General features: G+C 68.8%; 54 protein-coding genes and 1 pseudogene (1 of these 55 cut by a window edge). 19 read left to right on the top strand and 36 right to left on the bottom strand.

Features of this window, described 5'->3' with window-relative positions:
* From AC1DIX_RS19890 to AC1DIX_RS19875, 4 genes are all read right to left on the bottom strand, one after another.
* Positions 1–14, bottom strand: the start of a protein-coding gene (locus AC1DIX_RS19890) for a hypothetical protein (protein WP_477326751.1). It extends 247 nt beyond the left edge of the window; the window shows 14 of its 261 coding nt (coding positions 1–14); its start codon is at positions 12–14; its stop codon lies off the left edge, out of view.
* Between the two features lie 85 nt (positions 15–99).
* A complete protein-coding gene (locus AC1DIX_RS19885; protein ID WP_442123338.1) occupies positions 100–249 on the bottom strand; it encodes a hypothetical protein in 150 nt (49 codons plus the stop codon).
* On the bottom strand, positions 246–1736 hold the full coding sequence (locus tag AC1DIX_RS19880) for a DUF2779 domain-containing protein (RefSeq protein ID WP_477326749.1): 1491 nt from the start codon (positions 1734–1736) through the stop codon (positions 246–248). Before AC1DIX_RS19880 ends, AC1DIX_RS19885 begins: the two co-directional genes overlap by 4 nt.
* 76 nt (positions 1737–1812) lie before the next feature.
* Positions 1813–3906: an AAA family ATPase gene (locus AC1DIX_RS19875; RefSeq protein WP_477326747.1), complete on the bottom strand. Its 2094-nt coding sequence runs from the start codon at positions 3904–3906 to the stop codon at positions 1813–1815.
* 131 nt (positions 3907–4037) lie between these two features.
* Between AC1DIX_RS19875 and AC1DIX_RS19870 the strand changes: the two genes are divergently transcribed.
* On the top strand, positions 4038–4667 hold the full coding sequence (locus AC1DIX_RS19870) for a hypothetical protein (RefSeq protein WP_477326745.1): 630 nt from the start codon (positions 4038–4040) through the stop codon (positions 4665–4667).
* Here AC1DIX_RS19870 and AC1DIX_RS19865 read toward each other — a convergent pair.
* Both AC1DIX_RS19865 and AC1DIX_RS19860 read right to left on the bottom strand, forming a co-directional pair.
* Positions 4641–5153 (bottom strand): YqiA/YcfP family alpha/beta fold hydrolase, encoded by a 513-nt coding sequence (locus tag AC1DIX_RS19865; RefSeq protein ID WP_477326743.1) that lies wholly within the window; start codon positions 5151–5153, stop codon positions 4641–4643. The two genes, AC1DIX_RS19870 and AC1DIX_RS19865, sit on opposite strands and share 27 nt — an antisense overlap.
* A gap of 13 nt (positions 5154–5166) precedes the next feature.
* Positions 5167–5367, bottom strand: coding sequence for a hypothetical protein (locus tag AC1DIX_RS19860; RefSeq protein ID WP_477326741.1), 201 nt, complete (start codon positions 5365–5367; stop codon positions 5167–5169).
* A 132-nt stretch (positions 5368–5499) separates the two neighbouring features.
* On the opposite strand from AC1DIX_RS19860, the gene AC1DIX_RS19855 reads away from it, so the two are divergent.
* From AC1DIX_RS19855 to AC1DIX_RS19830, 6 genes are all read left to right on the top strand, one after another.
* A complete protein-coding gene (locus tag AC1DIX_RS19855; protein WP_477326739.1) occupies positions 5500–5973 on the top strand; it encodes a putative molybdenum carrier protein in 474 nt (157 codons plus the stop codon).
* A gap of 10 nt (positions 5974–5983) precedes the next feature.
* Positions 5984–6634: an SGNH/GDSL hydrolase family protein gene (locus AC1DIX_RS19850; RefSeq protein ID WP_477326737.1), complete on the top strand. Its 651-nt coding sequence runs from the start codon at positions 5984–5986 to the stop codon at positions 6632–6634.
* 88 nt (positions 6635–6722) lie between these two features.
* Positions 6723–7136: a hypothetical protein gene (locus tag AC1DIX_RS19845; protein ID WP_477326735.1), complete on the top strand. Its 414-nt coding sequence runs from the start codon at positions 6723–6725 to the stop codon at positions 7134–7136.
* Positions 7136–8143: a helix-turn-helix transcriptional regulator gene (locus AC1DIX_RS19840; RefSeq protein WP_477326733.1), complete on the top strand. Its 1008-nt coding sequence runs from the start codon at positions 7136–7138 to the stop codon at positions 8141–8143. The genes AC1DIX_RS19845 and AC1DIX_RS19840 overlap by 1 nt, the downstream gene beginning before the upstream one ends.
* Before the next feature lie 45 nt (positions 8144–8188).
* Entirely contained in the window at positions 8189–8887 is a 699-nt protein-coding gene (locus AC1DIX_RS19835; RefSeq protein ID WP_477326731.1) for a hypothetical protein, read from the top strand.
* Positions 8888–8899: 12 nt separating this feature from the next.
* Positions 8900–9583 (top strand): hypothetical protein, encoded by a 684-nt coding sequence (locus AC1DIX_RS19830; protein ID WP_477326729.1) that lies wholly within the window; start codon positions 8900–8902, stop codon positions 9581–9583.
* Here the strand turns inward: AC1DIX_RS19830 and AC1DIX_RS19825 are convergent.
* Positions 9561–11201, bottom strand: a complete 1641-nt coding sequence (locus AC1DIX_RS19825; RefSeq protein WP_477326727.1) for an ATP-binding domain-containing protein — start codon at positions 11199–11201, stop codon at positions 9561–9563. The genes AC1DIX_RS19830 and AC1DIX_RS19825 overlap by 23 nt on opposite strands.
* A 186-nt stretch (positions 11202–11387) precedes the next feature.
* Between AC1DIX_RS19825 and AC1DIX_RS19820 the strand changes: the two genes are divergently transcribed.
* Both AC1DIX_RS19820 and AC1DIX_RS19815 read left to right on the top strand, forming a co-directional pair.
* The gene (locus tag AC1DIX_RS19820; RefSeq protein ID WP_477326725.1) at positions 11388–13946 is read left to right on the top strand and encodes an alpha/beta hydrolase family protein; all 2559 of its coding nucleotides are present in this window, start codon (positions 11388–11390) and stop codon (positions 13944–13946) included.
* Between the two features lie 114 nt (positions 13947–14060).
* On the top strand, positions 14061–15377 hold the full coding sequence (locus AC1DIX_RS19815; protein ID WP_477326723.1) for an MFS transporter: 1317 nt from the start codon (positions 14061–14063) through the stop codon (positions 15375–15377).
* On the opposite strand, the gene AC1DIX_RS19810 is transcribed toward AC1DIX_RS19815, so the two are convergent.
* The 10 genes from AC1DIX_RS19810 to mdcA all read right to left on the bottom strand — a co-directional run bounded on the left by AC1DIX_RS19810 (position 15374) and on the right by mdcA (position 24401).
* A complete protein-coding gene (locus AC1DIX_RS19810; protein ID WP_477326721.1) occupies positions 15374–16927 on the bottom strand; it encodes an MFS transporter in 1554 nt (517 codons plus the stop codon). The two genes, AC1DIX_RS19815 and AC1DIX_RS19810, sit on opposite strands and share 4 nt — an antisense overlap.
* 64 nt (positions 16928–16991) lie before the next feature.
* Positions 16992–17921 carry a malonate decarboxylase subunit epsilon gene (gene mdcH, locus AC1DIX_RS19805; protein ID WP_477326719.1) on the bottom strand — a complete coding sequence of 310 codons (930 nt, stop codon included), beginning with the start codon at positions 17919–17921 and terminating at the stop codon, positions 16992–16994.
* Positions 17918–18580 carry a malonate decarboxylase holo-ACP synthase gene (locus tag AC1DIX_RS19800; protein ID WP_477326717.1) on the bottom strand — a complete coding sequence of 221 codons (663 nt, stop codon included), beginning with the start codon at positions 18578–18580 and terminating at the stop codon, positions 17918–17920. The genes mdcH and AC1DIX_RS19800 overlap by 4 nt, the downstream gene beginning before the upstream one ends.
* A gap of 7 nt (positions 18581–18587) precedes the next feature.
* Complete coding sequence (madM, locus tag AC1DIX_RS19795) at positions 18588–19352, bottom strand: malonate transporter subunit MadM (RefSeq protein WP_477326715.1); 765 nt, start codon at positions 19350–19352, stop codon at positions 18588–18590.
* A 10-nt stretch (positions 19353–19362) separates the two neighbouring features.
* On the bottom strand, positions 19363–19764 hold the full coding sequence (gene madL / locus AC1DIX_RS19790; protein ID WP_477326713.1) for a malonate transporter subunit MadL: 402 nt from the start codon (positions 19762–19764) through the stop codon (positions 19363–19365).
* 86 nt (positions 19765–19850) lie between these two features.
* The gene (mdcE, locus tag AC1DIX_RS19785) at positions 19851–20672 is read right to left on the bottom strand and encodes a biotin-independent malonate decarboxylase subunit gamma (RefSeq protein ID WP_477326711.1); all 822 of its coding nucleotides are present in this window, start codon (positions 20670–20672) and stop codon (positions 19851–19853) included.
* The gene (locus tag AC1DIX_RS19780) at positions 20669–21541 is read right to left on the bottom strand and encodes a biotin-independent malonate decarboxylase subunit beta (RefSeq protein WP_477326709.1); all 873 of its coding nucleotides are present in this window, start codon (positions 21539–21541) and stop codon (positions 20669–20671) included. The genes mdcE and AC1DIX_RS19780 overlap by 4 nt, the downstream gene beginning before the upstream one ends.
* Complete coding sequence (locus AC1DIX_RS19775) at positions 21538–21849, bottom strand: malonate decarboxylase subunit delta (protein WP_477326707.1); 312 nt, start codon at positions 21847–21849, stop codon at positions 21538–21540. Before AC1DIX_RS19775 ends, AC1DIX_RS19780 begins: the two co-directional genes overlap by 4 nt.
* 3 nt (positions 21850–21852) lie before the next feature.
* Entirely contained in the window at positions 21853–22740 is an 888-nt protein-coding gene (locus AC1DIX_RS19770; RefSeq protein ID WP_477326705.1) for a triphosphoribosyl-dephospho-CoA synthase, read from the bottom strand.
* A complete protein-coding gene (gene mdcA, locus AC1DIX_RS19765) occupies positions 22740–24401 on the bottom strand; it encodes a malonate decarboxylase subunit alpha (RefSeq protein ID WP_477253281.1) in 1662 nt (553 codons plus the stop codon). The genes AC1DIX_RS19770 and mdcA overlap by 1 nt, the downstream gene beginning before the upstream one ends.
* 124 nt (positions 24402–24525) lie before the next feature.
* On the opposite strand from mdcA, the gene AC1DIX_RS19760 reads away from it, so the two are divergent.
* Entirely contained in the window at positions 24526–25449 is a 924-nt protein-coding gene (locus AC1DIX_RS19760; RefSeq protein ID WP_477326703.1) for a LysR family transcriptional regulator, read from the top strand.
* A 25-nt stretch (positions 25450–25474) separates the two neighbouring features.
* Here the strand turns inward: AC1DIX_RS19760 and AC1DIX_RS19755 are convergent, their stop codons facing one another.
* On the bottom strand, positions 25475–25648 hold the full coding sequence (locus AC1DIX_RS19755; RefSeq protein WP_477326701.1) for a hypothetical protein: 174 nt from the start codon (positions 25646–25648) through the stop codon (positions 25475–25477).
* 289 nt (positions 25649–25937) lie between these two features.
* Here AC1DIX_RS19755 and AC1DIX_RS19750 point away from each other — a divergent pair, with 289 nt between their 5' ends.
* Complete coding sequence (locus AC1DIX_RS19750; RefSeq protein WP_477326699.1) at positions 25938–27554, top strand: phytoene desaturase family protein; 1617 nt, start codon at positions 25938–25940, stop codon at positions 27552–27554.
* A 36-nt stretch (positions 27555–27590) separates the two neighbouring features.
* On the opposite strand, the gene AC1DIX_RS19745 is transcribed toward AC1DIX_RS19750, so the two are convergent.
* The 4 genes from AC1DIX_RS19745 to AC1DIX_RS19730 all read right to left on the bottom strand — a co-directional run bounded on the left by AC1DIX_RS19745 (position 27591) and on the right by AC1DIX_RS19730 (position 31680).
* Positions 27591–28454 carry an ABC transporter permease gene (locus tag AC1DIX_RS19745; RefSeq protein ID WP_442123310.1) on the bottom strand — a complete coding sequence of 288 codons (864 nt, stop codon included), beginning with the start codon at positions 28452–28454 and terminating at the stop codon, positions 27591–27593.
* Positions 28455–28466: 12 nt separating this feature from the next.
* A complete protein-coding gene (locus tag AC1DIX_RS19740) occupies positions 28467–29240 on the bottom strand; it encodes an ABC transporter ATP-binding protein (protein WP_442123309.1) in 774 nt (257 codons plus the stop codon).
* Positions 29240–30235, bottom strand: a complete 996-nt coding sequence (locus tag AC1DIX_RS19735; RefSeq protein ID WP_442123308.1) for an ABC transporter substrate-binding protein — start codon at positions 30233–30235, stop codon at positions 29240–29242. The genes AC1DIX_RS19740 and AC1DIX_RS19735 overlap by 1 nt, the downstream gene beginning before the upstream one ends.
* Before the next feature lie 92 nt (positions 30236–30327).
* Complete coding sequence (locus AC1DIX_RS19730; protein WP_477326697.1) at positions 30328–31680, bottom strand: porin; 1353 nt, start codon at positions 31678–31680, stop codon at positions 30328–30330.
* Positions 31681–31850: 170 nt separating this feature from the next.
* Here AC1DIX_RS19730 and AC1DIX_RS19725 point away from each other — a divergent pair, with 170 nt between their 5' ends.
* Together AC1DIX_RS19725 and AC1DIX_RS19720 are read left to right on the top strand one after the other, a co-directional pair.
* Positions 31851–32522 carry a response regulator gene (locus AC1DIX_RS19725; RefSeq protein ID WP_442123306.1) on the top strand — a complete coding sequence of 224 codons (672 nt, stop codon included), beginning with the start codon at positions 31851–31853 and terminating at the stop codon, positions 32520–32522.
* 4 nt (positions 32523–32526) lie between these two features.
* On the top strand, positions 32527–33918 hold the full coding sequence (locus AC1DIX_RS19720; RefSeq protein WP_477326695.1) for a sensor histidine kinase: 1392 nt from the start codon (positions 32527–32529) through the stop codon (positions 33916–33918).
* 33 nt (positions 33919–33951) lie between these two features.
* On the opposite strand, the gene AC1DIX_RS19715 is transcribed toward AC1DIX_RS19720, so the two are convergent.
* The 3 genes from AC1DIX_RS19715 to AC1DIX_RS19705 are packed head-to-tail and all read right to left on the bottom strand — an operon-like array spanning position 33952 to position 35554.
* Entirely contained in the window at positions 33952–34746 is a 795-nt protein-coding gene (locus AC1DIX_RS19715; RefSeq protein ID WP_477326693.1) for an ABC transporter permease, read from the bottom strand.
* Entirely contained in the window at positions 34743–35357 is a 615-nt protein-coding gene (locus AC1DIX_RS19710; RefSeq protein ID WP_442123303.1) for an ABC transporter ATP-binding protein, read from the bottom strand. The genes AC1DIX_RS19715 and AC1DIX_RS19710 overlap by 4 nt, the downstream gene beginning before the upstream one ends.
* Complete coding sequence (locus tag AC1DIX_RS19705; protein WP_477326691.1) at positions 35354–35554, bottom strand: hypothetical protein; 201 nt, start codon at positions 35552–35554, stop codon at positions 35354–35356. The genes AC1DIX_RS19710 and AC1DIX_RS19705 overlap by 4 nt, the downstream gene beginning before the upstream one ends.
* Before the next feature lie 129 nt (positions 35555–35683).
* On the opposite strand from AC1DIX_RS19705, the gene AC1DIX_RS19700 reads away from it, so the two are divergent.
* Positions 35684–37147, top strand: a complete 1464-nt coding sequence (locus tag AC1DIX_RS19700; protein ID WP_477326689.1) for a DUF3943 domain-containing protein — start codon at positions 35684–35686, stop codon at positions 37145–37147.
* Here the strand turns inward: AC1DIX_RS19700 and AC1DIX_RS19695 are convergent.
* Positions 37137–38534, bottom strand: coding sequence for a nucleobase:cation symporter-2 family protein (locus AC1DIX_RS19695; protein WP_477326687.1), 1398 nt, complete (start codon positions 38532–38534; stop codon positions 37137–37139). The genes AC1DIX_RS19700 and AC1DIX_RS19695 overlap by 11 nt on opposite strands.
* Positions 38535–38686: 152 nt before the next feature.
* Here AC1DIX_RS19695 and AC1DIX_RS19690 point away from each other — a divergent pair.
* Together AC1DIX_RS19690 and hpnD are read left to right on the top strand one after the other, a co-directional pair.
* Positions 38687–39532 (top strand): annotated as a pseudogene (locus AC1DIX_RS19690) (1-deoxy-D-xylulose-5-phosphate synthase N-terminal domain-containing protein); the annotation flags it as partial.
* Between the two features lie 43 nt (positions 39533–39575).
* Positions 39576–40424, top strand: a complete 849-nt coding sequence (gene hpnD / locus AC1DIX_RS19685; protein ID WP_477326685.1) for a presqualene diphosphate synthase HpnD — start codon at positions 39576–39578, stop codon at positions 40422–40424.
* Between the two features lies 1 nt (position 40425).
* Here hpnD and AC1DIX_RS19680 read toward each other — a convergent pair whose 3' ends face one another.
* Positions 40426–40959: a lipid-binding SYLF domain-containing protein gene (locus tag AC1DIX_RS19680; RefSeq protein WP_477326683.1), complete on the bottom strand. Its 534-nt coding sequence runs from the start codon at positions 40957–40959 to the stop codon at positions 40426–40428.
* A 117-nt stretch (positions 40960–41076) separates the two neighbouring features.
* Between AC1DIX_RS19680 and AC1DIX_RS19675 the strand changes: the two genes are divergently transcribed.
* Positions 41077–41715, top strand: coding sequence for a response regulator transcription factor (locus AC1DIX_RS19675; protein ID WP_477326681.1), 639 nt, complete (start codon positions 41077–41079; stop codon positions 41713–41715).
* On the opposite strand, the gene AC1DIX_RS19670 is transcribed toward AC1DIX_RS19675, so the two are convergent.
* The 8 genes from AC1DIX_RS19670 to AC1DIX_RS19635 all read right to left on the bottom strand — a co-directional run bounded on the left by AC1DIX_RS19670 (position 41695) and on the right by AC1DIX_RS19635 (position 51620).
* Positions 41695–43023 carry an ATP-binding protein gene (locus AC1DIX_RS19670; protein ID WP_477326679.1) on the bottom strand — a complete coding sequence of 443 codons (1329 nt, stop codon included), beginning with the start codon at positions 43021–43023 and terminating at the stop codon, positions 41695–41697. The genes AC1DIX_RS19675 and AC1DIX_RS19670 overlap by 21 nt on opposite strands.
* Before the next feature lie 18 nt (positions 43024–43041).
* A complete protein-coding gene (locus tag AC1DIX_RS19665; RefSeq protein WP_477326677.1) occupies positions 43042–43704 on the bottom strand; it encodes a response regulator in 663 nt (220 codons plus the stop codon).
* A 61-nt stretch (positions 43705–43765) separates the two neighbouring features.
* Positions 43766–44755: a YncE family protein gene (locus tag AC1DIX_RS19660; protein WP_477326675.1), complete on the bottom strand. Its 990-nt coding sequence runs from the start codon at positions 44753–44755 to the stop codon at positions 43766–43768.
* Positions 44752–47793 carry an efflux RND transporter permease subunit gene (locus tag AC1DIX_RS19655; RefSeq protein WP_477326673.1) on the bottom strand — a complete coding sequence of 1014 codons (3042 nt, stop codon included), beginning with the start codon at positions 47791–47793 and terminating at the stop codon, positions 44752–44754. The genes AC1DIX_RS19660 and AC1DIX_RS19655 overlap by 4 nt, the downstream gene beginning before the upstream one ends.
* A complete protein-coding gene (locus tag AC1DIX_RS19650; RefSeq protein WP_477326671.1) occupies positions 47790–48860 on the bottom strand; it encodes an efflux RND transporter periplasmic adaptor subunit in 1071 nt (356 codons plus the stop codon). The genes AC1DIX_RS19655 and AC1DIX_RS19650 overlap by 4 nt, the downstream gene beginning before the upstream one ends.
* Positions 48857–50221, bottom strand: coding sequence for a TolC family protein (locus AC1DIX_RS19645; protein WP_477326669.1), 1365 nt, complete (start codon positions 50219–50221; stop codon positions 48857–48859). Before AC1DIX_RS19645 ends, AC1DIX_RS19650 begins: the two co-directional genes overlap by 4 nt.
* Before the next feature lie 93 nt (positions 50222–50314).
* Positions 50315–50896, bottom strand: coding sequence for a hypothetical protein (locus tag AC1DIX_RS19640; protein ID WP_477326667.1), 582 nt, complete (start codon positions 50894–50896; stop codon positions 50315–50317).
* 70 nt (positions 50897–50966) lie between these two features.
* A complete protein-coding gene (locus AC1DIX_RS19635; protein WP_477326665.1) occupies positions 50967–51620 on the bottom strand; it encodes a trimeric intracellular cation channel family protein in 654 nt (217 codons plus the stop codon).
* Positions 51621–51767: 147 nt separating this feature from the next.
* Here AC1DIX_RS19635 and lldD point away from each other — a divergent pair, with 147 nt between their 5' ends.
* Together lldD and AC1DIX_RS19625 are read left to right on the top strand one after the other, a co-directional pair.
* Positions 51768–52901 (top strand): FMN-dependent L-lactate dehydrogenase LldD, encoded by a 1134-nt coding sequence (lldD, locus tag AC1DIX_RS19630; protein ID WP_477326663.1) that lies wholly within the window; start codon positions 51768–51770, stop codon positions 52899–52901.
* A 15-nt stretch (positions 52902–52916) separates the two neighbouring features.
* Positions 52917–53660, top strand: a complete 744-nt coding sequence (locus AC1DIX_RS19625) for a sulfite exporter TauE/SafE family protein (protein WP_477326661.1) — start codon at positions 52917–52919, stop codon at positions 53658–53660.
* Here AC1DIX_RS19625 and AC1DIX_RS19620 read toward each other — a convergent pair.
* Positions 53629–54751, bottom strand: a 1123-nt coding sequence (locus AC1DIX_RS19620; protein ID WP_477326659.1) for an alpha/beta fold hydrolase, incomplete at its 5' end; no start/stop codon positions are given. The genes AC1DIX_RS19625 and AC1DIX_RS19620 overlap by 32 nt on opposite strands.

Genomic DNA, 54751 nt, shown 5'->3' with positions numbered 1-54751 from the left:
GTTTCGGTATTCATGCTTTTCCTTTCACGACGCTTGAGGTCATGATAGGAGGCGGGGCGACAAGCGGCGTCGCATGCGGTGCCGGCCCTGCGGCATGCTTCAGTGGCGCGGCGCGGTGTCGTCCTTGAGCTGGTGCAGCCAGGCGATGAACTCTTCGGCCGTCATCGGCTCGCTCATCTCTTCGGCGGATTCCAGGATGCGCCGGACCAGGTCCTCGTTCTGCAACAGGCGCTGCTCGAAATCCTTCACTCCAGCCTCCCCGAAAAGACTTCCCACAGCCTCACCATCGCCAGCGTATCGAGGTGGCAGTAGGCGAGCAGCTGGCCTTCGATCTCCTGCCTGCGCGCGGCCTCGGTGGCGGGATCGATCGCTTCCATGAAGGCGTGCATCGCGGCGCCGCCGTCCTGCACGCCGTCCAGCTGGTCGTAGCGCAGCTCGGGCGCGACCGCCGGCAGCACCTGCTTGATGCTCCAGCTGCCCTGCTGTCCGGGGTGGTAATAGCGCTCGCGCGCCACCGGCAGCAGGTCGACCACGCGGGCGTTGAGCGCCAGCAGGCCGGGTGCCAGGTCGGCAAAGCGCGCCGCCAGCTCGGCGATGCGGGCGGTTTCGAATCCGGCGTTGTAGACGAACACCGGACCATCGCCGGCGCAGGCGCCGAGCAGGGCTTCGGCAAAGCCGCGCGAAGGATCGTCACCGGACAGGTCGAGGAAGGCGCGGTGCTCCAGCCCGCCCGCATCGTCGAGCCGGTGCACGCTGAACTGGAAGGGAATCATCTGGAAGGGACGGGTGCCCTGCCAGATCGGGACCGCGAAGCTGATGGTCTCGAAGTCGATGAAGCAGGCCGGCAGCGGGTGCGGTGCGAGGTCGGCGGCGGCGCCCGCGGCATCGAAATACACCTCGCCCGACAGCGTGTGCGACTTGACGCGCCGCTGCTTGTCGTTGAGGAGCTCGTCCGGCAGCTCGCGCATGTCGGCGGCGCCGCCGGCGATGCGCTCCTTCAGGGCGCGGCTGGCAATCCGCGGCAGCCAGTGCACCGGGTATTCCGCCGCCGGGGCGCCGCCGCCGCAGTGGGCCGCGAAGCCGCAGGCGTAGGGGCTGTCGCAATGCTCGCCGGGCTGGATTGCCGGCTCGTCTTCCTGGGCGGCGACGGCCTGGGCGCGGGCGATCCAGGACGCGACCTCGGCGCCGCGCGCGAAGGCCTCGGCGCTCAGATCCTCTTCCACCAGCAGGCCGCGATAATCGYCCTTGCCCGGATAGGTCCAGCGGCTGTCGATGCGGGCCAGCGCGATGCCCTCGAGCTGCACGCCGGCCGCACGCGCTACATAAGCCTGGATGGCGGCGTCTTCGCGGTGGTAGTCCTTGACCGAGGTCGAGGACTTCACTTCGACCATGCGCCAGCGCCGCGCCCCGCCGTCGACCGGCAGCAGGATGTCGGCGAAGGCGAGGGCGCCGGCCGCCGCGAAGCCGGCCTCGAACACCGGTTGCGCGCTGGCGAGCAGTTCCCGGCTGCGCGCCAGCGCCGCATCGAAGCCCTCGGTTTGCGGGTCGAGCAGCACGCCCAGGCCGCCGGGATCGTACAGGCTGCGCGCCAGGTCGCCGACCTGGTGGCCGACCGCGAAGGCGGCCTGGCTGGCGCCGTCGTCCTGGCGCAAGCGGGGACGGTGGAGTTCGAGCCAGAGACGGCGCTCGCATTGGCGGAAGGCCAGCAGTTTCGATTTCGACAGGCGGATGGGCATGATCTGGTAGCTTGAGTTGGTTGACCGATTATTGCATTTTTGTTGCTAAAATGAAATAAAATTGCATGACTTTTCATCAGCCCAGGAAGCCGATCGAGGCCGGCTTGCCGCCCTTGAGCGCGCACTCCTGTTCCAGGGCCGCCACCAGCCGGGCGGCGTCCGCGAAGGGCGCGAAGCGGTGGCGGCGCGCGAGGGCGGCGAAATCGCCGGGCGTGAGGCGCTCGAGTCGGCGCACCCGCTCGAGGTCCGCGGGCAGCGGCGCGTCCAGGCCCAGCGCCGCGCACTGGCGCGCCAGCATCAGCGCGGACTGGCCGGCGCCGAGGTAATCGAGGCGGATCTTGATGTCGAAGCGGCGCAGCGCCGCCGGATCGATGTCGTCCATCAGGTTGGTCGAGGCGATGAAGACGCCGCCGAAGCGCTCCATGCGGGTCAGCATCTCGTTGACCCGGGTGACCTCCCAGGAGTGGCGCGCGCCCTCGCGCTCGCGCAGGAAGCTGTCGACCTCGTCGATCATCAGGAGGGCGCCTTCGCGCTCGGCCTGGCGGAAGGCGGCGGCGATCGCCTTTTCGCTGTCGCCGACCCACTTCGACATCAGTTCGGAGGCGCTTTTCAGCAGCAGCGGCATGCCGAGGTGCCCGGCCAGCCAGCGTCCGAAGGCGCTCTTGCCGGTGCCGGGCGGACCGTAGAGGCAGAGGCGGGCGCTGCGGCCGGCGGCGAGACCCTTCGCCAGCGCGGCCAGGTCGGTGTCGGCATTCAGGATCGCCGGGTCGTAGTGGGACGGCAGTTGCACGGCGGCGCCGGCTTCCAGCCCCGGATGGCCCTGGGCCTCGAGGGTGCGGCTGGCCAGCCATTCGAGGGCGCGGGCGCTGGCGGCTGCGTCGAAGCCACCGCGAATCGCACGCACCACCGAGGCCGCGCGGTCGACCACGGCCGGGGCCAGCGCCTCGGCCTGGGCCAGGCGCGCCAGGGTCGGTCCATCCACCAGGTCGCCGCATGCGGCCTGCAGGATGCGTTCGCGCTGGGCGCGCGGCGGGACCGGCACCTCGACCAGCACGTCGAAGCGGCGCATGAAGGCCGGATCGATACCGTCGATCTCGTTCGACAGCCACAAGGTCGGTACGCGATTCTGTTCCAGCGCGCGGTTCAACCAGCCCTTGCGCCGCTGCGCCAGGCCGCGGCCGCCGAGCGGGCTGGCGCCGTCGCTGAATACGTCCTCGACCTCGTCGAACAGCAGCAGGGCGCGGCGGCGGTCGAAGAAGCTCTGGGCGGCGCGGTAGGCGCGCAGGCGGCGTTCGCCGTTGACCGGGTCGCCGTCCTCGTCTTCGCTGGCGACTTCGAACAGCTCGCAGCCGAGGGCCGCCGCGAGGGCGCGCGCCAGTTCGCTCTTGCCGGTGCCGGGCGCGCCGTGCACGAAGATGTTCACGCCCTCGCGGCTGGCCGCCATGGCCTGGGTCAGGTAGGGACGCAGGATCGCCAGCGCTTCGCCGAGGTGGGGAAAGTCGTCCAGCGTCAGGCGCGCCGGCGCGCTCGGCGCCACGGTGTCGCGCAGCAGCGTGATCGGATCGGTCTCGGATCCGACGATCGATTCGGCGAACTGCTTGGACAGCAGGTCGAGCTTGGAGGTGAGGGTGCCGGTGCTGGCGTGGTCGACGCTCAGCAGTCCCGAGCGCGCCAGGATGCCTTGGCCGGCCAGCGCGGCGCGCACCCGGTCGGCGGGAAGGCCGAGCAGCAGGGCCAGCACGTCGACCACGGCCACCGAGGACAGCCGTCCGAGCTTGTCGGCGGCACGGTCGAGGGCGGGCTCGTGGTGCAGCATGGTGGCGAAGCTGAGGATGGCGCGTTCGGCGTCGTCGAGGCCCACCAGTTCGGCCAGCCGCGCGATATTCGTCTCCAGGATCGCGGGCAGGCCGTGGTCCTTGCCGCGCTCGGCCTGGCGGTGCAGTTCGCGCAGGCGGGCGCGCACGGCCGCCGGGTCGAAGTCGCGGTCCTCGGGGTCGATCCATTCTTCCAGGCCCAGGGCCTGGGCCAGGGCGTCGTCCATGAACGAACGGGGGCCCACCAGCTCGCGGTGACCGGCGAGCGGGACCATCATGCGCAGGATCCACAGGCGGGTGACGGGAACCAGGGGGCGCGGGGCGGTACGGGCGGTGCGGCGGCGATATGACGTCATGCATTTCCTCCTTTGATGCCGCCATTCTCCAGCGCGCTGCGACAAGTCATGTCGCAGCGGAAGAGCATGGGGATGTGCGCGGCGCCGGCACCGGGTTATGCTGGCCGCCTTTGTCAAGCACAGGAGCGCCAGTGTCGCAACCCACCCTCTACCGCGCCGAAGCGCGCAGCACCCTCAAGACCGGCGTGGCGTTCACGCGCCGCACCGGCTGCCGCCTGCCATCCAACGTGCCCTTCGTGGTCGACAACATCTGGGAATTCACGCGCCCGGACGGCATGCCGTCGCGCCGCCACTGCGTGTGTGCGAGCCCGACGCCCGCGCGCGCGCTCGAGGGTGCGAGCCAGGGCGAGACCAGGCGCGAAGACTACGTGGCCTGCCGGCTGGAGCTGGTGGGCAGCCCGCGCCTGCTGCAGATCGGCGTCAAGGATGCGCGTTACCACCCGGATGTCGAGAAGGTGCAGCAGGCCGTGCTGGGCGCCTTGCGCAAGGATGGCTGGGCGGAGGCGCCGCTCGAGCGCAAGCTGGCGCTGGCGCCGCTGTTCGTGCCGGGCGTGAGCCGCGAGGAACTGCGCGCGGCGATGGCGCGCGAGCCGCTGCTGGCCGAGGTGGTGGAGAGCGCCGCGGCCAGGGTCACGATCTGGACCCCGCTGGCGGCGCCGCATCCGGAGGGCGAAATCTTCTTCGAGCTGGACGAAGGCCAGGCCTTCATCCTGCATCCGCTGGCGGACCAGGCTTCAGGCGGGCGCGCCGCAGCGTGCTAGGTAGGCGCCGAACAGCTCGCGCAGCAGGGGGATGCGGGCGTTCAGGCGATGGTCGCCCTGCACCAGGTGCAGGGTGCAGCCGCGCAGGCGCGCAAAGCGGATCGCGTTCCCGCAGGGGATGACTTCGTCGTCCCAGCCGTGCACGATCTCGGTGTGCGCGGCCGGTACCGCCGGTTCCTGGCTCGGGTAGGCGGGAATGCCGAGGGCCGGCGCCAGCAGGAAGACGCCACGCGCGCCGAGCCGCATGGAAGCTTCGGCCGCGACCCAGCCGCCCATGCTCGATCCGACCAGCAGCAGCGGACCGCGCACGCCTGCGCAGGCGTCCAGCAATTGCGCCAACCGGGCCACCGGATCGGTGGTGTGCGAGTAGTCGAGGGCGGCAGCGTCCCAGCCGTGCTGCCGCGCCACCGCGGCGAGGGCGACGATCTTGCTGCCGCCCGGGCCGCTTTCCTTCCCGTGCATGAAATGGACCAGTCCTCGGCTCATCGGTATGTCTCCTTCAGCGGCCGGCGATCAGCGAGGCCAGCAGGTTGCCATGTCCTACCAGGTGGTGGCGCGCATCGCGCGTGGTGTCGCTGCGCGGATCATAAAAGCCGACGACGTGGTAGCGTGCGTCTCTGGCGGTTTGTTGGCCGTCGGCGGCGGTGTCGATGTAGCCGATGGTGTGGTAGCGCGCATCGGTCAGGGTTTGTCTGCTCATCGTTTCTCCTGGTGGTGTCGTGGTGCGGCCAAGGTAGGGCAGGCGGCGACAGGCGATGTCGCAGCGCGCATGCGACGCCGCCTGTCGCGGCCGGCCCCAGACTGGAGCCTCGTCGAATCGAAAGGAACAGGCATGGATGAGGTTTACGTGGCCGGCGACGGCTTCATGGTGGTCGCCGGCGGGCAGACCGGCGCCGACCGCGCGGCGCTCGACTGGGCGATCGAACAGGGCATCCCGCACGGCGGCTGGTGCCCGCGCGGCCGCAAGACCGAGGACGGCGTGCTGCCCGAGCGCTACCATCTGAAGGAGACCCCGGCCGCCGCCTATCTGCAGCGCACCGAATGGAATGTGCGCGACAGCGACGCCACCCTGATCTTCACGCTCGACGACCGCCTCGACGGCGGTTCGAAACGCACCGCCGCCTTCGCGGACAGCCTGGGAAAGCCCTGGCTGCAGGTGCGTCCCGGCGTCCATCCGAAATACGTGGCGCGCTTCCTGGCGCGGCATGGCGTAGAGGTGCTGAACGTGGCCGGCAAGCGCGAATCGTCGGCGCCGGGAATCGGCGAACTGGTGCGACAGGTGCTGTCGCAGGCGATACAGCGATAAGGAGACGGAGATGGCGCATATCGTCCTGCTGGGGGATTCGATCTTCGACAACGCCCCCTACGTGCCCGCCGGGACCGAGGTCCAGGCCCGCCTGCAGTCGCTGCTGGAAGGCAGCCACCGCGTCTCCCTGCTGGCCCGCGACGGCGCGGTGCTGGCCGACATGCTGGAGCATGTGGCGCGCCTGCCGTCGCTGCCGCAGGCGGCCGACTGGCTGGTGGTGAGCTGCGGCGGCAACGACGTGCTCGGCCTGGTGGGCGCGATGCAGTCCAGTGTCGGCTCAGTGATCAAGGCGGCGAGCCTGCTGGCCGACTGGCAGGCCGGCTTCCGACGCGACTACCGGCGCATGCTGAACGTCGTGCTGTCCAGGCGGAGGCCGGTGGCAGTGGCCACGATCTACGATGGCGTGCCCGGCCTCGAGCCGGGATTGCGCACCGCGCTAGCGCCCTTCAACGACGTGATCCTGCGCGAGGCCGTTGCGCACCGGTTGCCGGTACTCGACCTGCGCCTGGTCTGCGGCGAGGCCGGCGACTATTCGACGGTCTCGCCGATCGAGCCCTCGGCGCAGGGCGGCGCGAAGATCGCCGCTGTGATCGCGCAACTGGTGCGCGAACAGGATCCGGCCGCGCCGCGGACGGTCGTATATGGCGGCGCCTCATCCTGATTGCATGGGATTTCCCGTTGGCAATATTTTTGGTAACATGAGATTTTGAACCGATGGCCGCTGGCACGCCCGGCGCCACTCAATCACCATGCCCGGACAGATCGAACACATCGACGCCATCGCACGCCGGAAGGGGCGCGCCGTGCTGTATCTCGAATTCCATCCCCAGCCTTTCGAGGAATGGCGCGACTATCGCTATGAAGAGGATCCGATGCGCGCCACCGTGCTGGCCTGGCTGGACGCGCACGCCGTGCCCTGGACCCCATGCGGTCCCTTTGCCAATCCAAACGTGATGGCGCCCTGGCTGGGCCAGGTCTACCTGGACGTGCCCTACGACGAGTCCTTGCCCGCTTACCGCGTGCTGTGCGACTACCTCGAGCATCCTGACGGGACGATCCGTCACGAAGGAGTGCGCTTCTACGCCATGCCGCTGGACCACGCGATGCGCAACGCCGCGCACGACGAACCCGGCTTCTGGGAACGCTGGGCGGAGGACTTCTGATGCCGACCAACCAGCAATCCCTCCTGCGCCAATGGCATATGCTGCGCATGGTGCCGCGCGCGCCTGCCAAGGTCTCGGCCAAGGATTTGTGCGAACGCCTGTGCGCGGCCGATTTCAACGTGACCAAGCGGACCGTCGAGCGCGACCTGAAGGAATTGTCGAACGTGTTCCCGATCGCCGTCGACAACCGCGACAAGCCCTACGGCTGGAGCTGGCTGCGCGACGCCTCGAGCTTCGACCTGCCGGGCCTGACCCTGCCGGAAGCCCTGACCCTGACCCTGGTCGAGCAGCACCTGCGTCACCATCTGCCGCCCAGCGCGGTCGACGCCCTGCGCCCACACTTCCAGTCGGCCGCCCGCACCCTGTCGACGGTGGCCGACAGCACGCCCTCGCGCGCCTGGCTGGACAAGGTGCGCAGCGTGCCGCCCCAGCAGCCGCTGCTGCCGCCGCGCCTGGACGACGACTGCCAGCGCGGCATCTACCTGGCGCTGATGCAGGACCGCCAGCTCAAGCTGCATTACCGCAAGCGCGACGCAGAGGCCGCGACCGTCTACCCGTCCGTTCATCCGCTGGCCGTGGTGCAGCGCGGCGGCCTGGTCTACCTGGTCTGCATGTTCGCCGGCTATGACGACGTGCGCACCCTCGCGCTGCACCGGGTGCAGCAGGCCGAGGTGCTGTACGAGTCGGCGCGCCGGAATGCCGGTTTCGACATCGACGCCTATATCGCTTCCGGCCAGTTCGGCGTCATCGCCGGCGCCCCGGTCAGGCTGCGGGCGGTCTTCACGCGCGCCGCCGGCGAACACCTGTTCGAGACGCCGCTCAGTGCCGACCAGGTGCTCACGGGCGATGGCGACGGCCGGCTGCAACTGACGGCCACGGTGCCGAATACCCGCGAACTGGTGTGGTGGCTGCTCGGCTTCGGCGACGGCGTGGTGATCCAGGAGCCGGCCGGCCTGCGCGAGGAACTGGCCGGGATTGCGCAGCGGATGGCGGCGGCCTATGCCTGAGACGCGCCAGCGCCTCGATTACTCTCAACCCGAAAGTACTGATAGATGAAGAAACCACACGCACACCGCGCCATCCTGGTGCTCGAATCGCCCTGGGGGCTCGACGACGCGGACGCCAACCGCAGCAGCGTCATCCCGTTCATCGAGGGAGTGGCAAAGCTCGCCGGCGACACCGAGGTGTTCCACGCGAACTTCTATGACAAATCGAGTTTCGCCAAGGCGCTCGACTGCCTGTGCAAGACCCGTTACCGCAACACGACGGTCTACATTGCCGCCCACGGCAGCGAAAGGCGTGTCGGCAACGTCGATCTGCTGGAAGCGCTCGTCCAGATCAACAGCAGGTCGCGCGACTACAACATCACCGGCGTGCTGCTCGGCGCCTGCTATGCCGTCAAGGCATCGAGCACGCTGCAGGCCTGCATCGAAGAGAGTGCGATTCGCTGGTGTGTCGGCTATGCCTCGAGCGCCAAGTGGATGGAAGGCACGCTGATCGACTGCGCCATTCTTTCCGTGATGAGCGAATTGACGGAGGCGGACCACCGCGATGCGGACCGCCTGACGGAGGCGCTGGCGGAAGCGCTGGCGCCATTCTCGGCGAGCTATCCGATCGGCGAAGACGGCAAGGACCGTCCGGTTACCTTGAAAGATTCGTTGCAAGCGGTGGTCCAGCCTGCCGGCCAGGGATACAAGGCGCGCAACGTGAGTGGGCAGGTGTTTCATGCGCATGCGCGGCGCCAGATCTGACGGCGCATCGAGATGAAGAAACACGAATACCTGCGCGATCCCGAAGTCGCTGCTTTCGTCGAATGGATGGGAGCTAACCTGGGGGCCGACTCGACGCGCGGCCACGGCTATGTCCTTCCGCGCGAGCAGCGGCTGTGGTTTCGCAACCTGGCCGATGCATTCGCCCTGTACGCATGGCGCTTCAATTTCCTGCGCCTCGACGGGCGGCGCTGTTCCGGCATGAGCTTCGCGGAAAGCAAGGCGGTGCTCGACGTCTTGCAGGCACAGTTGCGCACTGCGCTGGAAGCGGGGGACGATGCCCTGGTTCGCGATGCGGCCGTCGAAGTGGTGCGCTGGGGCGGCGTCGCGCCGCATAACGAGGAGTGGTTGCGCGTCAATAAGAACGGCCTCGCCGCGCTGATCGGTCGGGTCAGGGTGGCGATCGGGCAGCAGGACGACGCGGCGGACTTCTGTCCAGGCCTGCGCTTCAATGCGGGCATGACGAAAGTGTATTCGCCTATGCCCACATGCGCTGGAACCTGCGGGCCAGCTGGATCGTCGAGCAACTGTTGCAAACGCAGTGTGGTACGCCTTTCGGCACCGGCCCGGACGCCAGCCGCAAACTGGAGGCGGCGCTGTTCATGTGGGGTTACGATCTCGCGGAGCCAGCACCGGCGCCGGTGCTGGGCGCAGCCTAGTTACCGGCAGCCTGGCTGAGCATCGCCGCCAGGCAGCGTTCCGCCGCAACCGACAGCACCAGCTCCGCCGCCATCTGCGCCCGCGTCAGGGCCACGAACAGGCGCCGGCGCGCGGCGTCGTCCAGCGACGCGAAATCGAACTCGGTGATCACGACCGCCGGCGCGCTCTGGCCCTTGTAGCGGTAGACCGATTCGACCAGCAGCTCGCCCTCGCTCCAGCGCGGCTCGCCGTTGCGGTCGTATTCGCCGGTGAAGCGGCGGGTGCGCCACGGGCCGATGCCGACCCGGTTGAGCAGGGCGGAACGCTCGCGGCCACGTCCGCCGACGACCGCGATGGCGGCCAGCGCAAAGCCGCGCGCCAGCAGCGCGGCAACCGCGGCTTCGGTCTGGGCCAGCAATTCCTCGTCGGAGCCGTAGCTGCGGATGCCCGGCAGCTCGCCCGGATAGGGGTTCAGGCTGCGGACCGGCGGATCGACCAGGGCGAAGGCATTGATGGTGTCGCAGATCGCGCGCGGGCTGCGGAAGTTGTCGCTGCAGCGGACCGTGACCGCCTCGCCCAGCTCGAAGCCTTCGTGCTGGTACAGGCGCTGGGATTCGTCCTCCAGCACGTAGAGCTTGCCGCCGGGGCGCAGGCGGCTGCACAGGCTTGCCACCCAGGCAGCGTCGAAGTCCTGGGCCTCGTCGATGACCAGCAGGTCGAGGGAGGGCGCGAAGCCTGCGCTGGCCTCCAGGTAGGCCGCGGTGGTGCGCTCGAAGCCTTGGGGAGAAAACTCCGGCTCGCCGTGCACGCGGCGAAAATGGTCGACGCAGAGTTCGTGGAAGTTGACGACGTCGGCTTTCGGCGAGGCCAGCCGGCGCACGTGGTCGGCCAGGGTCCGGTTGAAGCATACATAGGCGGCATGCAGGCCGGCGCCGGCCGCGTCTTCGAGCAATTGCAGGGCAAGCTGGGTCTTGCCCGAACCCGCGGTGGCCTGGATGCGGAAGACCCCCGACGGCGCCTCGATGCGCGGCACCCAGGTCGCCAGGCCGTCCGACAGGCGCCGCCCGGCGCCCTGCAGCTGGTCGCGCATCGCCGCCAGGTCGGGCGTGACGCGGAACTGGTTCAGCAGCAGGCGCCGCAAGGCTTCACGGTCGGCGCCGGCCTGCGCCTCGTCCAGCCAGGCGCGGACGGTCGACACCATCTGGCCGTAGCGGGAGGCGTCGATGATGCGCTCGCGCGGCATCGAGATCACCTGGCTGTCGCCTAGTTCGTAGTCGGGCAGGACCAGGCAGCTCATCAGGGTGCCGTCGAGTCCCGCTTCCTGCAGGCGTCTCTGCATGGCGATGCGCTGCAGGCGGCCCTGGCGCGCGACGTCGGATTCGCCGTCGCCGTAGAGCTTGAAGATCCCGCCATCGCGCAGCACCACCGCGCCGGCCTTCACCTCCAGCAGCAGCAGCGCGCCGGCCGGCGACAGCACGGCGATGTCGATCTCGCCATAGCAATCCCGCCCGCCGTTCAGCGTATGCAGGGCGATGTTGTGGAAGACGTCGAATCCGGCAGGCAGGTGGTCGCGCAGGCGCTCGAGGACTTCGAGTTCGCGGAAGCGGCCGCCGTCGATGYGCAGGGGAGGAAGCAGGTGGGGAGAAACGGTGGCCATGGCACGCGGCAAAGTGAAGGACTTTCCTATTATCAGTAAAGATGCCGGTCTTGCACAGTCTTCGCTGCCGCGGCTGTGGGGAATTTGATGTTGCTTGGAGGATATTTCTATGGCAATGTTCGTGTTCACGTGTGCGGACGGCAGGCCTTTCCGTGCATATATGAATAAATAGAACGGAGAAACCCCATGCAGGGAAAACACCTCTCGTACGCCCTCGTGAGCACGACGCTCGCGATCGGCATGACGACCGCCGCGATCGCCGCACCGGCCAATACGGCCCAGTCGCCGGCCAGCGCGGCCGCCGCCAGCGCCTACAACCAGCCGCCGAAGGAAATCCTCGACGTCATGCGCGCGCCGCCGCCGCCGTCGCCCTCGCTCAGCCCGACGCGCGACAAGCTGATGCTGATCACGATGGAGGAATACCCGTCGATCGCCAAGGTGGGCACGCCCTTCCTGCGCCTGGCGGGCGTGCGCATCGAACCGGGCAACCACAGCCAGCACGACACCCCGGGCGGCTATGGCATCCCACCCTGCGTGAGCGCCATCGACCTGGTCCAGGTTGCCGACGGCAGGCAGACGAAGGTGAAGCTGCCGGCCGGCGCCTGCCCGCGCCGCCCGGTGTGGAGCGCGGACGGCCAGCGCTTCGCCTTCGAGAACATCACCAACGAAGCGGCTGAACTGTGGGTCGGCGACGCCAAAACCGGCGCCGTGCGCCGCCTGCCTGGCGTGCGCCTGAACCAGATGTTCGGCGACCAGATGCAATGGATGCCCGACCAGAAGACCCTGCTGGTCAAGCTGGTGCCGGCCCGCAAGGCGCCGCCGCCGGAAGCGCCGGGCGCCGCCGGCCCCGGCATCCAGGAATCCATCGGTGCGACGGGCCAGAGCAGCACCTACGAAAACCGCGACACCCTGCGCAACCGCTACGACGAAGAGCTGTTCAACTACTACGGCACCTCCCAGCTGGCGCTGGTCGATGCCGCCAGCGGCAAGGTCACGCCGGTCGGCAAGCCCGGCATGTACGAGGAACTGGATGTGGCGCCGGACGGCCGCCACGCCGTCGTGGTCGAGATCCGCACCCCGTATTCCTATGTCACCACCTTCGACCGCTTCCCGAAACAGATCAATATCTGGGACCTGAGCCAGCGCGCGGCCAACGGCGCCAACCCGGTGGTGCGCGAAATCGCCGCGCTGCCGCTGGCCGACCGCGTGCCGAACCGCGGCGTGCCGACCGGTCCGCGCAACTTCAGCTGGCGTCCGCTTGATCCCGCGACCCTGCTCTGGGCCGAAGCGCTGGACGGCGGCAATCCGAACGTCCAGGCGGCCGAGCGCGACAAGCTGATGATGCTGAAGGCGCCGTTCAATGGCGCGCCTAGCGAAATCACCCGCACCCAGCAGCGCTTCGGCGGCCTGGCCTGGAGCGAGCAGCCGGGCGTGGCCCTGCTGAGCGACTACGACGTCAACCGCAAATGGGTCCGCACCTGGCAGATCAATGTCGACGATGCGAACAACTCGCGCCGCCTGATCTGGGATATGTCGAGCGACGAGAAGTACGCCGATCCGGGCCGCCCGGTGCGCCGCCAGCTGGCCAACGGCTTCCCGGTGATCCGCGTCGACGGCGACACCATCTACCTGTCGGGCACGGGTTCGTCGCCGGACGGTGACCGTCCTTTCCTCGACAGGTTCAACCTGAAGACCCAGCAGGCCGAGCGCCTGTTCCGCAGCAGCAAAACCTCGTATGAGCAGTTCATCGGCTTTGCCGGCAACGACACCGGCCGCCTGCTGACCTGGTACCAGTCGGCCACCGAGACCCCGAACGCCTTCGTGCGCACCCTGGGCGCGAGCACCACGGCCGCCGCCGGCGAGCCAGGCTACGCCTCGTCGAGCGCGGCGCTGACCCATCTGCTTGACCCGACCCCGCAGGTCCGCGAGATCAAGAAGCGCCTGGTCAAGTACAAGCGCGCCGACGGCATCGAGCTGTCCTTCACCCTGTACACCCCGCCGGGCTACAAGGAAGGCACGCGCCTGCCGACCATCCTGAACGCCTATCCGCTCGACTACGCGGACGCGTCCAAGGCCGGCCAGACCACCGGCTCGCAAGCCACCTTCACCCGCCTGCGCCAGTACCGCCTGCTGCTGCTGTCGGGCTATGCCATCATCGACAGCGCCGCCTTCCCGATCGTCGGCGATCCGCGCAAGGCCTACGACACCTATACCGAGCAGCTGGTGGCGAACGCCAAGGCGGCCGTCGACGAAGCCGTGCGCCTGGGCGTGACCGATCCGGACCGCATCGGCGTGACCGGCCACAGCCACGGCGCCCTGATGACCGCCAACCTGCTGGCGCATTCGACCCTGTTCAAGGCCGGTGTGGCCACCAGCGGCTCCTATAACAAGTCGCTGACCCCCTTCGGCTTCCAGAACGAGCGCCGCTCGGTGTGGGAAGCGCCGGACGTCTACACCAAGGCCTCGACCTTCTATTACGCGGACAAGCTGAAGACCCCGCTGCTGCTGGTGCACGGCGCTGACGATGCCAACCCGGGCACCACGCCGCTGCAGTCGGTCAAGCTGTATGAAGCGATCCGCGGCAACGGCGGCGTGACCCGCCTGGTGATGCTGCCGCACGAGCCGCACTGGTACGCGGCGCGCGAGTCGAACGAACAGCTGGTGTACGAGATGCTGCGCTGGTTCGACAAGTACGTGAAGAATGCCGCACCGGCAGGCGCGGCGACGCAGACGGCCAGCCGCTGATCCGCTGAAGCTCCGCCACATTGAAAAGCCTGCTTCGGCAGGCTTTTTTTTCGCGCGGATATTTCTGGCAAACTAAGAGCTATCGCGCACCAGCGCACTTTGGGGAGTCAGCAGATGTCCACCATTCCCGCGACCGTGGAGCAGGGCATCCAGGCCGCCGGCGTCGGCCGGTTCCAGTACCGGCTGTTCGTCATCTTCGGCCTGGTCTGGATGGCCGACGCCATGCAGGTGCTGTCGATCGGCTTCAGCGCGCCATCGATTGCCCGGACCTTCGGCATCGCCATGCCGCGGGCGCTCGAGAGCGGGACCTTGTTCTTCATCGGCATGCTGGTCGGCGCCTTCGTCTTCGGCCGCCTGGCGGACCGGATCGGGCGCCGCCCGGTGCTGATGGGCGCGGTCATCATCGATGCCTGCTTCGGCGTGGCGTCGAGCTTCGCGCCCGATTTCGCCTGGTTGCTGGCGCTGCGCTTCCTGACCGGCATCGGCGTCGGCGGCACCCTGCCGGTGGACTACACGATGATGGCCGAATTCCTGCCCAGCGACCGGCGCGGCCGCTGGCTGGTGCTGCTCGAATCTTTCTGGGCGGTCGGCACCCTGCTGCTGGCGGTGCTGGCCCTGGTGGCGCTGCGCTGGGGCGACGACGCCTGGCGCGTGATTTTCTTCGTCACCGGCATTCCGGCCCTGATCGGCGTCGTCCTGCGGCTCTACGTGCCGGAGTCGCCGATGTACCTGAACCGCAACGGCATGCCGGACAAGGCGCGCATGGTGCTGGAGCGGGTCGCCAGGGTGAATGGGCGAGAGGGCGCGATTCCAGCGCTGCATCCCGAACAGCCGGCGCCGACCTCGCTGCTGGCACTGTTTTCCGCCGGCCTGCGCCGCAGGAGCATCTGCCTGTTCCTTGCATGGGCCCTGATCTCGATTGCGTATTACGGCGTGTTCGTTTACCTGCCGGTCCGCCTGAGCGCCCAGGGTTTCGGCTTCATGCGCGGCCAGGAATTCCTGATCCTGCTGGCGCTGGTGCAGCTGCCCGGTTTTGCGCTGTCGGCCTACGGCGTCGAACGCTGGGGACGCAAGCCGACCCTGGTGGGCTTCCTCCTGCTGAGCGCCGCCGGCTGCATGTTCTACAGCTTCGGCAGTTCCACGCTGGTGGTCGTCGGATCGACTTTGCTGATGAGCTTTGCGCTGCTGGGCACCTGGGGGGCGCTGTATGCCTTCACGCCGGAGGTGTATCCGACCGGCCTGCGCGCCAGCGCCATGGGCACGGCGGGCGCCCTGGCGCGCTTCGGCGGCCTGTTCGCGCCGGCCATCGTCGCGCCCGTGATGGCGACCCGGTTCACGCTGTCGCTGGTGATGCTGGCGGCTTTCCTGGCGGCCGGCGCGGTCGCGGTGCTGTGCGTCGACGTCGAATCCCGCAAGCGCGCACTGGATTAAGGCCGCGGCTTTTTGCCGATCGTGAGCCCGGCGCCCAGCGACGACGCCAGCGCCAGCAGCGCGGACAGCGCCATCACCCGGCGGAAGCCGGCGACGAAGGATTCCGCAACGGCGCGCTCGACGGCTTGCCGCTCGCTCGGCGGTGTCGAGTCGGGCAGGCGGATCGCCGCCAGCTTGCCGCGCTGGGCCTGGACTTCCGCCCGCAGCGGGGCCGGCAGCGTCAGCTCGTTCAAGCGCTGCGCCAGGGCGCGGTCGAAGGACTGGCTCATCACGATGCCCAGCAGGGCGATCGCCAGCAGGCCGGCCGCGCGCGACACCGCGTTGTTGACGCCGGAGGCCAGGCCGGCGCGGCCCGCATCGAGGGTGTTCATGACCGTGGTCGTCAGCGGCGCAACCGTGACCGTCATGCCAAAGCCCAGCACCAGCACGGCCGGCAACCAGGCGCTCCAGTAACTGCCGCCGATGCCGGGCAGGGCGAACAGGGCGAAGCCGGCGGCCGCAATCGCCGGTCCGGCCACCAGCGGACCGCGGGCGCCGAAGCGGTCGACCAGCCCGCCCGCCCAGCGCGACAGCGAGAACATCAGCAAAACGAAAGGCATCAGGGCGGCGCCGGCCGCGGTGGCCGAATAGCCCTGCACCTGGATCAGGTTCAGCGGCAGGAAGAACATCAGGCCCCCCAGCGCCGCATACAGCAGCAGGGTCAGCAGGTTGGCACCGCTGAAATCGCGCGAACGGAACAGGGCCAGCGGCAGCATCGGCGCCGGATGCCGCAGCTCGACGAGGACGAAGGCGCCGAAGGCCAGCGGCGCCAGCAGCAGGGCCGCAGCCACGCTTGGCGCGCCCCAGCCGCGCGTGGACGACTCGATCAGGCCGAACACCAGGCAGCCGAGGGCCGCGCTGACGAGCAGGGCGCCGAGCCAGTCCGGGCGCCGCGGCGCATCTTGGCTGCGGCTTTCGGGCACATGCCGGAAGGTGAGGAAGAGGACGATCGCCACCAGCGGCAGATTGATCCAGAAGGCCAGGCGCCAGGACACGTGTTCGATCAGGAAGCCGCCCAGCACCGGGCCGAGGGCGGCCGTAATGGCGCTGTAGCCGGACCAGGTGCCGATGGCGCGGCCGCGTATGTTCTCCGGGAAGGAGGCGCTGATCAGCGCCAGGCTGCCCGGTACCAGCAGYGCGCCGCCGACTCCCTGCAGCGCCCTGGCCCAGATCAGCTGCTGGATGCCGTTCACCAGCCCGCACACGGCGGAGGCCGCGCCGAAGACGACCACGCCAATGGCGAATACCCGGCGCCGCCCGTAGCGGTCGCCCAGGCTGCCGCCGAGCAGCAGGAGAGCGGTCAGCAGCAGGGTATAGGATTCGATCACCCACTGCGCCTGCGCCACCCCGGCGTTGAATTCCCTTTGCAGGGCGGGCAGGGCCACGTTGACGACGGTGCCGTCGATGAACACCATGCCGGAAGCCAGGATGCTGTTCGCCAGCACCCACACCCGCGCCGCCGGCGCGCAAGGCTGGCCGTCATCCTGCACAGCTTTCGAGTCGGCATTCATGTCCGAACTCTAGCACTTGGCGCGCGTCTTGGGCGCTCCTTGGGCGCCCCTGGACTGTCCGCTATCAGGCGTTTCCTGCCTGCCGCACGGCCGCGACCAGGCTGTCGAGCCGCGTCCCTTCGCAGCTGATCGCCACCCCGTCCGGAAACGCCGGCGCGCTCAGTTTGGTCAGCACCGAGCCGCTGGGCATTTCCACCGCCAGCCGCGCCCCGCGCTCCCAGGCGTGGCGCACCGTGTCCGCCCACAGGACCGGCCTTGCCATGTTGGCGGCCAGGTCGGCGCCGATGCGGCGGCCGTCGAAGAGGGCGCGCGCCAGGCTGCTGCTGATCCAGGCGATGCGCGGACGTTCCAGCGCCACCTGGTCCATGGCGCAGGCCAGGGTGCGCGCCTGCTCGTCCAGCAGTTCGCAGTGCGAGGGCACCGGCACCGCCAGGCGTTCGGCGCGCTGGGCACCCTGGCCGAGTGCGAGTGCGGCCACCGCATCGAGGGCAGCGCCGGCGCCGGCGATCACGATCTGGCGCGGCGCATTCAGGTTGGCCAGATAGACTTCGCTGCCGGGACCATGGACCCGGGCCACCAGCGGCTCGAGCTGCTGGCGGGTCAGGCCGCCGATTGCCGTCATGCCGTAGCCTGACGGGTAGGCGTCTTCCATCAGGCGCCCGCGCAGTTCGACCAGGCGGACCGCGTCGCTGAAAGCCAGGACCCCGGCCGTCACCGCCGCCGGCCAGGCGCCGATCGAGAGGCCGGCCACCATCGTCGGCGCCGCTTCGTGGGCCGCCAGTACCCGCGCCATCGCGACGCCGGCCACCAGCAGGCAAAGCTGGACCGCAACCGTGGAGCGCAGCGCGTCCTCGCTGTCCAGCGCCAGTACGTCCCGCGATAGTGCTGCGGAGGCCTCGGCCAGCGTGCGCGCGGTTTCCGGATGATCCGGCAGCGTGTGCAGCATCCCGGGTTTTTGCGCGCCCTGGCCGGGGAAGGTGAACAGGACGCTCATGCCGCCTCGCTCGCCGCCGGCTGGGGCTGCGGTTCCCAGGGATTGTCCACCAGTTGCGGGCCGTGCCCGGTTTTCAGCATGGTCTTGCCGCCGCGCGCGTATTCCATCAGGGCGAAGCCGCCGGCGCCGGTGTCGATCTGGATGTCGATGCGGCAGCCGTCGTATTCATGCAAGGTGCATAATTCGGCCGTTAATGCAGGCGACAAGGGCTGCGGCGACCGCACCAGCAGATCCAGGTCGCTGGTGGGCCGCAGCACGGGCAGGCCGCTGGCCAGCCAGAAACCGGCGCCGCCGGCCGGACCCCAGTCCAGGTCCAGGTCCCGCAGGCGCGGCGCCAGCGCAAGCAGGGCGGCGATGCAGGGAAGGGCATCCGCGAAACCTTCGACGCGGCCCGGCGCCCGCAGCAGCTCATGGGCCAGCTGCCGCGGCGTGATCCTGCGTGCGATGTCGGCCAGGGCGATGTGGCCGGCGCAGCGCTCGTTGCGCTGCAAGCCGCGCGCGCCGACCGCCGCGCGCTCCGGCCCGGCCGCCGCGCGCCGCACCACCACCGGCGCCTGCTCCAGCCAGAGCGCGTCCAGCCAGCCGGGCCGGGTAGCGCAGGCGCAGGCCTCGAAGGCTCCGGGGTGGCGCAGGAACAGCAGGTCGTGCGGCCGCGGCATGTCCATCTCAGCCCACCAGAGAACGGGTCGCGAAGAACAACAGCGAGGGTCCGAGCAGGCAACCGAGGCCGGTGTGGAAGGTCGCGACCAGGGCGCCGTAGGGAACCAGGGCGCGGTCGGTGGCCGCCAGGCCCGCCGAGACGCCGCTGACGGTGCCGGCCAGGCCGCCGAATACCATCGCCGAGCGCGGCGTGCGCAGGCGCAGGAAGCGCGCCGCCGCCGGCGTGCCGACCATCACCATGATCGATTTCACCAGACCGGTGGCGATGGACAGCGCCATGATGTCGGACGGTGCGCCGATCGCGGCGCCGGTCACCGGGCCGACGATGTAGGTGACGGCGCCGGCGCCGATGGTGGTGATGCTGACGGCGTCGCGGTAGCCGAAGCTCCAGGCCACGCAGGCGCCGACGATGAAGGGCAGCACGGTCCCCAGCAGCAGGGCGGCAACGCCGACCAGGCCGGCCTTGCGCGCCTCGACCACCTGCACCTCGAAGGCGGTGGCGGTGATGGCGAAGTCGCGCAGCATGGCGCCGCCCATCAGGCCGACGCCGGCGAACAGCGAAACGTCGGCCAGGCCTTTCTGGCCGCCGGTCTGGATGCCGCCCCAGTAGGCCAGGATCAGGCCGATCAGGATTGCGATCGCCGAGCCGTGCACGCGGCCGAAGGTGAGGCGCTTCGACAGCTGCATGGAGACGATCATCACCACGCCGACCAGCGCGAAGGCCAGTACGAGGCCATTGTGTTTGGCGGTTTTTTCGAGCAGTTCCAACATGATCGTCTCCTCAGGCGCGATGCGGCGCGGCGTGTGCCTTGGCTTCCGCCTCGGGCACGTTGCGTTCGGTACGGTTGATCAGCGAGACGAAGCAGGCGCACACCAGTACGCTGCCGAACGCCGCGAGCAGGGCCACCGGGCCGCCGCGCAGGGCCGCGACCACGTTCTGGGTGGCGGCCATCGCCACCACCACCGGGATATACATCGCGCCCCAGAAGCCCACGCCCATCTCGGTGGTCTGCGGCATCAGTCCGCGCTTGTGCAGCCAGAGCCGCGCGCAGATCAGCAGGATCATGGCGATGCCGACCCCGCCGACGTTGGTTTTGACGCCCAGCAGCGTCCCGAGCAGGTCGCCCAGGAAGATGCCGAGCAGGTGGCACACGGCCAGCAAAGCGGTTCCATAGATAATCATGTCTGTCTCCTATACTTCGTCCAAGAAATGGGGGCGGGCGCCGGATGTTGTTATTGGAGGCGTCCCGCGGGTTCACGCGGCGGTCGTCAGTCGGCGTCCTCCCATTGCGCTTGCAGGAGTTCGCGCACGCGGCGCGAAGCCTGGCGGTGCTGTCCGTTCAACCGGCCGGAGAGATCGCGTTCGCGGTCTTCCAGGATGTCGGCCAGCGCCGCTTCGAGTGCGGCCTGGACGAGGGCGATGTCGCGCTCTCCGGGCAGCGTCAGGTCGTTCAACCGCAGCACCTTCCACAAAATACCCAGCGAGGCGAAGCTCTGGATGTCGTAGGCCATCGGCGGCACGGTGGCGGCCAGCTTTTCCAGCGCCTCGACAGAGCGCAGGGTCACGCGCGCCGCCGAGGCCTTGCCCATCGCATGCACCATCACCGCCGGGTCGTCCAGCGCGATCAGGCGGTTGGCCTGGTAGCCGTGTGCCAGGAAGGCGCCCGACATCGCCAGACCGACGATCAGGCCGATGACCGGATGGCCGGCCTGGCGCGCCTTGGCATAGGCGCCGGCGGCGCCGGCCAGGGCCTGGTGGATGCCGAAGGCTTCTTCGCGCCGGCCGTAGGCCTGGCTCGGCACGTCGATCACGGCGACGATAGGGCGTTTCACCGGGGCGTCGCGGTCCATGGCGACCACTTCCTGCACCGCGCTGGCCAGCTGCCAGCCTTCGACCAGGCCGACTTCGCCGTTGCGGGCGCGCGGGAAGCGGTTGTCCGGATCGGGGACCACGGCGATATAGCGGGCCGGCTGGCCGGCCAGCACGGCATCGCAGACCTGGACGGCGGCCCAGTCATGCGCGGTGCGGGCGCCGCCGGTGAGCAGGCGCAGCCACGTGGCGCCACGGGTGGGCTTCTGTTGTTCCATCATGCGTCTCCCTGGATCGGGTTGTAGATTGCGCGCACGTCTTCCGGCGTCGCCTGTTCGCGCGTGTCGACGCGCCGCAGGCAGGCCAGGTAGTGGTCGGCGCGTTCGCTGCGGTGCCGCGCCGGCACGCCCCGGGCGAACAGGCGCAGCACGGTGGCGCGGATTTCGTCGGTGTCGTCCGCCACGCAGGCGTCGGCCAGGCCGCTGGCGACGCGCTGCTCGCCGCCGGTCAGGCCCCAGATCAGGCCGCGCTTCTTCGAATCGAACTCCGCGACGCCGGCTTCCTGCTCGATCACCTGCGGTCCGTTCAGGCCGAGCCTCGCTTCCCGTGTCAGCACCAGCCAGGAGCACAGGCCGGCGGCGATCRACATGCCGCCATAGCAGCCCACCGTGCCCGCGCTGACGCCGATCACCGGCTGGTAGYGGCGCAGGTCGACGATGGCGGACTGGATCTCGGCGATGCTGGCCAGGCCCAGGTTGGCTTCCTGCAGGCGCACGCCGCCGGTCTCGAACAGGATCACGGCGCGGGTCGGGATGCCGCGCCGGTTGTCGCGCGCCGCCAGTTCCAGCGCGCCCGCGATCTTGGCGCCGGCGATCTCGCCCATGCTGCCGCCCTGGTAGGCGCCTTCGATGGCCAGCACCACGGTCGGTTGGCCATCCAGCTTGCCCTTGGCGACCACCACGCCGTCGTCGGCCTGGGTCACCAGCTTCTGCATCGCCAGCCAGGGCGAGTGCAGGCGATCGAAGGGGCCTGCCAGCTCGCGCATGCTGCCTGGATCCAGCAGCGCCTGGGCGCGGCTGCGGGCGCCGCGCTCGATGAAGCTGTCGCGCTTCAGCAGGCGGTCGATATTCGGGTCGATGTCGGTGCTCATGGCGTATTTCCTCCTTGCGTCACCTCTTCGAAGGCCTGCTCGATGCGCATCCGCACCACGCCCGGCGTGGCGCCGTTGTCGTTGATTTCGATGCGTGCGGCCGGCAGGCTGCCCGGACCGAGCACGCGTTCCAGCAGCGCCTTCCAGGTGCCGCCGTAGCCGTCGACCGACGTCTGCACCGCCACCGTGGTGCGGCCGGCGGGTCCGGGTTCCAGCAGGACCTCGAGGTCGCCCGAGGCCACGACCCCGGCCACCGTGCGTCCGGCAAGCGGCTGGCCGGCGCCGAATTCGAATTGAAGTCTTTCCATGATCTACGCGTCTCCTTGCGACTGTTCTGTTTCGATGCGGTCGAGCAGCAGCGCCGCCGCCAGCAGGTCGGCGGCGCCGCCCGGCGACACGTGCAGCAGGCGCATGCGCGTCTCCAGGGCGCGCAGGGCCTTGCGACCGTTCGGCGTGCCGATGCCGCCCAGCGCCAGCACGCGTCGCGCCCCGGCCTGGGTGGCGTCCAGGGCCTTGCGGCCGCCGCGCGCCAGCAGGCAGGTGTCGTCCAGCCGGGCCATCACGGCCAGCAGGGCGTTCACGCGCGCCTGGGCTTCGCTGTCGCCGCGTGCGCGCGCCAGCTGCAGCATCGGCAGCGCCTGTCGCACCACGGACGGGAAGCCGGCTCTCGCCTGGCCGCGCGCGCCGCCGACGCCGTGTTCGCGGCAGGCCAGCTCGCCCTTGTTGCCGGTGCTGGCCGGCGCGTCCGGATCGACGATGCGGGCCAGCAGGCCGGCGCCGCCGGCGATCGCCGCGGCGTCCGCCTTGCCCTGGTGGCGCGCGGCTGCGGTGACCAGCAGGCCCAGTGCCCAGATCGCGCCGCGGTGGGTATTCACGCCGCCGGTGGCCGCCATCATCAGGTCTTCCGCTTCGCGGCCGATGGCGCCGATCTCGCGGCGCAGCGCCGTCGCGTCCGGGATCGCCGCACCTGCTTGCGCCATCCGCAGGAAGGCCGGCCGCAGGGCGTTAGCCGAGCGGCACATCAGCAGCCAGGTGAGGTCGCTGTGGGCGCCGCTGCCGCGCATGTCCACCAGGCCGGGTTTCGGGGTCAGCATGGCTTCGTCGACCAGGGCGTCGACGGCCAGCTCGGCCAAGCGCTTGGCCAAGCCGTCCGCCAGACCGGCCGCGCCATGCTGCCGCAATGGATTAAGCGCCGTCATTACCAGCTCCTGAACTTGGCCGGCGGATCGTAAAGGCCGCCGGACCAGTCGACCAGCTCGGCGATGCTCTTGGCCGCCAGCAGCGAGCGGGTGGCCTGGCTGCGCTGCACTTTCAAGTCCTCGGGCAGGGCGATCAGGCCCTGCTCGCGCATGCGGGCGGTCTGCTTCGGATCGTGGCGCAGTCCGATCGGCGTGACGCCGGCCACCGCCGCCAGCATCGCCTTGCGCTCTTCCAGCGAGCGCGCCTTGTACAGGTAGGCGATGCCTTCCTCGGTCAGCACGTGGGTGACGTCGTCGCCGTAGATCATCACCGGCGCCAGCGGCATGCCGCAGTCCTTGCCGACCTCCACCGCATCCAGCGACTCGACGATGGTCGGCGCGCTGCCGTCCTGGAAGGTCTCGACCATCTGCACGACCAGTTTCTTGCCGCGCGCGAGGGGATCGTCGGTTTCGACGAGGTCGAGCCAGGCCGGGGTCGCGTGGCGGCGGCCGTGCGGGTCGTGGCCCATGTTCGGCGCGCCGCCGAAGCCGGTCAGGCGGCCGTGGGTGACGGTCGAGGAGTTGCCGAGACCGTCCATCTGCAGGGTCGAGCCGATGAACAGGTCGACCGCGTACTGGCCGGCCAGCTGGCAGAAGGCGCGGTTCGAGCGCATCGAGCCGTCGCGGCCGGTAAAGAAGATGTCGGGCCGGGCCGCCGTGTAGGCTTCCATGCCGAGTTCCGCGCCGAAGCAGTGCACGCTCTCGACCCAGCCGGATTCGATGGCCGGGATCAGGGTCGGATGCGGGTTCAAGGTCCAGTTGCGGCAGATCTTGCCCTTCAGGCCGAGCTGTTCGCCATAGGTCGGCAGCAGCAGTTCGATCGCCGCCGTGTTGAAGCCGATCCCGTGGTTCAGCGACTGCACCTGGTGGCGCTCGTAGACCCCGCGGATCGCCATCATCGCCATCAGGATGTGCACCGGCTTGATCAGGCGCGGGTCGCGCGTGAACAGCGGTTCGATGTAGAAGGGCTTGTCCGACTGGACCACGAAGTCGATCCAGGAACCGGGGATGTCGACCCGCGGCAGGTCCTTGGGATCGTCGACGATCTCGTTCACCTGGGCGATCACGATGCCGTCGCGGAAGGCGGCCGCTTCGACCAGCGCCGGCGTGTCCTCGGTGCTGGGGCCGGTGTACAGGTTGCCGGCGCGGTCGGCCTTGTAGCCGGCCACCATCACGACGTTCGGCGCCAGGTCGACGTAAAGACGGGCGTAGAGTTCGACGTAGGTGTGCAGGGCGCCCACCTGCAGCGTGCCCTCCTGCAGGAACTGCGAGATGCGCAGGCTCTGCGGACCGGCAAAGGCGAAATCGAGCTTGCTGGCGATGCCGCGCTCGAACAGGTCGAGGTGTTCCGGCAGGCTCACGCTCGGCATGATCATGTGCAGCCTGCTGACCCGGCCGGGGTCGACCTGTACCAGGCTGCGCGCCAGGAAATCGGCCTGTTTCTGGTTATTTCCTTCGAGGACCACGCGGTCGCCGCTGACGACCAGCTGTTCCAGCGCCTCCACCAGGCGGCTGCTCTGCAGCACCGGGCCGTCGGCCAGGTGGGCCACCCTGGCCATCCGGCGCTGCTTTTCCTGGCGCCGCGTGTCCCACTGCCGCGGCTGAGGGGCTATGCTTCCCATGGTGTCTCCTTGCATTCGAATTTGAGGGTCTGGTCCCAGCATAGGGAGGCCGGGCTGGCGTTTCAATCAACATGCATAACGAACGTTTACTCTCAGGTTAACGATTTGCGCTAAGCTTGCAGCCATGATCGACGACGAAATCACCCTCAAGAAGCTCGAGGTCTTCCTGGCCTTCATGCGCCTGCACAGCTTAGCCAAGGTGGCGGAAGCGCTGGGCCAGAGCACGGTCAGCGTGCACCGCGCCCTGCATTCGCTCGAGGAGGGCCTGCACTGCCCGCTGTTCGGCCGCGAAGGCCGCAACCTGGTGCCGCTGCCGACCGCCTTCGTCTTCGCCCGCCACGCCCAGCGCGCGGTCGAGGAAACCGAGGAGGGCATCCGCAGGGCGCGGGAATTGGCCGGGGTGGCCGGCAGCCGGATGAAGATCGGTTCGCTGTATTCGCTGACCCTGCGCTGCGTGCCGCAACTGCTGATGGGCCTGAAGATGCGCCGTCCGGACTTGCAGATCGACCTGACCCTGGGCTCGAACCAGGAACTGCTGCGCAGCCTGACGGAAGGGAAGCTGGACGCCATCGTGATCGGCCTGCAGGCCCCGGTCGAGGATCCGCAGCTGCTGGCGGTGCCGCTGTTCGACGACGAGGTCCACCTGGCGGCGCCGCGCGAATCGCCCTACGCCGGCCGCGACTACGTCGACCTGCGCGAGCTGCGCGGCGAAAAATTCATCACCCTGGGCGGCGGTTTCGTCACCTCGGACAGCTTCGACCACGCCTTCCAGCAGGCCGGCTACGTGCCCGAGACCATCATGCGGGTCGGCGACATCTTCTCGCTGATTAACCTGGTCGGCGGCGGCATGGGCTACAGCCTGCTGCCCGGCCGCGTGGCCGGCTTCAGCAGCCGCATCGACCTGATCCCGCTGGACGCCCGCTACGGCTCGCGCCAGACCATCACCTTGCTGCTGTCGCGTTCGCGCGAGCGCGACCCCAACCTGCTGGCGCTGGCGGCCGAATGCCGGATGTACGGGACGCGCAGGGACGATCTGCCGTCCGGCTGAGCGGCGCGCTGCCGCTGCGCCGTGATCAGAATTCGACCAGGAACAGCCCGATCGACAGGAACATGGCCACCGCCACGCCGATGCGCTTGCGTATGCGGCGCCGGCGCGCCAGCAGGTCGTTCAGGGAGCGGTATCCCAGTGGCCGCCGCATCGACGGCATGCGCTCGTCGAAATGCCGCATCTTACGAAAACTCTTCATGTGCTTACCTCCATCCGGTCCCGCAGGACGATAGTCGACAGCCGCCCTACGGATCGGGCGGCACGAAACGTTGTTTGTCTGGAGCTCGGCAAGCGGCGCAACAGGCCCTTGCCGAGCTTAATGAAGCCGGGCGAGGTGACGCGGCGTCTGGAAGGACAGGCCGCTCGAAGAGGAAAATGCGTGACTGAAGGTCATGTTGGCCGGGTAGGTGGTTTGCCATCTGCTGAGCAGCCTGTATATTAGCCCACATTGCCGGATTTTCAAGACCCCGCGTGCCACGGAGGCGAGAATGCGCGATGCGATCGTAGTCGGAGGCGGCCACAATGGCCTGGTGTGCGCCTTTTACCTGGCGCGCGCCGGGCTGAAGGTGACGGTGCTGGAGCAGCGCGGCGTGGTCGGCGGCGCGGCGGTGACCGAGGAATTCCATCCGGGTTTCCGCAACTCGGTCGCGTCCTACACCGTCTCCCTGCTGAACCCGAAGGTGATCCGCGAGATGGACCTGGGCGGCCACGGCCTGCGCGTGGTCGAACGCCCGCTCTCGAATTTCCTGCCGCTGGACGAGTCGCGCTACCTGAAGGTCGGGGCCGGCAGGACGGCGGCCGAGGTGGCGAAATTCTCGCCGCGCGACGCCGAACGCCTCGACGACTATGCGCGGCACCTCGACGCCGCCGCCGACCTGCTGCGCGAACTGGTGCTGCAGACGCCGCCCAACCGGGTGCAGGGCGGCTGGCTGGACGCGCTGCCGGAACTGCTCAAGGCGGGACGGCTCGGCAACCGGGTGCGCAAGCTGCCGCTGTCCACCCAGCGCGAACTGCTCGACCTGTTCACCAAATCGGCCGGCGACGTGCTGGACGGCTGGTTCGAGAGTGCGCCGATCAAGGCGGCCTACGGCTTCGACAGCGTGGTCGGCAATTACGCCAGTCCCTACACGCCGGGATCCGCCTACGTGCTGCTGCACCACGTGTTCGGCGAAGTGAACGGCAAGAAGGGCGCCTGGGGCCATGCGATCGGCGGCATGGGCGCCATCACCCAGGCGATGGCGAAGTCGGCCCAGGCGCGCGGCGTCGAGATCCGCACCGGCTGCGCCGTACGCGAAATCCTGCTGGACCAGGGCCGCGCCACCGGCGTCGTCACCGCCGCCGGCGAGCGCCTCGATGCGCGCGTGGTCGTGTCGAACCTGAATCCGCGCCTGCTCTACACCCGGCTGGTCGACCCCGCCGCGCTGCCGGACGATTTTTTGCGGCGCATGCAGGCCTGGCGCTGCGGCTCCGGCACCTTCCGCCTGAACGTGGCGCTGTCCGAGCTGCCCGACTTCAGCTGCCTGCCGGGCCGGCAGATGGCGGGACACCACGCCAGCGGCATCGTCATCGCGCCGACGCTGCACTACATGGAGCGTGCCTACCACGACGCCCGCGCCCTCGGCTGGGCGCGCGAACCCATCGTCGAAATGCTGATCCCGTCGACCCTCGACACGACCCTGGCGCCGCCCGGCCAGCATGTGGCCAGCCTGTTCTGCCAGCACGTGGCGCCCCAGCTGCCCGACGGCGCCAGCTGGGACCAGCACCGCGAGCAGGTGGCCGACCTGATGATCGCCACCGTCGACCGCTACGCGCCCAACTTCAGGCGCTCGGTGCTGGGCCGCCAGATCATGAGCCCCCTCGACCTCGAACGCACCTTCGGCCTGGTGGGCGGCGACATCTTCCACGGCGCGCTGGGGCTCGACCAGCTGTTCGCGGCGCGGCCGATGCTGGGCCATGCGGACTACCGCGGGCCGGTGAAGGGGCTCTACACCTGCGGCGCCGGGACGCATCCGGGCGGCGGCGTCACGGGGGCACCGGGGCACAACGCGGCGCGCGAGGTGTTGCGGGACCTGGCGCGCCCGGCCCGGCGCCGCGCCGGCCACTGAGTTCGCGCAGCAGGCTGGCCGCCTGGACCAGGGCCGCTACATTCCCATCTCGACGAACTGCGGCGGTTTCCACTTCAGCAGCCTGTTTTCGACGGCCGTCAGCAGGTACTCGGCCGCCAGCGCCACTACCGCCAGGACGATCATGGCCGCGAAGACGCCGGCGGCGTTGAACGTGCCCTGCGCCGTCGAGATCAGCAGACCGATGCCATGGCGCGCGCCGAGGAATTCGCCGACCACGGCGCCGACCAGTGCGAAGCCGAAGCTGACATGCAGGCTGGCCAGGATCCAGCTCAGCGCCGAGGGCAGAACCACCGAGCTGGTCACCTGGCGCGCGCTGGCGCCGAGGATGTAGGCGTTGGCGATCATGTTGCGGTCCGCTTCGCGTACGCCCTGGAAAGCGTTCCCGAACACCACGAAGAACACCATCACGACGGCCAGCGCTACCTTCGAGCCCATGCCCAGGCCGAACATGATGATGAAGATCGAGCCCAGCACCACGCGCGGTATCGCGTTGGCGACCTTGATGTAGATGCTGAAGACGTCGGCCGCCAGCTTGTTGCGGCCCAGGGCAATGCCGCAGACGATGCCCAGCACGCTGCCGATCAGGAATCCGAGCACGGTTTCCTCCATCGTCACCAGGAGTTCGTGCCACAGCGGGCCCTGCGCCGTCCCTTCGGTGAACCAGGCCAGCAACTGCTCGTAGATCGCACTCGGCTGCGAAAAGAAGAAGGGGTCGAGCCAGCCGATCCGGACGCTGGCTTCCCAGGCCGCGATTGTCGCCACTGCCAGGCCGCCCCGCAGCCCGATCACCAGGCGCCTGTAATTCCGTGCGCGCCGCAGGGCATGGCGCTCTTCGGTGCCCGGCGGGGCGGAAGTCATGCTAGTTGTTGTCGTGTTCATGATGTGCTTCGGTTAGATGCTGACTTCGGCCTTCAGATCGGCCCAGATCTGGCGGGACAGCGCGACGAACTCGGGGGTGTAACGCGCTTCCGCCGCGCGCGGACGCGGCAAGGGAATCTCGTACACGCTCTTGACGGAACCAGGCCCCCTGGTGAGCACCACCACCCGGTCGGCGAGGGTGATCGCCTCGTCGATGTCGTGCGTGACGAAGACGACCGAGGCCTTGCGTTCCGACCACAGGCCGAGCAGCTCTTCCTGCATCATCGCGCGCGTCTGTACGTCCAGCGCCGAGAACGGTTCGTCCATCAGCAGGATGGCCGGTTCGTTGATGAAGGTCTGCGCCAGGGCTACACGCTTGCGCATGCCGCCCGACAGCTGGTGCGGATAATGGTGCTCGAATCCTTCCAGGCCGACCCGGCGCACCCAATCGGCCGCCTTGGCACGCGCGGCGCCGGGGTCGAGGCCGCGGAAGATCGGGCCGCACGCCACGTTCTCGAGCACGCTCTTCCAGGGGAAGACCGCATCGGCCTGGAACACGAAGCCGATGCGCGGATCGATGCCGGTGACGGGCTTGCCGAACACCTTCACCGAACCGGACGACGGCGGATTGAGCCCGGTGATCATGCCCAGCGTGGTCGACTTGCCGCAGCCGGTCGGGCCGACGATGGCGCAGAACTCGCCTTCCTTCACGTCCAGGCTGAAGTCGCGCAGCGCCTGCGTGACCTTGCCCTGCGGGCTGACGAATCTGCGTCCGACATTATTCAGTTCGATGACGGGAGTGCTCATTACCTGGCTGCTTTCACGAATTCCGTCGTATAGGTCGCCGCCAGGTTGATCGATTTGCCTTCGACCGCCTTGTCGAAGCTGGACAGCACCTTCAGGACGGTGGGGGGACCGTCGGCCGGCATCACGCCGTCCGCGGTAAACATCTGCTTGCCGCTTTCGAGCGCCTCGATGTAGAGCTGCTTGTTGCCCGCATAGTATTCGGGCGGCAGCTTGTCGGCGATCTCCTTCGCGCTGTGGGTGTTGATGTAGCGGAGCGTCTTGACGAAGGCGGCCGCGATTTTCCGCACCTGCTCCTTGTGGCTGTTGACCCAGGACGTCTGCATGTACAGCGAAGCGGCCGGATACGGGCCGCCCAGCGCCGCCGTGGTGCTCTTCAGGCTGCGCAGGTCGACCAGAACGCTGGCCGCATTGGTCGAGACCAGGCGCGCGATGGTCGGTTCGGTGGTCATGCCTGCATCGATCTTGCCTTGCGCCATGGCGGCAATGAAGGTCGAGCCGGCGCCGACCGGCAGCGTGGTGAATTCGCTGTATTTCACGCCGGCGCGCGAAGCCAGGTACTGGGTCAGGAAGTTGGTGGACGAACCGAGACCGGTCACGCCCAGGGTCTTGCCCTTGAAGTCGGCCGGCGACTTGATGCGGTCCGCCGCCGCCTTCGACACCAGGATCACTTCGCCCGGTGCCTGGCTGAACTGCACCACCGATTCCACCATCTTGCCGCGCGCCTGCAGGTCGATCGTGTGGTCGTAGAAGCCGACCACGCCCTGGGCCGCACCGGACAGCATTTCGGTCTCGGCGTTGACGCCGGCCGGTTCGCTCAGCAGCTCGATGTCGAGTCCGGTTTCCTTCAGGTAGCCAAGCTGCTCGGCCAGCTTGGCCGGCAGGTAGATCTGCTTTTCCATGCCGCCCACCATGATGGTGATCTTGTCGGCGGCGGCTGCCTGCCCGGCCAGCAGTGCCAACGCGACGGCAGCCAGGGTCTTGTACGGAACGTTCATGAAGTCTCCTTGTTTATTGTTGTCAGGCCAGTACGGCGCAGCAGCGATTCTGCCGCCGCCCGTCCGGCTCGTCGATACGTACTTGCCGCGGCTCAGAAGCGGAAGCGCAAGCCGGTGGCGAGCTGGAACTGCGAGTCCGCGCCATGCGCCTGCGCGGCCTTGTAGCTGCCGTCGGTGCTGAGGTAGTCGGACGCCAGGTACAGTTCGGTACGCTTGTCGAAGTGGTAGAACACCGATCCATACCAGGTCTTGCGCTTGCCGGTGCCGGTGGCCTTGGCGGCCGAGGTGTCGGCATACGCGTTCAGGACGTAGCCGGCGCCGTTGACGGCGGCGTTGGTGGCGTTCATCGTCTGCCAGCCCAGCTCGTAGTCGACGTGGCCGCCCGGGGCAAACTTGGCGGAAATTGTGTAGGCATTGTCGTGGCGGTCACCGATGGCCTTCGGTTGTTCGGCCGTATAGTGGACGTAACCGGTATTCAGGCGCACCATCCCGATCTTGTAGTTGCCGCCGATCGACCAGGAAGTGTGGGTATAGTCGTTGACCACGGCGGTGTTGTAGAAGCCCGACACGTTCAGGGCGCCGCCGTTGTAGGCCAGGGCGACCGACTTGGTCGTGGCTTCACGATTGTTGCCCGGCTCGCCGCCGACCTGGTAGGCCAGGCCTGCCATGATCTTGCCGTAGGCTTTCTTCCAGACGATACCCTTGTCGTAGCGGGTGCCGGTGGCGCTGCCCGAGTAGAAGATGAACTGCTTGAAATCGTTGTTGTTGGTGTAGCCACCCTCGTCATAGGTCACACCGGCGCTGCCGTAGGCGTCGCCGTAGATCTTCGAGAATTCGCGCGCCAGCGTGTTCTGGCGGCCGAAGGTCAGCTTGCCCAGCGTCGGGCTTTGCAAGCCCAGCCAGGCATCGCGGTTGAACAGCACGCCCGGTGTGTCCATATTGCCGGTCGGGATTTCGTATTCGCTTTCGAGCTTGAAGACCGCCTTCAGGCCATCGGTATCGGCGAGCAGGTGCTCGCCCTCGATACCCCAGCGGTTGCCGCTGAACCAGGCCACCGACATGTCGTTCTGGCTGTGGCCGGCGGCGTCGGCATTGGTCTGGCGGCTCATGCTCAGGTCGATCAAGCCGTACAGGCGCACGGTATCACCGCCGCGATGGTAGACCAGGCCGCTGGGGCCCGCGGAGGCGGAGCCCAGCGGGTCGGCCTGATGGCTGGGCTCGTCCTTGGCCGTGGCAGCGCCGGCCGCCGCGGACGCCTGGGCGTCGCGCGCGGCCTGCTGCACTTGCACCAATGCCTGTTGCGCCTGGGTTGCCGCCAGTTGCGCATCGGCGGCCGCTTTTTGCGCCTTCGACAAGGCATCCTGCAATTCCTGAACAGACTGGGCCTGCGCCTGCGCGGCGACGCCCAGGGTACCGAGGACGGCGATTGCCATCAGCTTTTTCATACGGACTCCATCGTTGTTATAGGTGTGGGTGGCTGTAGCCTTTGTTGTTTCAGGCATACGGAACCCACTATAGGGAGGTCAACCCTACAGAATGCCTACAATCAACTTTCTGTCTAAAAAGTAATCTTCAACACTTGATGTGCGTGGCCGCAAGGGCCATTATTGTTAAGATGAAACTCCTGCTCACCGAAGACAATCGCGACCTGTCGGCCTGGCTGACCCGGCTCCTGAACCAGTCCGGCTATGCGGTCGAACAGGCCTTCAGCGGCGAAGAAGCCGACCTGCTGCTGCGGACCCAGACCTACGACGCGATCCTGCTCGACCTGACCCTGCCGCTGCTGAGCGGGCAGACCTTGCTGCGCCGGCTGCGCAGCCAGGACAACGGCGTGCCGGTGCTGATCATCAGCGCCCAGGATTCGCTGCAGGACATCGTCGAGCACCTGAACCTGGGTGCCGACGACTACCTCGCCAAGCCCTTCGACATCGAGGAGCTCGAAGCGCGCCTGCGCTGCCTGTTGCGACGCGCCAGCGGCACGGCCAACCCGATCTCCCGCTGCGGCAACCTGTGCTACGACAGCAACTCGAAAATCTTCTGCGTGCGCGAGCAGAACCTGCAGCTGACCCCGCGCGAGCACGCGGTGCTGGAGACCCTGATGCGCAAGGTCGGCAAGACGGTATCGAAGCGCGACCTGGCCGACAGCCTGGTGCCGCTGAACGACATGGTCACGCCGAAGGCGCTCGAGGTGTATATCGTGCGCCTGCGCAAGAAGCTGGAAGGCAGCAGTGTCGCCATCATTACCTTGCGCGGCCTTGGCTACATGCTGAGCGCGGTCGAAGGCTGAGCGGATGCACAGCCTCAAATCGCGCTTGGCGGCATGGGTTTTCGTGCCGATCCTGGCCTGCTCGGCGATCGACCTGGTGGTCACCTACCGCAGCGCCGACCGCGTCGCGGCCGAAGTCCAGCACCAGTTGCTGAAAGGATCGGCCCGCATCATCGCCGAGCAACTGGCCGCCGACGGCGGCGCGAGCCCGGCCGGGGTCCCGCCGGCCGCGTTCGAGCTGTTCGCCGACGAAAATCAGGACCGCGTGTTCTATGCGGTGCGGGACGCGGACGGCCGCCTGGTCGATGGCGATGCCGGGCTGGCCGCGCCCTTCCAAATCGGCCGGGGCGAGCAGGACATCTATTTCAAGAGCCGGGTCCGCGGCCAGGCGGTGCGCGTCGTCGCCTATGTCCAGGAACTGCGGGATGGCGGCCGCATCACGGTCGAGGTGGCGCAGACCATGCGCGGCCATGCGGCATTCCGCAAGCGTCTGTTCCTGATCACCGCGCGCGAGCATCTGATACTGCTGGCGATGGTGCTGGCGGCGCTGGTCGTCGCCTTCCGCTCGATCTTGCGCCCCCTGATGCGATTCAGCGAACGGGTCGCGCAGCGCCAGCCGGGGTCGCTCGAGCAACTCGACGCCGATGCCGTGCCGCGCGAGCTGCTGCCCGTCATCGGTGCCCTGAACGGCTATGTGGTCAGGCTGGACCAGACCTTGTCCGCCTATGAGCGCTTCGTCGCCAGTACGGCGCATCACCTGCGTACCTCGTTCGCAATCCTGACTTCGCAGCTGAACTACGGCATGCGCGACGAGCGCGTGACGCCCGAACAGAAGACGCTGCTGGCCGCGATGCAGAACACGACGCTGCAGGGCGCGAAGGTGATCAACCAGCTCCTGATACTGGCCAGCATCGAACAGGGGCGCCAGCACGCCGCCCGTGCTCCCGCGTCCCCGGCCACCACGCTGGGGGACATCGTGACCTCGGTGATCGAGGAGCTGGCACCGCTGGCGCAGCGCCATGACGTCGAACTGGGCCTGGACGCATCCGACGCCAGCCTGGCCCTGCCGACACCGCCGCACCTGCTGCGCGAGATCGCCTTCAATCTGATCGACAACGCCATCAAGTACATGGACGGGCCAGGCGTGGTCAGCGTGCAGGTACGGCGGGCCGGCGAATTCGCGCTGCTGCGCATCGTCGATACCGGCCCGGGCATCGCACCGGCGCATCTCGAGCGCGTGTTCGAACGCTTCTACCGTGCCGATCCGGGCAAGCCGAACAGCTTCGGCCTCGGCCTCTCGATCGTCAAGGAGATCTGCGATTCGCTGCAGGGCGAGATCCGTCTGGGCACGCCGGAGCAGGGCAGCGGACTGCAAGTCGACGTGCGGCTGCCCCTGGCGGCGGCCATGCCGGCTTAGCCGCCGTTTGCGCACCGCGGCGCGGGCGCCGGGTCAGCCGCGCAGCCGGTCCAGCCGCAAGCGCTGGCGCTCGTCGCTCAAGACCCGCACCGCCAGCAGCGCCGCGCCGACCGAGGCCAGGCCGCTGGCGCCGGCCAGCAGGAACATCAGCAGGATCTGGTACTTRACCGCTTCCATCGGATCCATCCCCGCCAGCAGCTGGCCGGTCATGATGCCGGGCAGGGTGATGATGCCGGCCGCCGACATCTGGTTCGCCACCGGGATCATGCCGCGCCGCGTGGCGTTGCGGACCAGCGGCCCGATCGCTTCGCGGAAGGGCGTGCCCAGCGCCAGCCGCGCCTCGATGCGGCCGCGTTCGCGCACCACGCCGTCGAGGATGCCGTCCAGGGCCAGCGAGGCCGCATTCAGCACGCTGCCCAGCACGATGCCCATCAGCGGAATCGCATAGCGCGGCGCATACCAGGGGTCGGGCCGCACCGCCGTGGTCAGGGCCAGCAGCACTGTCGCGAAGCCGGCGCAGGCGACCACCACCGCGCTGATCTGGTAATTCATGTGGCGCTTCAGGCGCTGCTTCGGGCGGGTCGCCACTTCGCGCGCGGCGGCGCCGATCATGAACAGGATCACGGCGGCGGTCGCGGCCGGCGAGGCGCTGGCGAACACGCTGCGCAGCACCAGGCCGACGATGGCCAGCTGCACCACCATCCGCACCGCCGCGACCAGGATCTGGCGGTGTACGCCGAGGCGCAGCGCCAGCGACAGGACGGCGTCGAGCAGGATCAGGAGGGCGGCCGCCAGCAGGTCCCAGGCGCCCAGGTGGATGGCATTCATGGGGTCCTCAGCTTTCCCTGTTCGAGGCGGAAGATGCGGTGCGCCATGCGGCGCGCCTGTTCGGCCGAGTGGGTCACGATCAGGATCGCCATGCCGTCTTTCAGGCGCGCGGCCAGCAGGCTTTCGGCGCGCGCCACCGAGTCCGGATCGAGGGCCGCGGTCGGCTCGTCCAGCAGCAGCACGCGCGGCTGCGTGGCCAGCGAGCGCACCAGCGCCAGGCGTTGGCGCTCGCCGGTGGACAGGCGCTCGATCTCGGTGTCGAGCAGGCTTGTCGCGAGGCCCAACGCGGCCATCGCTTCCTCGACGAAGCCGCGCTGCGCAGGCGCGAAATGCTCGCCGGCGCTGGCTTCCCACCACGCCGGCTCGGCGGCCTGGTAGACCACCTGGGAGCGCCATGCGGGCGCCGGCATCGAGCTGCCGGCGCGGCCGTCGAGCACGGCCTCGCCCTCGTGCGGATCGAGGTCGGCCAGCATGCGCAGCAGGACGCTCTTGCCGGCCCCGGACGGTCCCTGGATGGCCACGCATTCGCCGGCCTGGACCTCGAAATCGAAGGGGCCGCCGAAGTGCGAGCGCAGGCCGCGCACGCACAGCAGAGGGGAAGGCGCGCTCAACGCAGCCAGGCCCGCAGCACGTCGGCGCTCTGTTCCATGCCCGACTTCAGGCGGCGTCCGGCCTTGGCCGCGATCCCGAAGGCGAGGACGGCTTCGCCCCGGTTCAGTCCCGACGCCAGCGCCCGTTCGACCACGTGAGCGGTCAGCGTCCCGAGGCGCTCGACCCGCTCGCCCTCCATATTCCCCAGCTTCAGCATGTTGTCTCCCATCGATCGCCCGGCCAGTTCCGGCCCGGTCGTTGTAACACGGACGGCGCGTGCGACACAATCCGCCTGAAAACATTATATTTATACCAATATTTTGCATCGTACCGAATTTGGAGGGAAATGAACGCATCCGCCACATCCTGCCGGTCGCGCGGCCGTGCCCAGGCACTGCTGCTGCTGGCACTGGCCACCGGTAGCGCCCGGGCCCAGCCGGTCGCGCCGGCCGATCCGTCCGCCGATCCGCTCGCGGTGCCGAAGCCGGCCACCATCCAGCATCCGCCGGAGGTCGACCCGCGCCCCTACAAGAGCTATGGCGCGGCGGCGCTGGAAATCCTCGCCTTCCAGGTCGCCCTGAACCGGATCGACCATGCCTTCGTGAAGCCGGACGATTACGGCGTCAGCGTCGGCTCGATCCGCCGCAACCTGCACGGCAGCTGGGTCGAGGACCGCGATCCCTTCGAGATCAACCAGTTGGGCCACCCTTACCAGGGTTCGGTCTATTTCAACATCGCGCGCAGCAACGGGTTGACCTTCTGGGAATCGCTCGGCTATGCCTTCGGCGGCAGCGCCGTGTGGGAAATCGCCGGCGAGACCACGCAGCCGTCCCGCAACGACCAGATCACCACCAGTTTCGGCGGCAGCTTCCTCGGCGAAGCCCTGTACCGGATGGCGAACCTGGTGCTGGACCGCGGCGACGGTTCGGCGCCGCTGCTGCGCGAGACCGGCGCCGCCGTGGTGTCGCCGGCGCTGGGCTACAACCGCCAGAGCGGCCGCGCACGGCGCGCCGCGGCGCTGTGGGCCGGCGCCGTCCCGGCCACCTATGGACGCCTGCAGCTGGGCGCCAGCAGTCCGACCAGCAGCAACGTCGGCCCCTCGCTGGCGACCAAGCGCCGGGAGGTGGCGGCCGACTTCGCGCTCGAATACGGCCTGCCCGGCAAGGACGGCTACACCTGGCACAAGCCCTTCGACTACTTCCTGTTCCGGGCCCGCGTCTCGAACGTGAACGGCGTCGAAAGCCTGAGCTCGCGCGGCCTGCTGTTCGGCGCGCCGTATGCGTCCGGCTCCATCCTGCGCGGCGTCGCCGGCATCTACGGCAGTTACGATTACCTGTCGCCGCAGCTGTTCCGGATCGCCAGCACCGGGGTCACGCTGGGCAGCAATGCCCAGCTGTGGCTGACCGACCGCCTGGCGCTGCAGGGCCACTTCTCGGCCGGCGTCGGCTACACCGCCACCGGCACCATCCGCGCCAGCTCGAGCGGCCAGTACCACTACGGCGTCGCGCCCCAGACCAATCTGGGCCTGCGCCTGATCGGCGGCGAGCGCTTCTCGCTGGACCTGAATTCGAGCGCCTTCGTCGACGGCAAGATCACCAGCCCCGACACCGGCGGCAGCGACCGCGTGCTGCGCGGCGACGCTGCGCTGACCTACCGGATCTCGGGACCGCATGCGCTCACGCTCAAGTACCTGACCTCGCGCCGCAAGTTCTCCTTCCCGAACGTAGCGGAGCGGCAGCAGCGCTACGACTCGGCCGGCCTGTACTACACCTGGATACCGGGGCGCCGCATGGGCGCCGTCAGCTGGTGAGGCCGTCGAGTTCGACGTGACCGGCAGGTAGGAACCAGTTCATCAGCACCGCGCAGATGCCGCCGGTCGCCACGCCCGACTCCAGCACGTGGCGCAGGGCCGAGGGCATGTGGGCGAGGAATTCCGGCACCTGGGACACGCCCAGGCCCAGCGCCAGCGACACGGCGATGATCAGCAGGGCGCGGCGGTCCAGGTTCACGCTGGCCAGGATGTTGATGCCGGCCGCGGCCACCGCGCCGAACATCACCATCGCCGCGCCGCCCAGCACCGGTTCCGGCACCGCCTGGATCACGCCGGCGACGCTGGGGAACAAGCCGAGCACGACGAGGAACAGGGCGATCCACATGCCGACGTGGCGGCTGGCGATGCCGGTCAGCTGGATCACGCCATTGTTCTGGGCGAAGATCGAGCTGGGGAAGGTGTTCAGCAGGCCCGCCAGCAGGGAGTTGGCGCCGTTCACCAGCACGCCGCCCTTGATACGGCGCATCCAGGTCTCGCCTTCGACCGGTTCGCGCGAGACCTTGCTGGTTGCGGTGACGTCGCCGATCGCTTCGAGCGAGGTGACCAGGTAGATCACGATCATCGGGATGAACAGCGACCACGAGAAGCTCAGGCCGAAGTGCAGGGGCCGCGGCACCTGGAACCAGGCCGCCTGGTGCATGCCGGTGAAGTCCAGGCGTCCCAGCGAGCCGGCCAGAAGATAGCCGACCGCCAGCGCGATGATGATGGCGCCGCTGCGCATCCACACCACCGGAATGCGGTTGAGGACCACGATGATGGCCAGGACCACGCCGGACAGCAGCAGGTTCTCGCCGTTGGCGAAGGTTCCGTTCGACATCGCCGCGAAGCCGCCGCCCATGCTGATCAGGCCGACCTTGATCAGGGTGAGGCCGATCATCAGCACCACGATGCCGGTGACCAGCGGCGTGATCATGCGGCGGATGAAGGGCAGGATGCGCGACACGCCCATTTCGATGAAGGAGCCGGCCACCACCACGCCGAAGATCGCCGCCATCACGGCTTCGACCGGCGTGCCTTGCTTGACCATCAGGGTGCCTCCGGCGATCAGCGGGCCGACGAAGTTGAAGCTGGTGCCCTGCACGATCAGGAGTCCGGCGCCGAAGGGGCCGAAGCGGCGGCACTGGACGAAGGTGGCGATGCCGGACACCACCAGCGACATCGAGACGATCAGGTTGGTGTCGCGCGCCGACACGCCCAGGGACTGGCAGATCAGGAGGCCGGGGGTGACGATGGGGACGATGATCGCCAGCAGGTGCTGGAGGGCGGCGAGGATGCCGACCATGGCGCGTGGCTTGTCTTCGAGTCCGAGGACCAGGTCAGGGGTGGGATGCGGATGCGTGGCGTGGAGCGGCGGTCGTGTGGTCATGGGCGCGGGCTGGGCAAAAAGCGGATTCTACACTTTCGCCTGAACCATTTCTCCAACCGGGGCCAGCGCACGCTTGCCGCGTGCTCCTGAACGGAAGTGCTGGATGTTCTAGAATTATCTGCCTGCCGGTCCGCCGACATGGAGGATGACGCATGAACTTGCTTGATGCCATCAATGATCCGGCCGAGCTGCGCAGGCTGCCGCGGTCCCGGCTCGCGCCTCTGGCCCGCCGATTGCGCCAGTTCCTGCTTGAATCGGTGTCGCGCACCGGCGGCCACCTGTCGTCCAACCTGGGCTCGGTCGAACTGACGATCGCGCTGCACTACGTGTTCGACACCCCGCGCGACCGCCTGGTGTGGGACGTCGGCCACCAGTGCTACGGCCACAAGGTGCTGACCGGCCGCCGCGGCCGTATGCACACGCTGCGCCAGTTCGGCGGCATCTCCGGCTTTCCCCGGCGCTGCGAAAGCATCTACGACACCTTCGACACCGCCCATTCGTCGACGGCGATCTCGGCCGCCCTCGGCATGGCCGAGGCCGCGAAGCTGGCCGGTGAGGATTGGCTCACGGTGGCCGTCTGCGGCGACGGCGCCATGAGCGCGGGCATGGCCTATGAAGCCCTGAACAACGCCGGCCACGACCCCGACCTGCGCCTGCTGGTGATCCTGAACGACAACGGCATGTCGATTTCGCCCTCGGTAGGCGGCTTGAGCCGCGCCCTGGATCCGGCACGGTCGCGGCCGGCCCTGTTCGAGGATTTCGGCTTCGGGTACGCCGGGCCGGTGGACGGCCACGATCTCGATGCCCTGATCCCCGCCCTCGGGGCCGCCGGGCGGCGCAAGGGACCGCAATTCCTGCACGTGCTGACCCGCAAGGGCAAGGGCTATGCACCGGCCGAGGCCGCGCCCACCCTCTACCACGGCACCGGCAAGTTCGATCCGGGACTGGGGCTGCCCGCGCCGGTGCGCGCCAAACCGACCTATACCGAGGTCTTCGGCCGGAATCGCGGCTTGTGGTGAACGCTGACTGAGGCAAACCGCGATGCTCCCCGATGCCGCCACTGCCAGCCTGCCGGTCCAGCCGGCCGCCAGCTCCTTCTCGATGGCGATGCGGATCCTGCCCGCCGCGCAGCGCGCCGCCATGCAGGACATCTACGGCTTTTGCCGCGCCGTGGACGACGTCGCCGACGGCGATGGCGCGCCGCGGGAGAAATGCGTAGCGCTGGAGCGCTGGCGCGAGGATGTCGACGCCTGCTTCCTGGGCACCGGGCCGGCGCCGCTGGCGTCGCTGACGCGCCACATCCGGCGTTACGGGCTGGCGCGCGAGGACTTCCACGCCATCATCGACGGCATGCTGATGGATGCCCAGCCGAGCCCGATCTGCGCGCCGCCGGCCGCCATCCTCGACCTGTATTGCGATCGCGTCGCCAGCGCCGTCGGGCGGCTGTCGGTGCGGGTGTTCGGCCTGCCGCCCGGCGACGGCATCCTGCTGGCCCACCACCTCGGCCGCGCACTGCAGCTGACCAACATCCTGCGCGACATCGACGAGGATGCCGCCATCGGCCGCGCCTACCTGCCGCGCGAGCTGCTGGAAGACGCCGGCATCGGCGACATCACCTGCGCCTGGGGTGCCGGTGCGATCGCGGCCCATCCGGGATTGTCGGCGGCCTGCACCGGGCTGGCGGCCCAGGCCTGCGGACATTACGGCGCCGCCCGGCAGGTGCTGCGCCGCCACCCTGGTGCCTGTTCGCGGGCGCCGCGCCTGATGGGCGCCATCTACCAGGCGCTGCTGGCGCGGCTGCTGGCACGCGGCTGGGACAGTCCGCGCGAGCCGGTGCGGATCGGAAAGCTCGAACGTATCGGCATCCTGCTGCGGCATGCGGTCGTCTGAGTCAGCGCCCCTCTGCGACCGCGTGCGACACCATCCGCACCAGCGAAGCGCCGTAGGGATTGCTGACGCTGTGCGTGACGAGGATGTCGACCGGCGTCGCGGCCCGGCCGTAGTCGGCGGTGCCGACCCCGATCGACCCGGCCGCGATGCTGACGTCGCCGCCGATCTTGAACGAGGTCGAGAGCAGGGAGTTCAGCGCCTTGTCCGTCATGATCAGCGTCACCATTTCGGATTCCTGGGCGCCGGCCTGCAGGCCGAGGCTGCCCGTCGCCATCCGGTAGAAGGCGGGACCGTTCCAGCCCGTGCCGCTGCGGTTATGGGCGATCACCAGCGCCGAGCCGCCCGAGCCGCCGACGATCAGGCCGGCCTGCAGTATCCGCGGACCGATCATGACCGCCTTGGCCTCGCCCACGTGGTCGCGGAACCAGCTCATGCCGGGATCGCGCATGAAGTTGGAGAGGGTGGCGCAGGCGGCCAGGCCGAGTGCCGTCAACGCGAGTGTGAGAGCCGTTCCTGCCGTGACTGACTTGAACATGATGACCTCGCAATGCTTGCCCGGAAGTGGCGACAGTCTGAGGGCATCGCGCACCGCCGCGCAATTGGACTTTCGGCCATCTGTGGCTATCATGAGTACAGCGCTATGGGAGAAAATATGGACGGGTCCGTACCGCTCATCTATCTGGTCGACCGGGACCGCGGTGCCCTGCAAGGCATGTCGAGCCTGTTGCGGGCCGAAGGTCTTGCTGCGCGCGAGTTCGCAACGTCCGCCGCCTTCCTGAGCGCCCACGATCCGCAGGCGGCCGGCTGCGCGGTCGTGGACATCGGCATGCCCGGCCTGGATGGCCTGGCGCTGGAGCGCGCGGTGGTCTTCGTCAGCGGCGACGGCGACGTCGGCCAGGGCGTGCGCGCGATGAAGGCCGGCGCCGTCGATTTCCTGACCAAGCCCTGCGAAGCCGGGGAGCTRCTCGGCGCGGTCCGGCGCGCACTGGAAAGGGACGCACGCGAGCGTGCGGTGCGGTACGAACTGGCGCGCATCCGCGCCCGGCTCGACTCGCTGACGCGGCGCGAGCACCAGGTGCTGCGGCAGGTGGTGGCCGGGCGCCTGAACAAGCAGATCGCGTCGGACCTCGGCATCGCGGAAAAGACGATCAAGGTGCACCGGGCGAGGGCGATGGAGAAGATGGGGGCGGGCTCGCTCGCCCAACTGGTGCGCGAGATGCTGGAGCTGGATGCGGGCGCCGTGTTCGGCGCCCAGTATGCCGACCTGCACTCAGCGAACGAGGGTGCCTGAGCTCCTGAACCGCACGGTCACCAGCAACCCCCGTCCGGTCGGCCCATCGCCGAGCGTGACCGTGGCACCATGCGCGTTGGCCACGCTGCGCACGATCGACAAACCCAGCCCGCTCCCCCATTCGGCATGGCCCGCGCCCCGGTAGAAACGGTCGAATACCCTTTCACGCTCCGCCGGCGGGATGCCGATCCCGTCGTCGGCAACCTGCAGCAAGACCTCCTGGCCGGTATGGGCGACGGTGACGTCGACCCGGCCACCGGAGGGTGTATAGCGCAAGGCATTGTCGAGCAGGTTGCCGATCAGGATATGCAGGCTGTCGGCGTTACCGGACAGGGAAGGTCCGCCGGGGTCCGTTTCGCTCTCGACGATGCCCAGGTCGATGCGCCTGGCGCTGGCCTGGTCGTAGCGCTCGCCGATGCAGGCGCGCGCCAGCTCGAGCAGATCGACCGGCGCCGGGGCCGCGTCGGCCGTGCCGCCTTCCTGCCTGGCGGCGGTGAGCAGCTGCTGGACCAGGCGGATTGCACGATCGAGGCGCTGGTGCAGCTTGGTGAAGGCGACTGTGCGCTGCGCGCCGTCGGTGGCACGCTCCGCCAGCTGCAACTGCAGCTGCAGGGCGGTCAGCGGCGAACGCAGTTCATGCGCCGCGTCCGCCACAAAGGCGCGCTGACTGTGCAATGCATGGTCGAGGCGCAGCAGGAGGTCGTCCATCGCCGCCACGACGGGCTTCAGTTCGGGCGGCTGGTCGCGCTCCGCAAGCGGCTGGAGGTCGCTCGGCGAACGGCGGCCCAGCGCCTGCGCGAGCCGGTTCAAGGGCTTCAGGCTGCGCCCGACGACGGCATAGATCAGCACCCCCAGGATCGGCAGCATGGCGAGGAAGGGGAGCAGCGAGCGCAAGGCAAGGCGCGCCGCCAGTTCCTCACGTGCGGACACGGATTGCGCCACCTGTACCCGGTCGCCGTCCCGCTCGGCAAGATACACCCGCCATCTGTCGTCGCCGCCGGCCAGCGTCGAATAGCCGGGCCGCGCCGCCGCCGGCAGGCCATGCTCGGCGGTGGAGATGTATTTGAGCCGGCCGTTGCGGTCCCAGACCTGGATGACCACTTCTTCCTCGGGGTCGCCGTGCAGGCGCCGCGCCGGCGATGCCGCCTGGGTGGTCGGCAAGGTCGTCGCCATCTGGCGCAGCTGGTAGTCGAACAGCTCGTTGGATTCTTCCAGGACCTTGAAGTAGATGGCGCCGCCCGCAAGGACGGTGCAGGCCAGGGTCCCGCCCACCAGGCCGAGCAGCAGTTGGCTGCGGATTGTCCTCATCCGGTCCTCATCGGGTGATCACGCGGCCAGCGGCGCCAGATAGCCGACGCCGCGCACATTCTTGATGAAGTCCGCGCCGAGTTTCTTGCGCAGGCGGTGCACGTAGACGTCCACGGTATTGCTTTCGACTTCCTCGTTCCAGCCGTAGAGCTTCTGTTCGAGCAGTGCCTTCGACATCACGCGCCCGGGCGGGTCGAGCAGCGCCGCGAGGAGGGCGAATTCGCGTGCCGACAGCGGCAGCGGCTGCCCGTCGAGCAGGGCTTCGTGGGCCGTGATGCGCAGGGTCACGCCGCGATGCACGATGTCGGGCTGCGCGCGGCCGGCGCCGCGCCGGAGCAGGGCGCGCACTCTCGCGAACAGCTCTTCCAGGTCGAAGGGCTTGACCAGGTAGTCGTCGGCACCGCCGTCCAGCCCCTGTACGCGGTCGGCGGTGCTGTCGCGCGCGGTGATGATCAGTACCGGCGCCCGGCCGCCACGGCTGCGGTACTGGCGCAGCACCTCGAGACCGTCGCGGCCCGGGAGGCCGAGATCGAGCAGCAGCAGGTCGTAGACGTCCGTCACCAGCGCCAGCAGCGCGGCCTGGCTGTCCTGTACCCAGTCGAGCGCATAGCGTTCGCCGCGCAGGCCTTCGGCGATGCTGTCGCCGATCATCGGGTCGTCCTCGATCAGCAGCAGGCGCATGGAAACCCCTTTACTTAGACACGTTGAAAATCGCGCCGCCAGCTTACCGCAAACCGCGCCCTCACGGGCCGACCACGACCATCGTGAAGGTCTTGTCGACCGCGGTCGGCAGGAATACCTTGCGGCTTGCCGGATCGAAGGCCATCGTGCGGGCGCCCTTCAGGGTCGGCACCTCGACCGCCGGCGCATAATGATCGGCGTTCAGCTGGCGCACCACGCTCAGCGTGCCCGCGCCGTTCGAGGAAAACACGGTGGCGCTGCCGGCATCGTAGTAGGCGGCGTCCGGATGGTCGCCGATCGCGACGCGCGCCACCACCTTGCCGCTGGCGCTGTCGGTGACCATCATCGTGCGGTTGCCGCACACCGAGAACAGGCGGGCATGGGCGGTATCCAGCGCCAGCCCGCTCGGTTCCTCGCAGCCGGCCAGCGGCCAGTGCGCCAGTACGCGATCGGTCCCGGCGTCGATCGCCACGATCTCGTTCCTGTCCTCGATGTTGACGTAGACGCGCTTGCCGTCGGTGGCGGCGAACTCCGGCTTGCCGCCGACCGCAATCGTGGCAAGCGGCTTGCCGCTGGCGGCCTCGAACACGCTCACGTCCTGGCTCTTGCCGTTGAAGGTGTACAGCTTGCGGGTGGCGGGATCGTAGAGGATGGCGTCCGGGTTCGCGCCCTTCACCGGGAGCTCGAGCTTGACCTGCAGGGTGTCGAGGTCGAACACCGTGACGCTGTTGGCGCGGCCGTTGCTGGTGAAGCCGAGCTTCAGATCCTGTGCGAAGGCCACGCCGTGCACGCCGGCCGTGCCTGCGATCTCGCCGACCGGCTTGCCGGTGCCGGCGTCGAGCACCTGCACGTGGTCGCCGCGCGTGACGAACAGGCGTTCGCGCTGCGGATCGAGGGCGAGATAGTCCCAGCGCGTGGCGGGACCGAGGTCCCAGCGCTGCTGCACGGCGTAGTGGGCGGCTTCGGCGGCGGCGGCAAGCGGGGCTGCCGATGGCAGGCAGGCCAGCAAGGTGGCGACGGCGAGGAAGGGCTTGGTCAGGACGGTTTTCACGGTTTCTCCTTGGGATGAACAACGTTGAACAGGACCGGCATCAGCAGCAGCACCAGCGGCAGCTGCACGACCAGCCCGGAAATGATGGCGATCGCCAGCGGCTGCTGCATCTCGGAGCCGCGCCCGAGCGCGAAGGCCAGCGGCAGCAGCGTCAGGATGGCGGCCAGGGTCGTCATCGCGATCGGCCGCATGCGGTTCAGCCCCGCCTCCAGCAAGGCCTGTTCGCGCGGACGGTCAAGCGCGAGTTCCTGCTGCTCCGAGTAGTAGAAGATCGCGACCTCGGTGGCCATGCCGATGATCATGGTCATGCCCATCATGGCCGAGATGTTCAGCTCGATCTTCGTCAGCCACAGGCCGATGAACACCGCCGACACCGCCAGCAAAGCCGTAACGAGGATCGACAAGGCCAGGCGGAAGCTCTCGTACATGAACAGCAGCAGCAGGAATACCAGGGCGCTGGCGGCGGCAAACACCGCCATCAGGCCGTGGAAGGCGATCTGCTGCTGCTCGTACAGCCCGCCCAGCTGGTAATAGCTGGCGGAAGGCAGCGCACCCGGCCGGGCCATCATCGTGCGGACGTCGGCGATCACCGAGCCGAGGTCGCGCCCGCTGATGCGAGCCGTGACGGCCACCATGCGCTTGAGGTTTTCACGCGTGATCTGGGGCTGGCCGGTGAGCGCATGGATCTCGGCCACGCGCTGCAGCGGGAATACGTGCCCATCCGGTGCCACCACGCGCAGCTGGCGCAGGTCGGTCTCGGTGGCGCGCAGGTTCCGCGGCACCCAGACACGCACATCGACCATCTTGACGCCGCCCGGCACCCGGCTCGCGACCGTGCCGCTCATCACGCTGCCGACGTAGCGGGTGATCGCATCGGCATCCATGCCTTCGAGCGCGGCCCTGGCCGGATCGACGCGGATATCCATGGCGTCGCCGGCCGGGTTGATGCCGTTCTTGACGTCGACCACGCCATCGATCTTGCCGAGGCGTTCCGCCACCGCGCGCGCGCTTGCAGCGAGGGCGTCAGGACGGTCGCCGAAGATCTTGATCTCGACCGGTTGCGGCACCGCGGTCAGGTCGCCGATCAGGTCTTCCATGAGCTGGGCCATCTCGACCTCGATGCCCGGCACCTGGTGCTCGATGCGGCCGCGGATGTCGTCCATGACCTGGTCGACCGGGCGCCGTCCCGAGGGCTTGAGGCGGATGAAGAAGTCGCCCTCGTTGGCCTCGTTGATGCTGCCACCCAGGCCGGCGCCGGTACGGCGCGAATAGCTGGCGACATCGGGCGTGGCGCGCACGATGCCTTCGACCTGGCGCAGCAGGCGGTCGGTTTCGGTGAGCGCGGTGCCGGGCGCGGTGCGGTAGTCGAGCACGAAGCCGCCTTCGTCCATCGCCGGCATGAAGCCGGAGCCGACCGCGCGGTAAGCGAAGAAGCCGGCCAGCAGCAGCGGGGCGACGCCCACCAGCACCAGCCAGGGGCGCGCCAGCAGTGCGCCGAAGATGCGCCGGTAGCGCGCGTGCAGCCAGCGCACCAGGCGCGAATCGGGCGCGTGCTCGGCGTCGCGCGCGTTCAGGAAGTGGTCGGCCAGCAGCGGCACCGCCAGCCAGCTGATGAGGAAGGAGATGAACAGCGCCGCCGCCATCGTCAGCGAGAGGGCCTTGAAGAAGGCGCCGGTAACGCCGCTCAGGAAAGCCAGCGGCACGAAGATCACCAGGGTCGAGGCGCTGGAGCCGGCCAGCGGGCGCAGGAACTCGAGGGCGGCGGCCATCACGCGCTTGTGCACCTCGCCGTCGCCGCCCTGCAGGCGCCGCATGATGTGCTCGATCATCACGATCGCATCGTCGATGATCAGGCCGACGGCCGCCGCCATGCCGCCGAGGGTCATGATGTTGAAGCTCATGCCCAGTACATAGAGCAGCACCACGGTGCTGGCCAGCACGGCGGGTACGACGACGATCGCGATCAGCGTGACCTTCAGGTTGCGCAGGAACAGCAGCAGCACCGCCGCCGACAGGCCGATGCCGATCAGGACGGCATCGCGCACGCTGGAGGCCGACGCCGTCACCAGCTCGCTCTGGTCGTACCAGCTGGCGATCTGCACACCTTTCGGCAGCTGGGCGCGCAAGCCGTCCAGCCGGGACTTGATGTCTTTCGCGATCTGCACGCTGTTGCTGCCGGGCTGCTGGTAGACGGAGAACAGCACGGCGTCGCGGCCGTCGGCGGTGACGCGGGTCCAGTTCGGGGCCGCCCCAAGCTCGACGCTGGCGACGTCGGTGAGCCGCACCAGGGCGCCGGCGGGGTTGCGCAGCACTAGCGCGCGCAGCCGCGCCAGTGAGTCGAGGCGGGTGTCCGACACCGCGAGGTAGAGTTTGTAGTGGTCTTCCAGGCGGCCCACCGCGCTGATCACGTTGGCGCTCGATACGGCCTTGGCGACGTCGTCCAGCGCCAGTCCGACCGCCGCCAGGCGCGCCGGATCGACCGTCACCCGGTACTCCTCGACCGCGCCGCCTTGCACCTGCACACGGGCGACGCCGTCCACGCTCGACAGCGCGGGACGCAGCTGGAATTGCGCCAGGTCGTGCAGGGCGGTCGCCGACAGCGTCCGCGAGACCAGGCTGTAGGCGATGATCGGGAACACGGTCGGGTCCATGCGCCGCACCAGCACCTGGGCCGACGGCGGCAAGCTGCCCTGGACCTGGGCGATGGCGGCGTTCACCTGCAGTGCCGCGGCCGCCATGTCGAGGCCCCAGTCGAAGTTGATCGAGACCTCGGCCGCGCCACGGCTGGTGGTCGAGCGCACGTTGCGCACCCCCGGCACACGGCGCACCGCTTCCTCGACCGGACGGGTGACCAGCATTTCCATTTGCTCGGCCGGCTGGTCGCCAGCATCGATCGAGACCACCACGCGCGGGAAGTCCACGGTCGGGAACAGCGATACCGGCAGCCGGAACGCCGCGACCAGGCCGGCCAGCGCCAGCATCGCGAGCAGGAACAGGATCGAGCGCCGATGCGCCTGGGTCCATCCGGCCACCGTCATCGCGCGCCCTCGCGTACCGGCATGCCGTCCTGCAGCTCATAGTTGCCGAGCACGACCACTGGCAGTTGTGGATCGAGCCTGCCGTCGACGCCATAGCTCGGGCCGTTCTCGCCCGCCACCGTCACCGCGACGCGGCGCGCATGGCCGTTCGCGACCTGGAACAGATAGCTGCCCCGGTCGTCGCTCAGCACCGCCTGGCGCGGGACGCTCCAGGCGTTGTCCTCGCCGAGCGTGATGGCCGCCTCCACGCGCGTGCCGACCGCCAGGCCCGCGGCCTGGYTGGCCGACAGCTTGACGTTCGCGGTCACCATCTGGGTCTTCGGATCGACGATGCCGTCGACCATGGCGACCCGTGCCGCGATCGGGGCGGCGCCATCCAGCAGCGGCCTGATGGTCACGGCCATGCCGGGCTTCACGGCGGCGCTGCGCGCCGGTTCGATCGCCAGCAGCGCGCGCGGGTGGCCCGTCGGACCAAGCTGGACGACCGCTGCTCCGGCGGCGAGCCGGTCGCCCTGGGCTGCCGGCAGCGCGGCTACGACGGCGTCGAACGGCGCCGTCAAGCTCAGCGTCGCGTGGGCGCCGCCCAGCCTTGCCTGCGCCGCCAGCGCGGCCTGGCTGTCCTCCAGCTGCTTGCGCGCCGCGTCGACCTGGGATTGCGTCGCAAGCTGCAAGCCTGCCAGTTCCTGCTGGCGTTTCAGTTCGCGCTGGGCGAAGCCGACCGCATTGCTTGCCTGCGTATAGGCGGCCACGGCATTCGGATCGGTGCCGATCACGGCGAGCGTATCGCCGCGTCGTACGCGCTGACCCAGCACCAGGGGCAAGCGCAGCAGCTGGCCGGCTTGCGGAAAGCTGAGCGTTTCCGGCTTGGCGCTGGCAATTTCGCCGAAGGTGGCGAGGGTCCTGGCCAGGGCCTTCTGGGCCACCGCCTGCGATTGAACCAGCACGCTGGGGGCGGCCGCCTTTTCGGGCGCGGTGTCAGGTGCGGCGGCACCGGCATGCCAGTGCCAGGCGGCCCCCGCGCCCAGCGCCACGGCCAGGGTGCCGATGACGAGAGTGGAAGTCTTCATTGTTGTTGATGTCCTGACGTGGATGCATCGGGGGCGGTCCCGAGCAGGGTTTGCAGCGCGACGCGCTGTTCGGCGATCTGCTGCCGCAGGGCGATCCGCTCGGCCTCCTTGGCCAGCAGCGCCGCGCGTGCATTCGCGTAGGCGAGCGCATCGACCAGGCCGGCGCGACCGGCGAGTTGGCTGTTCCGGATAAGCGGCTCCAGCCGGGCCAGCGCGGCGTCGACGGATTCGAGCTGCCGGCGGTCCAGGCGCTGCTGGTCGAGGATGGCGCGGATCTCGTTGCGCGCGGCCTGGACGCGTACCTGGTACTCGTCGTGCAGCTTCTGGCGCGTGGTCTGTTCGATGGCGATGTTGCCGCGGTTGCGGTTCAGCAGCGGCAAGCTCAGTGTGATGCCCAGGCTGTTGGAATAGACGTTGCTGTTGTCGCGCGAGCGGGTCAGGCCCACGTTCAGGGCAGGGAACTGGGCCAGCAGCGCGGCGCGGTAACGCTGGTCCTGGGCCGCGTAGCCGGCCACCAGGGCGCGCAGGTCGGGACGGCGCTGCGGCAGCTCGGCCAGTGCGGCCTGCGCCGCATCCTCGTCCGCGAAGGCGTCCGGCGCGCCGTCCTGCAGGCGCAATTCGTAGCGGGCGTCCAGCCCCAGCAAGGTATTCAGCTCGTGCGCGGTCTGGTTCAGCTGGCGCTGCAGGTCGAACATCTGCTTGTCGATGTCCTGCAGTGCGGTGAGGTTGGGCAGTACAGCGTCGCTGGTGAGCAGGCCGCGCTGCTGCGCCTGTTCGGTACGGGCGGCACGGTCGGCGAACAGCTTGCGGTTCTCCTCCAGCACAGCCAGCAGGCGCCGGCCATGGCTCAGGCGAACGAAGGCCAGGCGCGCTTGCGAAACGACCTGCCATTCCTGCCACAGCAGGGCCAGATCGGTCTTCCGCACCTCGGCCTGGGCGGCGCGCTGGCCGGCGGCATGGCTGATCAGGGCGCCGACGTCATAGCTCAGGCCGAAGCTGAAGGCGCGCGTGGCGCCGGGACCGCCGGCACTGCTGGACAGGTCGCCGGCCAGCGCCAGCTGCGGATCGGGCAGCAGGCCGGCGGCGAACGCCTGTGCGCGCGACACCGCAAGATCGGCGCGCGCCAGTTTCAGGTCGGGATTGTTGACCACCGCGAGCGTGGCCACCTCGATTTCATCGAGGCCGTCGCTCGGGTCGAAGGGGTGCGCCGCCAATGCGGCAAACGGCAGGCTGTGCGTGTCGACCTGGATCAGGCCCGGATTCCCAGGCAGTTCCGGGACCGGTCCGAGGGGCAGCGGCCGGTAGTCCGCACAGCCGGCCAGGGCCAGGCAAAGAATAGTTGAAACGAATCGTTGGGCCATCGTAACTGGACATGAATAGCATCGATGCCCAGCTTACGGATCGAACAATGAACAGATTATTAAAGGAGCGCGGCGTGGATCCTTCCGGTCGCGTCAGCGTCCGCCTTTCTTCCCGAGCAGCTCGTCGCCGCACAGGCCGATGCACAGCAGGGCGRCCGCCGCCAGCTGGCACCATGCGGCGGGCAGGGCGGCCATCAGGTGCAGCGGCTGGCCGGCCAGGGCCTGGGCCAGCGTAGAGCCGGCCGTCACCGCCAGGAAGGAAAGGAAAAGGTGCAGCTGGTGGGCGCCCAGCCGGGTCCAGGGCGTGCAGCAGCACAGCAGGGCCGGCAGGACCAGCAGGGTCATCGAGCCGCTGCCGGCCACCGTCCCGCAGACGGCCCCGAGCCCGAACAAGGCCGTCAGCGCCAGGCCGCCGGCTTTGATCCCACCGCGGCGCCGCGTTCGCGCCCGCATGTGGGGCGGGCAGGCAGCGCGAAAGCGCCGCAGCGAGCAGGCCAGCAGCGGCRCACAGGCCAGGGTATTGATCAGGTGGGGCAGGGGGCCGGTGCGGGCACCGAAGCTCCAGCGCTCGAGGATGGCCCAGCCGAGGAAGGAAAACAGCAGGGCGGCGAAAGCAAGGTTCGCCGGCGACCGCCTGGCGGCGGATGGAACTGTAACCACGGTTTCAAACTTCATGTCAGCCGCCCCCGGTATTGACACAAGGCTTCAGCATGCGTCAACGATGTTCCGGGGCAACTGAGCTGAATCAATCTTCGGGCGTGCGCGCCACCGGCAAGTGCCAGTCGTAGCGGATGGCCGCCATCCGCAGGCCGAAGCACAGGGCGGCGCCGGCGCAGGCCATCGGCGCCGACGGCAGCCCGAGCACATGGCCGATCACCACCACGCTGGCGCCAGCCAGGGCGGCCACCGCGTACACATCGGCGCGCAGCACGGCCGGCACCTCCGACAGAAGCACGTCGCGCGCGACTCCGCCGCCGACGCCGGTCAGCATGCCGAGCAGGGCCGCCATCATCGGCTCGAGGCCGAACACCAGGGCCTTCTGGGCGCCGGCGACGCAGAACAGGGCCAGGCCGGCGCCGTCGAACACCATCACCGGGCTTTTCAGGTGACGCAGCTTCGGATACCAGAAGAAGATCAGCAGGCCGGCCAGCACCGACACCACCAGGTAGCGCCAGTCGCTGAAGGCGGCCGGCGGTGTGGCGCCGATCAGCACGTCGCGCACGATGCCGCCCGAGTTGGCGGCCACGAAAGACAGCACCAGCACCCCGAAGATGTCCAGCCTGCGCCGGACGCCGGCGGTGGCGCCGCTCAGGGCGAACACGAAGGTGCCGACCAGGTCGAGGGTCAGCACCAGCGTTTTCAGGGCCGCCGCCACGTCGAGGGAAACTGCGGGGAACATCGGGACGTCTTTACTGTTCAGTCAAAGGGGGCGAACACTATAGCATCGCAGCCGGGAAATCAAGCGCCCGGCCCGCCCATGCGGGATGATTTCGTCGTACACTGGACAATACGATAAGAACAAGCACCCACCAGCCTTTCGCGACCCATGATCATCTCATCCGCAACCGACTTCCGCGAAGCCGCGCGGCGCAAGCTGCCGCCCTTCCTGTTCCACTACCTCGATGGCGGCGCCGGCGCCGAGCAGACCCTGCGCGCCAACGTCGACGACCTGCAGCGCGTGAAGCTGCGCCAGCGTGTGCTGCGCGGCTCCGAGCAGCTCGACCTGACGACCCACTGGTTCGGCCAGGACCACGCGCTGCCGATCGCGCTGGCGCCGGTCGGCCTGGCCGGCATGTATGCGCGCCGCGGCGAAGTCCAGGCGGCGCAGGCGGCCGGCCGCTTCAACATTCCCTTCATCCAGTCGACGGTGTCGGTGTGCCCGCTGGCGGAGGTGGCGGCCAAGGCGCCGAAGCCGATCTGGTTCCAGCTGTACGTACTGAAGGACCGCGGTTTCATGCGCGACGTGATGCGCCGTGCCAGCGAGTTGGGCGCGACGACGCTGATCTTCACCGTCGACATGCCGGTGCCGGGCAACCGCTACCGCGACCTGCACAGCGGCATGAGCGGGGACGCCGGACCGCGCCGCCGCATGTGGCAGGCGATGCTGCACCCGCGCTGGGCCTGGGACGTGGGCCTGTTGGGCCGCCCGCACGACCTCGGCAATATCTCGGCCTACCGCGGCCATGCGACCGGGCTCGAAGACTATATCGGCTGGCTCGGCTCCAACTTCGATCCCGGCATCAGCTGGCAGGACCTGCAGTGGATCCGCGACGAGTGGAAAGGCCAGCTGGTCCTGAAGGGCATCCTGGACGTCGAAGACGCGCGCGACGCCCTGGCCTTCGGCGCCGACGGCATCGTGGTCTCGAACCACGGCGGCCGCCAGCTCGATGGCGCGCCCTCGTCGGCCAGCGTGCTGCCGGCGATCGCCGACGCGGTGAAGGACAAGATGACGATCTTCGCCGACGGCGGCGTGCGCACCGGCACCGACGTGTTCCGCATGCTGGCGCTGGGCGCGGACGGCGTCCTGATCGGCCGCGCCTTCATCTACGCGCTGGCGACCCAGGGCCAGGCCGGGGTCGAGCGACTGCTGGCGATCATGGAAAAGGACCTGCGCACGAACATGGTCCTGACCGGGGTGAAGAGCGTGAGCGAGATCGGTCCCCACCTGCTGGCCGCATAGACGGGAGCCGCCGCCATGCTGCTGCTCCTGGTCTTTTTCGCGGGTCTCTGGGCCGGCGTCCAGAACACCCTGGCCGGGGGCGGCTCCTTCGTCACCCTGCCGGCGCTGATCCTGTCCGGGATGTCGCCGCTGGCCGCCAACATCACTTCCACGGTCGCCCTGTTCCCCGGCCAGCTCACGGCGGGCTATGCCGGCCGCAGGCTGGTTAGCGGGGCGGCCGGGCTGCGCTTCCGCACGCTGTTCGTGCTGAGCATCCTCGGCGGCGCGGTAGGCGGATTGCTGTTGCTGCATACTTCGCCGAAGGTGTTCGCGCGCCTGGTGCCCTGGCTGGTGCTGTTCGCCACCGCCGTCTTCAGCTGGGGCAGCTTCTTCCGCAAGGCGTCCGCCGAGAAGGCGGCGCATTTGGGGCCCATCGCCACCGGCGCCGCGCAATTCCTGATCGCGGTCTACGGCGGCTATTTCGGCGGCGGCATCGGCATCCTCATGATGGCAGCGCTGACCATGGCGGGACTTTCGGCCCGCAATGCCGGCGGCACCAAGAATGTGCTGGCGGGCGTGATGAATGCGTCGGCGGTGGCGCTGTTTTTGACCTCGCCGGAACTGCACTGGCTGCAGGCGGGCGTGCTGGCGATCGGCGCCATCCTCGGCGGACTGGCGGGCACCTGGGCGCTGCAGCGGGTGAACGAAAAGGCGCTGCGTATCGCCATCGTCTGCATCGGCGTGGCCCTCACGGTCGGGCTGTTCCTGCGGCCCTTGTAAGGTCCGGGTCCAGCCAGTCGAAGATCGCCGGCCAGATCCGCGCATGGGCGCTGCGCCCGACCAGCACGCCGACGTGCTGCAGGTTGACGCCGATATCGCCTTCGTAGTGCAGCACCTGCTTGCGCGGGCTGGCAGTCGCCTCGTGGAAGGGCAGCACCGCCGCCGGCGGGATCAGTTTGCTGCGCGGATCGATCACGCTCAGCAGCGGCGTGCTGAGCTCGCGCGGACCGATGCGGCGGCCGCCGATGTCCAGCTCGCCCTGGGTCAGGGCATCCTGGCGGTAGAGCGATTCGACGAGTTCGGCGAACAGCCTGCCCGGCAGCGCGAACTCGTCGTGGGTCCAGCGTTCCACCTGCATATGGGTGGCGAGGGCTTTCGGGTCGGCCATCGACAGCCAGCGATCCAGCAAGCGCTCCCACTGGAAGGCCTGGGGCTCGGCCATGGCGCTCATCGTGTTCAGGAAGACGCCGGGGACGTGGCCGAAGGTCTCGGCGATCTGGCGCGCATCCGGCGTCGCCTTCACCAGCTTGTTGAAGCAGCAGAAGGCCGGCTGGAAATGCAGCGGCGACTCCAGCAGGACGGTGGCGCGCAACTGGTCCGGATACAGGCAACTGTGGACGGCGGCCAGGATGCCGCCGAGCGAGTGGCCGGCAATTACGGGTTTGCCCTCGGCGCCATCGGCGGCGATCGCCTGGCGGCAAGCGCCCAGCAGGCGGTCGGCGTAGTCGGCCAGGCCATAGTCCTGCGCCGTGGCGTCGTCGTCGAGAGGGAGCCACTCGGCCAGGTAGACCCGGTAGCCGCGCTCCAGCCAGCGCTTCACCACGCTGACCTCCGGTGCCAGGTCCCAGATATAGGAACGCTTGATCGGCGCCGGCACCAGCAGCACCGGCGCAGCCTCGGCCGCATGCGGACCGTAGCGGCGCAGGTTCAGGCCCGGCTCGGAGTGCAGGATGGTGGACGGCGTGGGCCTGGGGCCGTAGCCGGCCCGTTCAAGCATCTGGCCGCGCGCCTGGCGGCTGCGGTCCATCTGCTTCAGGGCCATGGCACCGAAGGCGCCGAAGGAATTCCAGTTGCCGAAGGAATTCCAGTTG

The sequence above is a fragment of the Massilia sp. 05N420 genome (assembly GCF_056397205.1).
Note: the sequence above shows the minus strand (reverse complement) of the source record. Positions and strands in the feature narration are given on the sequence as shown.

What these genes read in the sequence shown, in the direction of transcription:
- AC1DIX_RS19745 (WP_442123310.1), bottom strand. Translation starts at nt 28,454, where the DNA reads ATGAACACGACAACAACTAGCATGACTTCCGCCCCGCCGGGCACCGAA.
- madL (WP_477326713.1), bottom strand. Translation starts at nt 19,764, where the DNA reads ATGATTATCTATGGAACCGCTTTGCTGGCCGTGTGCCACCTGCTCGGC.
- AC1DIX_RS19830 (WP_477326729.1), top strand. Translation starts at nt 8,900, where the DNA reads ATGAAGAAACACGAATACCTGCGCGATCCCGAAGTCGCTGCTTTCGTC.
- AC1DIX_RS19725 (WP_442123306.1), top strand. Translation starts at nt 31,851, where the DNA reads ATGAAACTCCTGCTCACCGAAGACAATCGCGACCTGTCGGCCTGGCTG.
- mdcH (WP_477326719.1), bottom strand. Translation starts at nt 17,921, where the DNA reads ATGAGCGTCCTGTTCACCTTCCCCGGCCAGGGCGCGCAAAAACCCGGG.
- AC1DIX_RS19835 (WP_477326731.1), top strand. Translation starts at nt 8,189, where the DNA reads ATGAAGAAACCACACGCACACCGCGCCATCCTGGTGCTCGAATCGCCC.
- AC1DIX_RS19875 (WP_477326747.1), bottom strand. Translation starts at nt 3,906, where the DNA reads ATGACGTCATATCGCCGCCGCACCGCCCGTACCGCCCCGCGCCCCCTG.
- AC1DIX_RS19735 (WP_442123308.1), bottom strand. Translation starts at nt 30,235, where the DNA reads ATGAACGTTCCGTACAAGACCCTGGCTGCCGTCGCGTTGGCACTGCTG.
- AC1DIX_RS19720 (WP_477326695.1), top strand. Translation starts at nt 32,527, where the DNA reads ATGCACAGCCTCAAATCGCGCTTGGCGGCATGGGTTTTCGTGCCGATC.
- AC1DIX_RS19665 (WP_477326677.1), bottom strand. Translation starts at nt 43,704, where the DNA reads ATGCGCCTGCTGCTGATCGAGGACGACCCGATGATCGGCGACAGCATC.
- AC1DIX_RS19740 (WP_442123309.1), bottom strand. Translation starts at nt 29,240, where the DNA reads ATGAGCACTCCCGTCATCGAACTGAATAATGTCGGACGCAGATTCGTC.
- AC1DIX_RS19670 (WP_477326679.1), bottom strand. Translation starts at nt 43,023, where the DNA reads ATGAGGACAATCCGCAGCCAACTGCTGCTCGGCCTGGTGGGCGGGACC.
- AC1DIX_RS19800 (WP_477326717.1), bottom strand. Translation starts at nt 18,580, where the DNA reads ATGCCGCGGCCGCACGACCTGCTGTTCCTGCGCCACCCCGGAGCCTTC.
- AC1DIX_RS19700 (WP_477326689.1), top strand. Translation starts at nt 35,684, where the DNA reads ATGAACGCATCCGCCACATCCTGCCGGTCGCGCGGCCGTGCCCAGGCA.
- AC1DIX_RS19770 (WP_477326705.1), bottom strand. Translation starts at nt 22,740, where the DNA reads ATGACGGCGCTTAATCCATTGCGGCAGCATGGCGCGGCCGGTCTGGCG.
- mdcA (WP_477253281.1), bottom strand. Translation starts at nt 24,401, where the DNA reads ATGGGAAGCATAGCCCCTCAGCCGCGGCAGTGGGACACGCGGCGCCAG.
- AC1DIX_RS19820 (WP_477326725.1), top strand. Translation starts at nt 11,388, where the DNA reads ATGCAGGGAAAACACCTCTCGTACGCCCTCGTGAGCACGACGCTCGCG.
- AC1DIX_RS19775 (WP_477326707.1), bottom strand. Translation starts at nt 21,849, where the DNA reads ATGGAAAGACTTCAATTCGAATTCGGCGCCGGCCAGCCGCTTGCCGGA.
- AC1DIX_RS19840 (WP_477326733.1), top strand. Translation starts at nt 7,136, where the DNA reads ATGCCGACCAACCAGCAATCCCTCCTGCGCCAATGGCATATGCTGCGC.
- hpnD (WP_477326685.1), top strand. Translation starts at nt 39,576, where the DNA reads ATGCTCCCCGATGCCGCCACTGCCAGCCTGCCGGTCCAGCCGGCCGCC.
- AC1DIX_RS19850 (WP_477326737.1), top strand. Translation starts at nt 5,984, where the DNA reads ATGGCGCATATCGTCCTGCTGGGGGATTCGATCTTCGACAACGCCCCC.
- AC1DIX_RS19855 (WP_477326739.1), top strand. Translation starts at nt 5,500, where the DNA reads ATGGATGAGGTTTACGTGGCCGGCGACGGCTTCATGGTGGTCGCCGGC.
- AC1DIX_RS19860 (WP_477326741.1), bottom strand. Translation starts at nt 5,367, where the DNA reads ATGAGCAGACAAACCCTGACCGATGCGCGCTACCACACCATCGGCTAC.
- AC1DIX_RS19730 (WP_477326697.1), bottom strand. Translation starts at nt 31,680, where the DNA reads ATGAAAAAGCTGATGGCAATCGCCGTCCTCGGTACCCTGGGCGTCGCC.
- AC1DIX_RS19705 (WP_477326691.1), bottom strand. Translation starts at nt 35,554, where the DNA reads ATGCTGAAGCTGGGGAATATGGAGGGCGAGCGGGTCGAGCGCCTCGGG.
- AC1DIX_RS19865 (WP_477326743.1), bottom strand. Translation starts at nt 5,153, where the DNA reads ATGAGCCGAGGACTGGTCCATTTCATGCACGGGAAGGAAAGCGGCCCG.
- mdcE (WP_477326711.1), bottom strand. Translation starts at nt 20,672, where the DNA reads ATGATGGAACAACAGAAGCCCACCCGTGGCGCCACGTGGCTGCGCCTG.
- AC1DIX_RS19845 (WP_477326735.1), top strand. Translation starts at nt 6,723, where the DNA reads ATGCCCGGACAGATCGAACACATCGACGCCATCGCACGCCGGAAGGGG.
- AC1DIX_RS19645 (WP_477326669.1), bottom strand. Translation starts at nt 50,221, where the DNA reads ATGGCCCAACGATTCGTTTCAACTATTCTTTGCCTGGCCCTGGCCGGC.
- AC1DIX_RS19815 (WP_477326723.1), top strand. Translation starts at nt 14,061, where the DNA reads ATGTCCACCATTCCCGCGACCGTGGAGCAGGGCATCCAGGCCGCCGGC.
- AC1DIX_RS19635 (WP_477326665.1), bottom strand. Translation starts at nt 51,620, where the DNA reads ATGTTCCCCGCAGTTTCCCTCGACGTGGCGGCGGCCCTGAAAACGCTG.
- AC1DIX_RS19755 (WP_477326701.1), bottom strand. Translation starts at nt 25,648, where the DNA reads ATGAAGAGTTTTCGTAAGATGCGGCATTTCGACGAGCGCATGCCGTCG.
- AC1DIX_RS19655 (WP_477326673.1), bottom strand. Translation starts at nt 47,793, where the DNA reads ATGACGGTGGCCGGATGGACCCAGGCGCATCGGCGCTCGATCCTGTTC.
- AC1DIX_RS19750 (WP_477326699.1), top strand. Translation starts at nt 25,938, where the DNA reads ATGCGCGATGCGATCGTAGTCGGAGGCGGCCACAATGGCCTGGTGTGC.
- madM (WP_477326715.1), bottom strand. Translation starts at nt 19,352, where the DNA reads ATGTTGGAACTGCTCGAAAAAACCGCCAAACACAATGGCCTCGTACTG.
- lldD (WP_477326663.1), top strand. Translation starts at nt 51,768, where the DNA reads ATGATCATCTCATCCGCAACCGACTTCCGCGAAGCCGCGCGGCGCAAG.
- AC1DIX_RS19760 (WP_477326703.1), top strand. Translation starts at nt 24,526, where the DNA reads ATGATCGACGACGAAATCACCCTCAAGAAGCTCGAGGTCTTCCTGGCC.
- AC1DIX_RS19680 (WP_477326683.1), bottom strand. Translation starts at nt 40,959, where the DNA reads ATGTTCAAGTCAGTCACGGCAGGAACGGCTCTCACACTCGCGTTGACG.
- AC1DIX_RS19695 (WP_477326687.1), bottom strand. Translation starts at nt 38,534, where the DNA reads ATGACCACACGACCGCCGCTCCACGCCACGCATCCGCATCCCACCCCT.
- AC1DIX_RS19625 (WP_477326661.1), top strand. Translation starts at nt 52,917, where the DNA reads ATGCTGCTGCTCCTGGTCTTTTTCGCGGGTCTCTGGGCCGGCGTCCAG.